Origin of the sequence: Actinokineospora spheciospongiae (assembly GCF_003182415.1) — a bacterium.
Classification (GTDB): domain Bacteria; phylum Actinomycetota; class Actinomycetes; order Mycobacteriales; family Pseudonocardiaceae; genus Actinokineospora; species Actinokineospora spheciospongiae.
Window position 1 is genome coordinate 280,702 of sequence record NZ_QHCP01000001.1, and the last position, 57,671, is coordinate 338,372.

Below are 57,671 nucleotides of genomic sequence, written 5' to 3' on the forward strand. Positions count from 1 at the left end.
GGTCCCGCCCGGCTGCCTGCCCCGGGTGCGGGTGGCCAGGCCGCTGGGCTCGCGGAAGCCGAGGATCAGCCGGGAGCCGCGGGCCGCCAGCGGGTCCAGCACCCCCGCCAGCAGCCGCTCCGGGTCGTGGGCGAGGTCGACGCCGTCCACCGCGAGGGTCATGGGCGGGGTCTCCAGCCGCACCTGCCGCACCGGGTCGTCGCCGACCCCGGCCCCGGTGCGGCCCAGGACGCGGGTCGCCACCTCCACGGCGGTCCGACCGGTGGCGTCCACGGCCAGGTCGATGCTGTCCAGCGGGGGAGCGCCCGGTCGGCCCGGGTGCGATTCCCGGCTCGACCCCACCACGGCCCGGCGCAGCGCGTCGACCTCGGCGCCGACGAGGACCAGCACGCTGCCGCCCGGCTTGTGCGCCAGCCAGTGGTTGAGGTCCACCCGGTCGCCGCCGTCGGCCGGGCCGCTGGTGAAGGAGGCGTCGACCGGGGGCTCGGACTCGACCCAGCGCTTCGCCCCCGGCAGGTGGCGGCCGATGGTCTCCACCGGGATCATCCAGGCCAGCCCGGACTCGCCGGTGTGCCTGCCCACCACGATGCCCAGCACGTCACCGTGCTCGTCGTCGAACACCGCCGCCCCGCTGAACCCCGCGGTGATCCGCCGGTCGCCGAGGGCGTCGAGCTGCACCCACTCCGCCCCCGGCCCGGCCGCGCCCGCCAACCGCGCCGACGCCCACACCCCGTGCTCGGTGCCGCGCGGGAAGCCGAACGCGCACACGGTCCGCCCGCGGTACGGCGCTATCCACCGCAGCACCGCCCCGCCTGCTTCCCGGACCGTCCGGTCCAGCGGCAGCAGGGCGACGTCGCCGCGCTCGTCGGGTTGCGGCGGCACGGTCCAGCCGGGCGCCACCCGCGCCCGCACCGACACCCCGGCGATCGGCAGCTCCACCACCACCGCGTCGACCCCCTCGACAACGTGTGCGCAGGTCAGCAGGTGTGTGCCGCCCAGGACGACCCCGGCCCCGAGCACCTGCCCGGTGTCGTCGCGGACCCGCGCGCACCAGGGTTCGTCACCCGCGTCCGCGCTCGGCATGCCGTGACCATAGTCACCCCCGTACGGTCCACGGACCCACTCGGAGCCGCGTCGCCCGATCGGATTAGTCGGGTTCGCGTCCCGGTGCCGATCCGGTCCACAGTGGATGAACAGGTGCGGGTGGGGTCCCGGCGCCCGGCGTCACCCTGGCAGGACCCGGGTGAGGAAGTCGTCCGCCAGGTCGGCGATGAGGGTGGTCGGGCGGTCTCGGCCGAGGGTGCCCACCAGGGTGGGGAACGGGGGCAGGTACAGCGGGGCGTCGGTGAAGGTCAGGTGGGTCGAGCCGGGGACCTCGATCCGGGTGCCGTCGGAGCTGAGGGACAGCGTCCTGGTCATCGCGGTGCCGAACTCGTCGTTCGGGTCTGTCGGGTGGTGCGCGATCAGGACCGGGGGGTACCTAGTTTCGCCCGCGGAGTAGGGGTATCCGTCCAGGTCGATCACGGCCTTGAACCTGGTGTCCCGGCCCGCCGCCATCAGCGCCGCCCCGCCGCCGAGCGAGTGGCCGGTGACGGCGGTCCGGTCGAGGGCGAGCCGACCGGCCAGGACCGGGTCGGCGACGTCGAGGTCCTCCAGTTCGTCCATGGCGAATCGCAGGTCGATGGCGCGGGTTTCGGCGCACCGCTGCGCTGTCGCCCGGTCGGCCTCGTCGTCGCCGGTGGCGGCGACCGCCGTGTGCACCGCTCGGCCGTCCGCCAGCACCACCACGGCGGAGTCGAGGGGGTGGTCCATGCCGATGACGACGTATCCGCGTGATGCGAGTTCTTCTGCCCAGGCGGTGTTCTGCGTGCGGACCCCGCCCAGGCCCGGGGAGAACAGCACCAGGGGGAACCGGCCGCGCGCGGCGGGGGCGTCCGGTGTGGACGCGGTGGTGGCCCGGGGCAGTCCGTCGAGGAGGAAACCGGGCAGGTCGAACAGGGCCGCCAGCCCGTCGGCCACCACTGTGGACTCGGCGGTGGTGGCCCCGAGGTACGGCGAACGCGCCCCGGTGGCCGCCGCCGCCGGATACCAGAATTGGGCCACGACCACGCGGGCGGCGCCGTCCGGGTCGGTGCGGGTGCGGTCGGTCCACTGCCGGGTGGTCGTGCCCACGGCGTACTGGCCCGTCGGGGTGGGGAACTCCGGGACCGGCAGCGCCCAGGACGCCGCCGGACCGAGTGCCGCCACGAACACCACCGCGGCCGTCCCCGCCGCCGCGATCCACGTGCGCACCCGCCGTCCGCGAACCGCGCCCACCAGCAGGGGTGTCGTCAGGACCATCGCGGCCAGCACCGGCACCATCTGCCACCGGACGCCGTGGACCAGCAGGACCACGACCGCGACCAGACCCGATCCCGCTGCCCAGAGCGCCACCGGCCCGCGCACGCGTTCCGGTGACCAACGCGAGGACAGCATCACCAGGGCGCACCCGATGACCACGAGTTCAACCGGGTCCAGGCCCAGCAATCCGTTCATGCGGCAAGCCTGCTCGACCCCGCGCCCCGCCCGCGTCACCCCCAGGACGTGGTGCCGCGTACGACCACAGGATGATCGCGGCCCGGTCGGTTGGGGTCCCGGGTCACCGGGCGCCGGGACGGTAATCAGAGGTTTTTCCGCAGCACGTCCCAGTCGGAGGCGCACAACCCGCAGTCGGTGCCCACGAACTGGGCCCTGCTGGTGAGGTCGCCCTTGAGCTGCCACTTGAGCCAGTGGCCGCCGACGCGGCCGAACTCGCCGCCGTTGGGCTCGGAGAAGGTGCCGAAGTGGCCGACGTCCAGGTTGCCCATGAAGGCGGGCAGGCCCGCGGGCAGGCGCCGCCAGTCGTCCATCGCGTTGGGGTGGGCGATGTCGCTCGGGCCGCCGATGAAGTAGGCGATCGGGGCGTGCAGGCGTTGCAGCAGCCCGTTCTGGGCGTCGTCGAGCAGGCCGCTGTTCCACAGGACCGTGGTGGTGATCCGCGGGTCGTCGGCCACCTCGTAGGTCTCGATGCCACCGCAGGACTGGCCCATGACGGCGACCTTGGTGGTGTCGATCCTGCCGTAGTACTTGCTGGTCCGGCGGGAGTTCTCCGCCACCGCCCAGTCGATGGATTCGGTGAGCATGTCGGAGTCGGTCGAGCCGGAGCCGCCGGGCCTGCCGTTGGCGATCACCAGGAAGCCGTGCGAGGCCCACTCGGTGAGGATGTTCTCGAACCAGGTGCCGTCCGCCCGGCAGGCCCCGTTTCCCCACGCCACGATCGGCAGCTTGACGCCGGTGGGCAGGGTGTTGGGGCGGTAGATGGTGTGGTTGGTCAACCGCAGGGTGGTCTCGTACCCGGCGGGGTGGGGGCCCGAGCCGCCGAGGGCGCCCGGTGGCGCCGGTGCCGCGGTCGCGGCCCCGGGGAACAGCGTGCCTGCCAGGACGAGGATGCCGAGGAGCGCACTTCGCAAGCGCATGGTTTCTCCGTTGTTCCGACGGGAAGCGGACGAAGACGAGGTGCCCGGAACGGTATCCTAACGCTTGTGATGTTTTCTAGTGCCGAGGTCTCGCGGGCGCGAGAACTCCCCGCCAGGGGTGAAAGGCGGCTGGGTGCGGGGCGCGGCGATCACACGGATGGGGCACTGCGGAATCAAGCGCAACGGACGCGCGGAAACGGGAACGCCCGCGGCGATCCGATCAGCTCGTCAGGCCGGTGATTCGGTACTGCATCACCCGGTAGTTCTGCGCGTCGTACCACTGGCTCACGGTGATGTGGAAATCGGCGAAGGTGGAGCCGGGGACGATGAAACCGCCGTAGGGGTGGGCGACCGCGGTGCCGGTTTCCTTGCCGGGGGCGGTGGCGGTGATCATCGTCTGCTCGGGGGTGGTGTGGAGGTTCGACGTGGGCAGGGCGAAGACCTGGGCCCTGATCGACACCGGGTCCAGGTTGAGCCACGTCAGCGCGTACTTGCCGCCCATGGCGCGGAAGCAGATCTCGCCCCACTCGCGTTGCCTGGCAACGGTTGTGGGCGGGTTTCCCCAGCGCCACGCGCCGTCGGCGAAGCCCCACGGCTCGTACGCGGCCGGTTCGCCGACGCGGGCGTGCGGGACCCGGTGCAGCAGCAGGCCCGAGCTGGTGTCGCGGTTGAACGCGGTGGACAGCACGTAGCAGTAGCCGTCCTGCGCCACCGCGTAGGTCTTCTGCTGGAACTGGCCCGCGTGCTGGTTCCCCGGCCACTTGCACAGGTACTCCCAGGTGTTGCCGTTGTCCCGGGAGCGCCAGAGGTCGCTGTGCTCGGTCTGGTGGATCACCCCGCGCATCAGGTGCAGGTACATGGTGTCGCCGATGGTGAACGCGTCCGAGGGGATCGCCGTGCTGTTGCCGCCGGGGAGGGGGAGGTGGTCCTCCGGCACGAGTTGCTCGGCGTGCGCGCCGCCGACGCTCCCGGTGACCAGCAGGGCGTCGGGCGCGCCGTCCGGGCAGCGCAGGGCGATCGGCGCGCGCCAGTCGGCGGCGCCCACGCCGCTGCCCGTGAAGGAGTCGCCGCACACCAGCAGGACCGAGCCGTCCGGGCAGCGCACCGGGATGCCCAGGTCGGTCCACGGCGCGGCGAAGGCCCCGGTCTCCTCGGGGCCGGTCAGGTCGCGCACCTTCCGGCCGCCGACCGCCGCGGGGGCGTCCGGCGGTGTCACCTCGTCGGTGCCCGGCACCGGGGCCACCCCGGAGGCCCCGGCGGTACCCGGCAGCGCCACCGCCCCGGCCGCCGCGAGCGCGCCGCCCACCCCGATCCGCAACGCCGACCGCCTGCTGACCTGCCGCACTACCGCCTCCTTGGCCCTGTTCCCCCGACCTCCGGAGTGCGGTGCGCACGCCCGCAACCGCTGACCCGGTGCCCGAGGTGACCAATTTTTCCCAGTTGTGGCCGCTGTGTGCCAGCCATGTCACCCGGTCTCGCCGAACGGGCACGATTTCCCCGTACCGCCCCGAACCCGGCGAGGACCACACCATGCTGCGACCGCTCACCGCTGTCCTCACGGCACTGCTCGGCACCGCCCTCGCCGCCGCTCCCGCGGCGGCGGCCCCGGCGATCCCCGGCCCGCTCGGCACCGGCTTCCTGCCCGCCGCCTGCGGCGTCCCCGCGAACCGCGACGTCGCCGTCACCCGCAAGGTCTACGAGGTCGGCCAACGCCGCGGCGTCTCGGCGAAGGTCATGCTCGCCGGGTTCGAGGCGGGGTGGGTCGAGTCGCACATGAACAACCTCGGCTGCGGCGACCGCGACTCCCTGGGGGTGTTCCAGCAGCGGCCGTCGCAGGGCTGGGGCAGCGCGGGGCAGATCCTCGACGTGGGCTACGCGGCGAACAAGTTCTTCGAGGTGGCCCAGCAGTTGGAGCCCGCGTACCTCGGCAGCACCGCCGGGCAACTCGCCCAGGCGGTGCAGCGCTCGGCGTTCCCGGAGCGCTACGACCAGGCCCAGGGCATCGCCACCGCCCAGCGCGACGAGGCGTTCGCCCCCTACGGCCTGATCGGGGACAAGTACGCCGCCCTCGGCGGGGCGGGCGGGGTGCTGGGGCCGCCGATCCGGGCCGAGGCCGACGCCCGGCTCGGCGGCCGGTTCACCCAGTTCCGCAACGGCATGATCATCTGGCACCCCGGCGCCCCGCCCCGGGCGGTGCACGGGGTGATCCTGGAGCGCTACTGGGCCACCGACTCCGAGGTGCGCTGGGGCTTCCCGACGATGGACGAGCTGCCCGCCGCCGCGAGCCCGGTCGGCACCCGGGGCCGGTACCAGTACTTCGAGAAGGGCCTGTTCCTGTGGTCGCCCGCCACGGGCGCCAAGGCCGTCCACGGCGCGATCCTGGGGGCGTTCGAGGCGGGCGGCCGGGAGCGGGCCCTCGGCTACCCGGTGACCGAGGAGGTCGCGCGCCCCGGCGGCGGCTTCGACCAGACCTTCGAGTCCGCGGTGGTCCACTGGACCCCGGCCGCGGGCACCTGGATCACCCCGAGGTAGCGGCCAGCAGCCAGTCCAGCGCGGCCGGGTACTCGCGGAGCACGGACACGTGCCCGTCGTCCGGCTGCGACCACGCGGTGGCCCTGGGCAGCAGCCCGGCCAGGTGGTCGGCGTGCGCGGGCGGCACCACGCGGTCCCGCCCGCCCTGCACCAGCAGGACCGGTGCGGTGATCGCGGTCAGGTCGAAACCCCACGGGTGGGCGAAGGCGACGTCGTCGTCCACCAGCCCGTCGGGGCCCGCCGCACCCGCGCGCTGGGCGTCCGCGCCGAGGGCCGACCACGGCCCGGCCAGCAGTTCGTGGTCGGCCGGGATGAAGCTTTCCGGGTCGAACTGCTCGGTTTCGGCGAACCGCGCCCTGGCCGCCGTCCCCTCGACGGCCGCGCGCAACCCGCCGGGCGCGACCATGCCCGCGAACCAGTCGAACCCCGCGTCGCGGGGCGCGATCCCGGCCAGGCACACGGCGCCGGGCACCCGGTCGGGCAGCAGCGCCGCGCACGCCAACGCGTGCGGACCCCCGCCCGAGGCCCCCACCACGGCGAACTCCCGCACCCCGAACGCGTCCGCCACCGCGGCCGAGTCGCCCGCCGCCGACGCCACGTCCCGCCCCGCCACCCGGTCCGAGCCCCCGTACCCGGGGCGCCCGTAGGACAGCACCCGGATGCCCCGCTCCGCCGCCGCGGCCAGCACCGGCTCCAGCAGCGCCCCGGTCTGCGGCGACCCGTGGTGCCACATCACCACCGGGCCGCTCCCGCCTGCGGGACCGCTGTCGTGCGCGCGGACGACCCGTCCGCTCCCCACCCGCACCGCTCGCGATTCGATCACCCGGTCACGCTACCGACACCCACCGACAGAATCGCCGCCCATCTATAACCATGGTGTATACACATGGCGTGTAGTGGGCGCGGGAGGCGCTCGCGCCCGACGATCGACGGGGTGGACATGCCGGACATCGATGACCTGCTGAGCACGGTGTGGATGCTGTTGGACCGACCGCTCGTGGCGGTGGGCCTGGTGGCCGGGTGCGTGCTGCTCGGCGCGGGCGCGCTGCTGGGCGCCCGGCGGTACGGGTGGCGGCCGGTCCCGGCGCTGCTCGCGGGCCTCGGCGCCGCGCTGGTCCTCGCGGTCACCCTGTCCCGCAACCGCCCCGACTTCGCCTCCATGCCCGGTGTGGTGTCCTACGGGGAACCGTTCTGCATCCTCGACGGCGTGTCCCTCACCGGCGGTTACGAACTGCTCAACGTGCTGTTGTTCATGCCGTTCGCCTTCTTCGCGGTGATCGCCACCCACCGCCCGCTGTCGGTGTCGGTGGTGTCGGTGGTGTCCAGCGCCGGGATCGAACTCGCCCAGACCCTTACCGGCCAGGGGGTGTGCGAGACCCAGGACTTCCTGCACAACGCCATCGGCATCGTCGCGGCGGCCGTGCTGGGGGCCGCCGTGAACACCCTCGTCGGCAGCGACCGGCAGGTCGACCGGGAACCGGTGCGGCACGGGTGAGCGCCGGGACGGATGTGGGGCCCGTCCCGGCTGCCCGTTCACGTCCGGTCAGGCGGGGCGCAGCGCGCTGCCCACCGGTGCGGTGTGCGCCCGGCGGCGCAGGGAGCTGTCCGCGAGGGCGGGCGGGCTGTAGTAGCTGTCGGCCCGGTTGAGGTCGGTGCCCGGCGGCACGATCTCGTCGATCCGGTCCAGCACGTCCGCGGGGAGGACCGTGTCCGCCCCGGTCAGCAGGCTCTCCAGTTGCCCCATCGTGCGCGGGCCGGTGATCACCGCGGTGACCGCGGGGTGCGCCAGCACGAACCCGACCGCCAGGTGCGGCAGCGGCAGGCCCGCCTCGGCGGCCAGCTCCGCCAGCTCACCCACCGCCGCCAGCTTGCGGGCGTTCCCCGGCAGCGACGGGTCGAACTTGTGCGCCTCCGTCGTCGCCCGCCCGCCGGTCACGTCCTCGGCCCGGGTGTAGCGGCCCGACAGCCAGCCAGCCGACAGCGGCCCCCAGGTCAGCACGCCCATGCCGTACTTCTGCGCGGTGGGCAGCACGGCCGCCTCGACGCCGCGGGCGAGGATCGAGTACGGCGGCTGCTCGGTGCGGAACCGCACGTGCCCGCGCCGCTCGGCGACCCACTGCGCCTCGACGATCTGCTCCGCCGGGAAGGTGGAGCTGCCGATGGCGCGCACCTTGCCCGCGCGGACCAGGTCGCTGAGCACCCCCAGCGTCTCGTCGATGTCGGTGTTCGGGTCGGGGCGGTGGACCTGGTAGAGGTCGACGTGGTCGGTGCCGAGGCGGCGGAGGCTGTTCTCCAGCTCCCGCACCAGCCAGCGCCGGGAGTTGCCGCCGTGGTTGGCGTCCGGCCCCATCGAGCCGTGCCCCTTGGTGGCGAGCACCACGTCGTCGCGGCGGCCCTTGAGCGCCTTGCCGACGATCTCCTCGGACTCGCCGTCGGAGTAGATGTCGGCGGTGTCGACGAAGTTGATGCCCGCCTCCAGCGCGCGGTGGATGATCCGCACGCCCTCGTCGTGGTCGGTGTTGCCGATGGCGCCGAACATCATGGCGCCGAGCGCGTACTGGCTCACCGAGATGCCGGTGCCGCCGAGAATCCTGCGCTTCATGGGTGGTGCCCTCCAACTGCCGGTTGCTTCCCCACCACCCTGCGCCCGGCCGCGCGGGCGCACCAGGCACGGTTCAACCTGGGCCTGGCAGAACCACCCGGGACAATGGGCGCCATGGGTCACGTCGAGAACGAGGTCACGCCGTTCCTCAAGTCGCGCCGGGCGGCGCTCGACCCGGCCGCCCTCGGCCTGCCCGACGGCCTGGTCCGCAGGCGCGTGCGCGGCCTGCGCCGCGAGGAGGTCGCCGCCCGCGCGGGCATCAGCGTGGACTACTACACCCGCATCGAGCAGGGTCGTGCCCCGGCGATCTCCGAGGCCGTGCTCGACGCCGTGGCCCGCGCCCTGTGCCTGACCGACACCGAGCACACCTACCTGCGCAACATCACCCACCCGGGGCGCCGCGCGGCCATCGGGGCGTGCGGGTCGGTCGACCTGCCCCCGGTCCGCCCGCAGCTTCGGGAACTGCTCGACGCGCTGGCCGACCACGTCCCCGCGGTGGTCTACGGCCCCGGCACCGACCTGCTGGCCTGGAACCGCCTGGCGGCCCGGCTGGCCTTCGACTACGACGCCCTGCCCCCGGCCGACCGCAACGCCGCCCTGATGCTGTTCCGCCACCCCGACGCCAGGGACTTCTTCCCCGACTGGGAGCAGGCGGCGGCGAGCACCGTGTCCGGGCTGCGCGCCGAACTCGGCAGCCTGCCCGAGCACGGCCGGGTCAACCAGGTGGTGTGGGGCCTGCGCGAGTCCAGCCCGGACTTCCGCCGCCTCTGGGACGCCCAGGACGTCGTCGACGGCCCGCACGGGGTCAAGCGCATCAACAACCCGGAGGTCGGCGAGCTGCTGCTGACCTTCGGGGCGTTCAACGTCCCCGCCGAACCCGGCGTGCGGCTGTGCACCTACACCGCGCCCAAGGGCTCGCCGACCGAGGAGCGCCTGCGGCTGCTCGCCACCGGCCTGAGCGCGGGCGCGGTGTGATCCGTTCCGCCGCTCCGCCCGATCCGGAATAACCCGGGCGACCGCGGTCGCTGTCCTGTGGGGTCACCAACTCCACAGCGAAGGGTCCGCATGGAACAGGCAGCTCTGCACCCGTCCCCACCCGAGCAGTTGGCAGAGTCGCCAACCGGTGCCGCGCGCGTGCGCGTCATCTTCGTGCTGGGCGCGCTGATCGCGCTCGGCCCCCTCACCATCGACATGTACCTCCCCGCGCTGCCCGCCCTCGGCGAGGACCTGTCCGCGTCGTCGTCGGCGGTGCAGCTCACCCTGACCGGCACCCTGCTCGGCCTCGGCCTCGGGCAGTTGGTCATCGGCCCGCTCTCCGACGCCTTCGGCAGGCGGCTGCCGCTGATCATCGGCACCGCCGTGCACGTGCTGGCGTCGCTGCTGTGCCTGGTCGCGCCGAACGTCGTCGTGCTCGGCCTGCTGCGCACCCTGCAGGGCGTGGGCGCCGCGGCGGCCGCCGTCGTGGCGCTGGCCGTGGTGCGCGACCTGTTCACCGGGCGCGCGGCGGCCACCATGATGTCGCGGCTGATGCTGGTCATGGGCGCCGCGCCCATCCTGGCCCCGTCGCTGGGCGCGGCGATCCTGCTGACCGGCTCGTGGCGCGGGGTGTTCGCCGCGCTGGCCGTGCTGGGCTTCGCGCTGATGCTGGTGGCGATGTTCGCGCTCAAGGAGACCCTGCCCCCGGAGCGCCGCCGCACCGGCTCGTTCGGCCCGGTCCTGCGCACCTACCGCTCGCTGGTGACCGACCGGCAGTTCGTGGTGCTGGCCCTGGTCGCCGCCCTGGGCATGTCCGCGCTGTTCTCCTACGTGTCGGGCTCCTCGTTCGTCCTCCAGGGCACCTTCGGCCTCGACCAGCAGCAGTTCGGCCTGGTCTTCGCCATCGGCGCGGTCGCCTTGATCGGGGCGTCGCAGGTCAACGTGGTGCTGCTGAACCGGTGGTCGGCCGAGCGCATCGTGCTGTGGGCGCTGGCCGCCGCCACCGCCTTCGGCGCGGTCCTGGTCGCCGTCGCCGCGACCGGCCTCGGTGGGCTGATCGGCTTCCTGGTCCCGCTGCTGCTCCTGCTCGGCGCGGTCGGCTTCGTCCTGCCCAACGCCCCCGCCCTGGCCCTGTCCCGCCACGGCGAGGCCGCGGGCACGGCGGCGGCGCTGCTCGGCGCCACCCAGTTCGGCCTCGGCGCGCTGATCGCCCCACTGGTCGGCGTCCTGGGCAACGACGCGCCTGCCATGGCGCTGACCATGACCGCGGGCGTCCTGATCGCCTGGGCCGCCCTCGCCGCGACCCGCGTGCGCACCCGCCGCGCGGAGGTGGCGGTGGCCTGACCTCCCGGCCCCGGCTGGTACCACCCGCGTCACCCTTGACCAGGGGGACGCGGGTGGTTCCGCGTTCTGCGGGACTCGGCTCACGGGTGGAGCCGAGTGGGTGTGACGCACACCACTTCGATCGGAGAACCGTTCCGGCTCGGTGGTCGTCTTGCCGGTTGTGGACGAGGAACAGTTGGTGCGGGCGGTCGCCAGGGGTGACCGCGCGGCCTTCGAGGACCTCTACCGGCGGACGGCGCCGTGGTTGACCGTGCGGTTGCGCAGGCGGTGCTCGGACGACCAGGTCGTGGCCGAGGTCGTGCAGGAGACCTACCTGGCGGTGTGGCGGGCGGCCGGGTCGTTCGCCGGGTCCGCCGTGGACGGCACGGCGGTCGGGTGGCTGTGGACGATCGCGGCCCGCAGGCTCGTCGACGCGTTCCGGCGGCGGGCGCGGCAGGAGAGGCCGCTGCCACCCGCCGAGCCGGTGCCCGCCGCCGAGGACGAGGTCCTCGCGGGCACCTTCGACGACGCGGTGGGCGGGGCGCTGCGCGACCTGGCGCCGGACCTGCGCCAGGTGTTGCAGGCGATGGTCCTCGACGGGCTGACCGTCCGGGAGACCGCCGTCCTGCTGGGTGTCCCCGAGGGCACCGTCAAGACCCGCGCCCGGCGGGCCCGGATCGCCCTGCGGGAGGCACTGTCATGACCGAACACGCCCCGGCCGACCTGATCAGCCGCTACGCCACCGGCGCCACCCTGCCCGCCGACCGCCTGTGGGCCCTCGAAGCCCACCTGGAGACCTGCGGCACCTGCCGCCTCCGCCTGGCCGACGCGGCACCGCCGCCGGTGACCGCGCTGACCGAGTCCGTGTGGGCCACCCTCGACCCGGTCACCCGCGACCCGGCAGCCGTTCCCCGGGCGCCGGGCGCCTGGGAGGAGGCTGACGGCGAGAAGGCTGCTCGGGGGGCGGCTTCCGGAGAACAGGTGGCCGGGGGAGTGGCGTGGCGCAGGCGCGTTGTCGTGCGGCGTCGGTTCTCGCGGTGGGCGGTGCCGTCGTTGGTGCCGTGGCTGGCGATGGCGGTGTTCGTGGTGTCGGGGGCGCTGCTGCTGGACCTGATCGCGCCCGGGGACTCCGCGCCGTCGTTGCTGCTGCTCGTCGCGCCGGTGGTGCCGGTGCTGGGGGTGGCTGGGGCGTGGTCGCGGTACCTGGACCCCGCGCACGACCTGGTGGCCTCGACCGCCCGGGCGGGGTTGGAAATGGTGCTGCGGCGGACGTTCGCGGTGTTGCTGGCGGTGTTGCCCGCGCTGTTCGCCGGGGGTCGGGTGACCGGGGCGTCGCCCGCGTACTGGTTGCTGCCGAGTCTGGCCGTCACCGCCGTGGCGCTCGCGCTGGGGAGCGTGATCGGCGTGCGCCTGGCCGCGCGGGTGACCGTGGGGCTGTGGGTGGTGCTCGTGATCGGGCCCGCCGTCGTGCTCGGGGGCGTGCCGGTCGTCCTCGGGGTGTGGGTGGTGTGGGCGGCGGCGCTGGTGGGGGGCGTTGCCGTGGTGGCTCTGCGTTCCGCGCGTTTCGCGCAGCTCTAGGACTTCCGGATGGAGGAGGACATCGTGCGAGCGGTACCGGCGGCGGAGGTCGCCCCGACGAAGTACGCCTGGCAGGTGCGGGCGGAGGGCCTGCGGGTGCGGGCGGGCAGGCGGGTGGCGGTCGACGGCGTGGACCTGCGGCTCGGGTGCGGTGTGCACGGGCTGCTCGGACCCAACGGCGCGGGCAAGACCACGCTGATCCGTTGCCTGGCCAGCGTCCTGCGGCCCGTGGGCGGTGAGGTGGAGGTGCTGGGGGAGCCGCTGACCGGGCGGGGTGACCTGCGGGCGGTGCGGCGGCGCCTCGGGTACCTGCCGCAGGACTTCGGCCACTACAAGCGGTTCACGGTGCGGGAGTTCGTCGAGTACATGGCCTGGCTCAAGGAGGTGCCCGGCCGGGAGGTCGCGGGTGCCGTGCAGCGCGCGGTGGAACGCGTGGGGCTCGCCGACCGCGCCGATGACCGCCTCAGGTCGCTCTCCGGGGGCATGGTCCGTCGCGCGGGCATCGCCCAGGCGATCGTCAACGACCCCGAGCTGCTGCTGCTCGACGAACCCACGGCGGGCCTGGACCCCGGGCAGCGGGTGCGGTTCCGCGAACTCCTGCACGAGCTGGGCACCGACACCTGCGTGGTCGTCTCCACCCACCTGGTCGAGGACGTCGCCGCCGCCTGCTCCGACGTGGTGCTCGTCGCCGCGGGCAGGGTGGTGTTCCAGGGGACCCCGGCCGAACTCGCCGCCGAGGGCGGTCCGGACGACGTCGGCGACAGCCCGATCGAGCGTGGCTACTCGGCGCTGCTCGGGGGTGCCTGGTGAGGGTCCTCGGCATCGAACTGCGCCGGTCTGCGGCGCCCGTGCTCGGCGGGTTGGTCGTCGTCCTCCTGCTGGGGCTGCTGTTCTGGTTGCCCCCGGCGGGCAAGGGCAGCACCGCGTGGACCCGGCAGTGGTGGTCCATGGCCGAGTGGGTCCGCTACGCGCTGGTTTTCGCCTGGCCGCTGACGGTGGGGGCCGGGGCGGTGCAGGGGTTGCGGGACCGGCGGTCCGGCGTCGAGGAGCTGTTCGCGTCCACGCCGAGGCCGCGGGCGCAGCGGGCGGCCCGCACCCTGGCCGCGTTGGCGGTCGCGCTGCTGGTGGCCTACCTGGTCGTGGTGGTCGTCGGTGGGGTCCAGGTCGCGGCGAAGACGGGTCACCTGGGCCTGGGGTGGGTGCCGGTGGCGCTGGTCGGCCTGCTGTCGCTGGTCGCCGCCGCGTGGCTGGGGATGGGGGTGGGCCGGTTGCTGCCGTCGCCGCTGACCCCGCCGTTGCTGGCGGTGGGTGCGATGGCGTTGATGGTCGTCGCGGAGGCGGCGGGGGACGAGGGGTACCCGTTCGTCCTGTTGCGACCCTCGGCGACGCGCCCCGGGAGCGTGTTCGCGCACACCGCCGGGTCGGTGAGCGCGGGGCAGGCGCTGTGGTTCGGCGGGATGGCGGTGGCGGGGGTCCTGCTGTTCGCCCTGCGCCGGTGGTGGTCGGGTGTGCTGCCGCTGCTCGCCGGAGCCGCCCTGGCCCTCCCACTGCTCCCCACGACCTCGGCCGAGGCGACCGCCGCCGACCCGGCAGCCGCCGAACTCGCGTGCGCCGACGGGCTGTGCCTCACCCGGGCGCACGAACGCGAACGCGCCGCCCTCGCCGGTCCGGCCCGCGAAGCCCTGGCCCTGCTGTCGAAACTCCCCGCACCACCGACGGAGGTCCGCGAACTCCCCAATCCGGTCCGCCCAGAACCCCGGGGCCCGGAACCCACCGACACGGTCTGGCTCGACCTCGACGACCTCGTGTACTTCCGCTCCACCCCACTGCCCGCGACGCGCATCACCGAACTCCTCGTCGAGGGCGCGGGCACCCGGGAGTGCAACGCCCGTGACAGTTCCCCGCACCGGGAGGTCGTCGCCCGCGCGGTGACCACCGCCTGGCTGACCGGCCACCTGACCCCGTTGCGCAACTACCTGGGCGAGGAAGACCCGGAGCTGAACCCTTTGGCGCAACAGGCGTTGACCACCCTGAACGCCCGCCCCGCAGCCGACCAGCGCGCCCACGTCGAAGCCGCCCGCCAATCCCTCGCCGCCTGCACCGGCACCGCGTGGACGGCCCTCACCGGGGAACCCGCGTGACCCGCCCGCACCCGGCGGCGGTCGCCTGTGGCGTTGTTCCCGGGGAGCCGGTGTGAGCCGTTGGCCGCTGCTGTACGCCCGTTCCCGCCGCGTCCCCGCCACGGCCGTCGCGGCGGTGCTCGGCACGGTCCCCATCGGTCTGCTCGCCGAGGACGCGGCCGATCCCCGCCCCGCCGCCCTGGCCGCCGCGATCGGCGCCGCCGCCCTCGCCACCAGCCTCGGCAGCGCCGACCCGGCACTGGACCGCACCGCCGCCTTCGCCTGGCCACCCCGCCGGGCGGCCCACCTGCTGCTTGGCGCGGCGCTCCTCGTCGGGCTGCTCCTCCTCGCGGCTCCCCCCGCCGCCGCCGGGGTCCTGCTGCGCGACGTCGTGGGCCTGACCGGGTTGGCCGCGCTCGGCGCCACCGCCTTCGGCGCCGCCACCGCCTGGTCCCTCCCGGTCACCTGGGCGGCGCTCACGCTGGTGGTTCCCCCGGCCGACGGCGTCGGCGCGGTGCTGACCTGGCCCGCCCAACCGGAGACCAGCACCGCCGCGACCGCCACCGCTGTCACCCTCGGCTGCGTGGGGTTGCTGGTCCACAGCGCCTTCGGCTGCCGCCGCTGACCGGCGGTCCGCGCGGTCGGTTCCAGGCCAGGACGGCCCGGCCACGAGCCCGCACGGTGGTGGCCGGGCGCGCCCCCGTGGGCGTCGGGAGTGGGACGACCCCGGACGTCACGCACCTGTTCCGCGAGCACTGGGGTGGGCCGGGGGAGCGGCCCCGGCCGCCGCCACGCGCTCGCGCAGTTGGCGCCTGCCCGCGACGCCCAGTTTCGAGTAGATGTTGTGGAGGTGGTACTCCACCGTCTTGGTGGTGATGTAGAGCTGGGCCGCCACCTCGCGGTTGGTGTGGTCGAGTGAGACCAGGTGCGCGATCTGGCCCTCGCGGCGGGAGAGACCGGCCAGTGGGGACGCGGCGGGTTCCCGGTCCCCGCCCAGGTGGCGGCGGACGCGGTGTTCGAACGGTGTGGCGCGCAGGGCCGTGAACCGGTTCAGGGCGCTGCGCAGGAAGGGGGCGGCGGCGGTGGTGGCGCCTTCCCCGGCGAGCCTGGTGCCCAGGTCGGCTTCCAGCAGCGCTTGGGCGAACGAGTGCGGGTGCGCTCGCCGGGCCAGTTCCGCCACGCGGGCCTTCGTTCCCGTGGGCACCCGCTCCGGGGTCAGCGCCAGTTCGAAGCGGAGCAGGGTCGGCCGGAGGTACTCGGTGGCGTGGGTGCGCAGGGCGGCGAGGTGTTCGGCCGCCTCGTCCCGCCTGCCGGTGCCCAGCAGGGCTTCCACGAGCAGCGGGCGCCACCACAGGTGCCACCAGACGTGCGTGCCGTCGGGGTCGTCCCCCGTGAGGGGGTGCAGGGCGGTGAGCATCTCGGCGGGCAGGCCGCGGGCCTGGTGGAGGGTGGCGGCGGCGATGGCGGCGTACTTGCGGTCCTGCGGGCCCGCGGCCCGTTCCGCGCTGCCGCGGGCGGCCTTGACGTGCGCGGTGGCGGTGGCCCAGTCGCCGCGGCCCGCCGGGACCAGGGTGGCCACCATGTGCCGGAGGGCGCGGTGGTGCGGTTGTTCGTCGTCGTCGGCGAGGGAGAGGGCCTGGTGGACCAGGACCGACGCGCGGTCCCACTCGCCGCGGGCGTAGTGCAGGGCCGCCAGGTACGAGTGGGGTGTGGTGCCGGACATGAGGTGGCAGCCCGCGCCGTGGTGGCGGATGGTCGTGGTGAGGTCGTGCTCGGCTGCGGTGAAGCGGCCGAGCATGGTGCGGATCGCGCCCCGGCAGGCCAGCGAGTCCAGCCGGTCCGGCGGCACCTCGGCCGGGTCGGCGGGCAGGTCGTCCAATTCGGACAGTCCGCCCGCCATGCCGTCCACCCGGCACCGGGCCACGGCCAGCAGCACGGTGGTGAAGTCGGCCAGCCGCACCGGCAGCCCGCCCAGCCGCAGCGCGTGCCGGGTGTGCTCAAGGGCCTCGCGCCCCCGCCCGGACCAGACCTGCGCGCCGGACAGGCCCGCCGCGGCGACGGCCTCCACCCAGTCCCCGCTGCCGCGCGAGCGGTCGAGCGCGGCCGAGAAGTGCCTGCGCGCCGCCAGCCAGTCGCCGGTGCCGAACAGCGCGATCAGGCCTGCGGTCAACGAGCGCAGCGCGGACTCCGCGCAGCGCTCGACCTCCGGCAGCAGCGCCCGCGCCGCCGCGCGGTCGGGGCCGCAGGCGGCGTGCACGCCCGAGAGCAGCAGGCGGCGCTCGTGGTCGGCGCGGACGGTGCACAGGTCGGCCGCCCACCGCGAGTACCGCGCGGCCAGCAGGTGGTGGCCTCGGTCCGCCGCGCGCGCGGCGGCGTCGTCGAGGTCCGCCGCCAGGTCGGGGTCGGCGCCGGTCGCGGCCGCGACCCGGTGCGCCCAGTGGCTCGCGGCGTCGGTGACCTCGGCGGCGCGGCCGTGCAGCCGCGCCCGCCGGTCCGGGGCGATCGCGGCGTAGACGGCGTCGCGGTACACCTGGTGCCGGAACCGCAGGCGGCCGGTGGGTCCCCGCCCGGCCGCGCACACCAGTCCCGCCGCGACGGCGGGCGCGACCGCGGTGGTGGCGTCCGGCACGCCCGCGACGTGCGCTGCCCGCGCCGGTGCCGCGGCCTCGTCCAGCACGGCCAGCCCCTCGACCACGGCGACGGTGGCCGCGGGCAGCCGGTCCACCGCGGACCGGGTGGCGGCGACGAGCGGGCGCGGGACCGGCAGCGGCACCCGGTCGTCGGCGAGCAGGTCGTGCGGCACCTCGCGCAGCAGGGTGCACAGGTGCAGCGGGTTGCCCCGGGTGTGCGCGAGCAGCCGCTCCCCGGCGGGCGCGGGCGGCGCGACACCGCGCACCGCCCGGCACAGCGCGGTCACGTCGGCGGCGGTCAGCCCCGCCAGTTCCAGGGTCAGCGGGCCCGGTTGGCCGCGTTCGAGGTGGCGCAGCGCGGCGGCGGTGTCGTCGCGGCAGGCGAGCACGACCAGCACCCGGTCGGCCCGGATGCGGCGCAGGACGAAGCCGAGCGCCTGCGCCGAGAGCGGGTCCACCCAGTGCGCGTCGTCCACGACCAGCGCGACCGGGCCCGTGGACTGGAGGGCGCCGATCAGCGCCACCAGCGCCGCGCCGACGACCAGCGGTGGCGTCCGGGGCGGGATCGGGGGTGCGAGCAGCGGCGCGACGCGCAGCAGCACCGCCGGGGCGACCTGGCGCACGAGCTGGTCGACGATCCCGAATTCCAGCAGTTCCTCCGCCGGGTCGGCCGCGGCCTCCAACACGGTGAACCGGCCGGGGAGCGCGGCCACCGCCCGGCGCAGCACCGCCGTCTTGCCGATGCCCGGCTCACCGAGGACCCAGGCGGTGCGCGGCGAACCCCGGCACACCACGGCCACCGCCTCGGCCAGCCGCCCGAGTTCGGCCCGCCTGCCGACGAACGGCGGCTCGCTCCGCACGGTTCCTCCACGGTGGGTTCCACCCGGACCACAGCGAACGGCTCCCGACACTACGCCGAATGGCCGAGCACCGGAAGGGTGAACCGGCCGCCCGGGGCCCCGGGCGGCCGGCTCGGCGGGGTCAGGAGAACAGGTGCCACGGTTGCGGCACGAGCGACCGGTACAGCTCGTAGACCGACGCCGTGCCCATCCACAGCGTGTTCGCCACCAGGTTGGTGCTGCCCTGGACACCGATCTCGTCCCAGGACGGCTCCCGGGGCGCGTTCCCCTGCCGGGGGAAGCGCCACCGCTGGTACCTCCCGCCGCCCGCCTGCAACGCGGCGCCCGTGGCCCCGGCGATCCCGCCCGCGATCCCGCCCCACAGCGCCGACTCCCCGAGGCCGTCGGCGAGCCCCACGTCCAGCCCCACGATGTCGCGGTCGACACCGTTGGCGGTGAGCTGGAGGAGCACCCCGTTCGTCGCGCCGGTGATCGCGCCGTAGGCCGCGTACGCCCCGACGCCCGCGAGCTCGGCGGCCCACTGGGACGCCGCGGTGCGCAGGAGCGCCGCGGTGACACCCGCGTACAGGGCCGTTCCCAAGCCCGCGGTCGCGGCACCCGCGACGGCGCCGACCGCCGCGTTGACCGCCAGGCCCGCCCAGAACCGCCCACCGGAGACCTTCGTGTGGCCCAGGCTGTACGACGCCGCCGAGAGCCCGGCGCTCAGCGCGGCGTAGCCGAGCGTGACGACGACACCCGTGGCGATCTCCGCCACCGCGGTCGAGGCGACCAGCGCCACGGCGGGCCCCAGCGCGCCACCGCTGGCGATGACGGCGACACCGCCGACCACCAGCACCGCGCCCAGGACCAGCCCACCGATCCAGTCGGTGCTGTACCCCGACGGGTCGACCCGGTCGACCGGGTCGTCCAGTTCGAACGCGAAGCGGTTCAGCGCGTCCGCGCGCAGCGGGTCGGACGTGCCCGGCCCCGGGTCCGGGGTCAGGAAGCGGCCGCGTTCCGGGTCGTAGTACCGGCCGCCGAAGTCGTAGAGGCCGACGTCGGGCAGCCAGCGGCGGTTCTCGTACGCGCGCCCGGGCAGCGCGGCGCCCACCTCCTGCCGCCACCGCCCGTACGGGTCGTAGGACACCCGCGCCAGCACCGCCCCGGCCTGGTCGAGGACGTGGGTGGTGCTGCCCTTGGGGTCGCGGTGGAAGTAGGTGGTGGTCTCCACCCCGGCCGCGCCGGTCACCAGCGCGACCGCGCCCGAGCCGTCGAGCAGGTACCGCTCGACGACCTCCGCGCCGCCGGGGTCGCGCAGGACCCGGTAGTCGTCGTCGACGACCACCTCCACCGCCCCGTCGCGCGCCGTCCGGCGCAGGGCGCGGCCCTGGTGGTCGGTGAGCACGGTCAGGACCGGCGGCCCGTCGACCTCGCGCACCTCGCGCAGCGCCCCCAGCCCGTCGTAGGCGAAGGCGAGCCGCGTCCCGTCCCACTCCCGCGTCGCCGTGCGCCCGCACGCGTCCTGCGCCGCCCGGTACACCGCGTCGCCGTCGCGGGTGCCGCTGCGCGCGAAGTGCGCGTGGTAGTCGTAGGAGACGCCGTCCTTGCCGCGCACGTTGCCCGACCGGTCGTACTCGTAGAGCGCGTCCGCGCCCGCGGAGAAGCGGACGAGGCGCTGGTCGTGGTAGCCGTACGCGGTGGAGCGGTCCGGGTCGAGCACGTCGTCGACCGCCGTGGTGCGGCCGAGCCGGTCGCGGGTGTAGCGCAGGTCGAGCACCCGACCGCCCGCCCCGTCGATCCGCTCCGCCACGAGCGCGCCCGCCGGGGACCGGGTGGTGGTCGTGGTGGACCCGGTGCCGTGCCGCACGGTCGTCGGCAGCCCGAACGCGTCGTGGTCGGCCAGCGGGCGGCTGACCCGCGCCCCGCCCAGGGTCTGCTCGACCAGCCGCGTGCCCGCGTAGGTCGCGGTCGCGACCGCGCCGTCGGGCAGGGTGCGCCGCACGACGCGCCGCTGCGGGTCGAACACCCGCTCGGTGGTGAACGGTGCCCGTTCCCCGGCCACGGTCAGCGTCGTCCGCACGACGTCGCCCCGGCGGTCGTGGGCGAACTCGCGCCGCGACTGCACCGCACCCTGCGCGTCGCGCACCAGCACCCCGCACAGCCTGCCCAGCCCGTACGGCGTGTCCGCCAGGTCGTAGGCGTACTCGATGGTCCGCCCGTCCGACAGCCGCGTCCCGACCACCCGGCGCAGGTGGTCGTGGGTGTGCTCGGTGGTGCCGCCCGCCGCGTCGGTCTCGCCCGCGAGCAGGCCCGTCGCCGGGTCGTACCGGTGGCGGACGGCCACCCGGCCCGGTGCGGGGACGGGGTTGAGATCCGGGCAGTCGTAGGTGCCGCGCCTGCCGAGCGAGTCGCGGGTGATCGTCGTGGCGACACCGGTCGGGGTGGTCGCCGTCGGCGGGTCGACCGCCCGCACCGGCCTGCCGAGCGGGTCGAACCCGAACGCGGTGCGCGCCGCCAGGCCGTCCGGGTCGGCCACCACCAGCCGCACCCGGTCGGTGCCCGCGTAGCGCCGGTGCACCAGGCGGCGCACCGCGTCGGCGGTCGTCTCCGTCACCACGCCGCGCGGCCCGTGGTACCAGGTGGTGGACGAGGTCCCCGCGTCGGTGGGGACGTCGTGGCCGATGCGGCGGCCGAGCACGTCGTACCGGGTGGTGACCGACGCCGGGACCGGGTCGGCGGCGAAGAACGGCAGGCTGCGCCGGACCGGTCTGCCGCGGGCGTCGTGGTCGGTGAGTTCGACGACGGCGCCGCGCCGCTGCCCGGTCTCCCGCTCGGTCCGCCGGGTCAGGTCCCGCCCGTCCACCAGGGTCCGCGTGGTGGCCCACGAGCGCCCCGCACCGGTCGGGAACGCTTGCAGGGCTTCGACGACCACGACCTGCTCGCCCCCGGCGCGGGACCGGCGGGTCGTGCGCTCGACCGTGACGACCGGCGCCGCGCGCAACCGCCGCCGCAGTTCCCCGGTGCCGGTGACGCACGCGGGCACCGCGTTGGGGTCGGTGGTGCCCGGGTCCACCGGCACCTGGCGCAGCGCCGGTCTGCCGAACGCGTCGAGGGCTTCGACCGACACCTGCCCGTTGGCGTCGACGTGCGCGATCCGGGCGCCGAACCGGGGGTCGTGGCCGAACCACTCGACCAGCGACACACCGTGGTCGTCCGGCGGGTGCACCGTGCGCATCGGGTAGGTGTGGTGGTCCGGGTCGTAGTCGTGCCGCGTGGTGCGCCCGCCCGGTGGCGTCTCCGCGACCCGGTTGCCGAACCGGTCGTACTCGTAGGCGGTGCGGAGGAACGCGCCGCCCGTGTCGTCCCACCCGCCCACCGACACGACGTGGTGGGTGCCCGGGGCCAGGTCGTACCGGCGCAGGCTGTGGTCGCCCTCGACGAAGGCCGTGGTGTCCGGGTCGTCGGCGTTGGCGGTCAGCTTGTCGTAGCGCAGGTGGCCCAGCGACCAGCCGGTCGGCGTCGTGACGTTGTCGTAGAGCCGGTGCCGGTACACCGCCTCACCCGGCCGGACGGGCACGCCCGCCGGGTCCACCTGCCCGAGGTCCGCGTCCAGCGTCCGGTTGCCGAACTCGTCGTAGCCGAACCGGTGGGCGTACGCGCGGTCGAACCGGTCGGCGCCGTAGTCGTAGTGCGATTCCAGGGTCGAGGTCAGCAGCACCTCGACCACAGGTCCGGTCGTACGGCTGTCGTAGGCGCACGTCGACGTGGACAGCAGCAGCGGCGGGCTGCCCGGGGGCACGCGCGGGTCGCCGCCCGGCACGGGGACCGCCTCCACCCGGACCTCGGCGACCCGGCCGGTGAACGGGAAGTCCTGCCGGTAGGCGGTCGTGGTGCGCAGACCGGTGCCCACGTCGAGCACCGTCCGCGAGGCGAAGCCCAACCAGCCGCGGCCGGTGAGGTCGAGGGCCGCGTCCCGGTAGGTCGACCTGCGGCGGTCGGTGAGCGGGAAGCGGTTGCGGCCGGGGTCGGTGGACCGCTCGTGGGCCGACACCACGTACAGGGCGCTGCCCAGGACCCGCTGCACCGGGCCGACGGTCGGCGTCAGCGGACCGGGGTGGCGCAACGCGGTCGCGTCGGGGAAGCGCGGCGCCCGGGACACCTCGTAGACCTCCGGGTCGGACAGCGGCGCGTAGTCGATCGTGACGCGTTCCCCGAGCGGGGTGGTGATGCCGGTGATCACGTCCAACGGCGCCCCGCAGGACAGGTACGGCGTCGCGCGGACCGCCCCCTCGCCGAGCGCGTCCAACCGCACCAGGTCCGCCCGGCCGTCGCCGTTCACGTCCACCGGCAGGAACACCGACCGGTCCGCGCCCACCCCGACCGGCCCCCCGCTGAACGACGGCAACCGCCGGTAGACCCCCGACGGCGAGGCCACGAACGGGGTGAACACGATCTCGTCCGCCGTCCGCCCCTGCCACACGACGGCGGTGGTGGCGTTGCCGTTGAGGTCGGCGGCGAACACCGCCCCGTCCGACAGCGCGAGCCCGGGGAACTCCGCGTCCGCGCCCCGGGTGAACGCGCCCGCGCCCGTCGAGACCAGCACGGACAGGTGCGAGGTGACCGAGTCCCGACCCGGCTCCTCCCACACCTGGAGCAGGTCTTGCACCCCGTCGCCGTTGACGTCGACCGGCAGCAGCGCCACCTGGGCCGCGCCCGCGTGGCCGGGCAGCGAGCTGTGCACGACCCGGCCGAACGAGACCTCGCCGTCCGCCGCGCACACCGACACGTAGCCCGCCACCGCGATCCGGTCGTCCCCGTCGCGCCAGGCGCGCACCAGGTCGACCATCCCGTTGCCGTCGACGTCCATCGGCCAGCAGCCGAGCAGGCCCGGCAGCCGGGCCGGGTCGCCGGTGACGCTGGTGGTCGCGGCGGAGAACGTGCCGCCGGTGCCGTACTCGGAGCGGTGGGTGCGCAGGGCGAACACCTCGCCGCGCTCCGGGTCGGGCGAGCTGTACGCCTGCACGATGTCGGTGCGGCCGTCGCCGCTGACGTCCATGGCGAAGAACGCCAGGTGCGTGGCGTCCCAGGCGGTGCCGGTGTCGAACGGCTCGCCCGCGGCCGCGAACCCCGTGCCGGTGGCCAGGAACACCGCGAACCGCAACCGCTGCCGCGGCCCGTCCGCGTAGGCGACCACGAGGTCCGTCCGGCCGTTGCCGTCGAGGTCGGCGGCCAGGACGTGGTGCCGGGGCGGGAAGGCGCCGAGCACGTCGTCGTGGCCGTGGGTGAAGGTGCCCGCCGCGGTGGCCAGCCAGGTCGAGACGCCGAGGTTGCCGTCCTCGTCGGTCCAGAACCGGGCCAGGTCGGTGCGACCGCTGCCGGTCACCGAGACCACCGTGACGTCGGGCACCCCCGGCACGTCGGGGCCGATCCAGCACGGCTCGCCGACGTCGAACCGGGGCAGCGCCGAGTCCCGCCAGGTGAACGCCGTGCCGGGCAGGGCGGGCGAGCCGTCCGCCGCCGCGCCCGACTCGGTCGCGGAGGTGAGGACGCTGAGCCCGGACGCGGCGCTCACGCCGTAGGCCAGGTCCCAGGTGCGCACGACCTCGCCCGCCACCGACACGGTGATGCGGGCCAGGCGCAGCTCCGTGGTCAGCAGGTGCCCGCCGACCGCCTCGGTGATCGGGTCGGGCCGGGGTTCGTAGGTGAAGTCCACGAACCGGTTCGCCGCCGTGCCGTCGGCGCGGGCGGTGTAGGCGATCCGGCTCAGGTAGCGGGAACCGGAGGCGGCGGGGGAGTAGGTGTACTCGACGCGGTTGCCGTCGAGGTCCTCGGTCGAGCTGAGCGCCCACACGCAGACGTGCGCCCCCGCGAGGACCTGGCTCTGCGGTGTGCTGCCGTAGTGGTGCACGGCGCCGGAGCGGGTCGTCACGCGGAAGCCCTCGGCGGGCGTGTCCCCGGCGACGACCCGGCTGTGGTCGCCCAGCTCGGTCCCGTAGACGGCACCGGGGGCGTGGTAGGCGCCGTCCACGGCGACCAGCCGCCGCCCGTCGATGGCGAAGCGGTCGTCGGGGCCGAAGGTGACGGCGCCGGTGAAGCCGTCCACGGCGCAGGTCGCCTTCACCCGGGAGATGGCCGACCGCCCCGCCAGGTCCCAGCCGACGCCGAGCGCCCCGTTGCGCCGGTGGTGGCCGTAGACCAGGGCCAGGTCGGGCTGCGCCCCGTTGATCCCCGGCGGGACCGCGATCGCCAACCGGTACGTCGCCTGCCCGCCCGCGTCGACCTCGAAGGTGCCGCACCGGAGCCCGGTCGCGCACTCGCCCCCGGCCTGCTCGACCTCCGCGCGGTCGGGCGCTTCCAGCGTGCGGCTCACGACGACAGCAACCGGTAGGCGACGCCCGCCCACGGCGAGTAGTTGCCCTGGGCGACGAAGGTGGAGTTCGCGTCCACCGGCCGGTACAGGCTCACGTCCTTGCCCGCCCCGGACCCCGCGTCACTCCAGATCTTGTGGTCGACCCCGGTCGCCTCCACCCACTGCAACGCGACGCAGGCGTAGTGCTCCACCTCCGGCGCCCGGTACCCGTGCGAGGCGACGAACCCGACGGACACGTACCCCGGCGGCGGCTCCGGGTACCAGATCGCGCCGTTGTGGTCACCCCGGGAACCCTTGTCGTTCCACACCTGCGTGAACCCGACCGGCGCCTTCAGCAGCGGCCGGTCGGACAGGCCGACCTGCCGCACGGTGACCGCGAGCGCGGCGGGCTTGGTGTAGTCGCCCTGGGCGTAGTCACCGAGGGCGTACCAGCCGTCCTCCGGGACGGGCCGCCAGACCGCCACGTCGCCGTGCGCGCCCGACCCGGCGTCGCTCCAAACCCACTCGAACTTCGCGGTGGTGCTGCGCTGCACCGTGGCGGGGAACCCGGTGCGCGCGTCGTCCCTCGGCCCCTGCTGGACTTCCGACATCGACCGACCTCGATTCGTGAGTGATCTGCCGGGTACTTCCCGGTCGAGCACCACGCTAGGTCCGGTCGGCACGCGTGTCCCCGGGGCGCAACCCCAGGAACCACCCCAGGACCACACCTCACGCTCTGTCCACACCAGACGCGATTCTTACCGTATCGGGCGACTTGTCACGGAGGTGGTGGCTGTGTCACTCCGCTGTGGCGGGGATTCCTCGTGCCCGTCCTCACCCGGGCGAGCGCCGACGTGGCCACGGCCCCCGCACCGGCCGACTGCACCTGTTCGACCCCACCACGGGGGCTGCGGAGGACCTCGGACCGGTCGAGGCCGAGGCGCACTCCCTGGCCTGGTGGCAGGCCGACGACGGTTGGCACCTCGGCCACATCGCCCTCACCCCGACGGCTCCACGCCACTGTCGCGGCACCCCGGCCGCCTCGACGCCCTCACCACCACCCCCGCGGGCACCGCGATCGCGGTACTGACCGGGAACACCTGGACCTGGCGTGGTCGTTCCCGTGCTGACGTCGGTCTCCGTTTGACGCGCACGGCAAGCGGCCGGGGCGGTTCGTGCCACCCCGGCCGCTTGCCGTGCCGCCTGCGGTCAGGCGTTGTTGCCGCGCACGGTGTCGATCAGGGCGGCGAAACCGGTCGGGCTCAGGTGGAGGCGGAAGTCGGTGGCGGAGCCGAACGCGGTCTTGGCGTCGCGCAGTTCGACCGCGTCGGCGCGCTGGGCCACCTCGACGCAGTTCGCGTTCGGGTTGCTGTAGGACGACTTGCGGAAGTCGTTGCGGGAGAATGGGGTGGTCATCGGCGGGGACTCCTTACGATGTCGGGTGCTTACTGAACTCGGTGATCATCCCCCGCAGGAACTTCCGGGACTCCTCGAAGCCCAAGGCGGCGGTGGTCAACCGAGTCCAGGCTGTGTCGTAGGCGTCCAGCGCCTTCTTGTCGTCCAGGAACCGGAACTCTCCCGGGCCCTCGGTGTAGGCGACCTCCAGCGAGCCTGCCACCCCGGTCGACGGGATGCGCAGCAGGGTGAACTGGCTGCTGATCGCGGTCCGGCGACCCACGGGACGGTCGAACGGGAACACCTGGATCATCATGTGCTTCCGCTGGGACAACTCGATCAGGTGTTCCAACTGCGTGATCATCACCGGACGGTCGCACCACACCCGGCGCAGGCACGACTCCGACAGGACGAAGTGCGCGCTGGGCGGTGAGTCCTTGAGGAAGATGCTCTGGCGGTCGATCCGAGCCTTGATCTGATCCTCCAGCGTGAGGCCGTCGATGTCCGGCACGCCCATGTACAGCGCCCGGACGTAGTCCTCGCACTGCAAGAGACCCGGCATGACTTCGACCTCGAACTCGCGGATGCGGTCCGCGTGCATCTCCGTGTCGACGCGCAGCCGCAGTTCCTCGCCGTAGGCGCGGCGGTAGCCGGTGGTCCAGAAGCCCCGCTTGTGGCTGTCCTTGCGCATCGCGAACAGCGTCTCGTGGTAGTCGGTGTCGCTGAACCCGAGTTGGGTCGCCAACCGCTCCAGGTCGCCGACGGACACCGTGGCCTGCCCGGAGAGGATCTGGCCCATCCGCGACCGGCTGGTGCTCAGGATGGCCGCCAGGTCGGCCGGGGCCTTGCCCGCCGTCTCCATCATGTGCGCGATCTCGCGGCCGAGGATCATCTTCTTCGCTGTCCGAACCGTGGTCATGCCGAGTGGCGCCCTTCTCGTGTCGACGACAGTTGACGGTCGAGCGCGCTCCCGGCAGAGCTGGTCGGCTTCCGATCCGCTTCCGCTGCCCACCGAGAGTATCGCGCAAGACCACCCGATCAGTCTCGGGCTACGGGTTGCATTGCAACTTCACTGATCCCATACTCAACACCGCGAAGTGAGCAAGTGCAAGGTTACACGCCGTACCCAATCGAGCGAAAAGGCCCACCATGACCGCCTCCACCGCCGACCGCGCGCCGAGCCGCGACGACACCGTGCGCGCCAAGACCCTGCGCGGCCTGATCCTGGCCCGCAGGCTCGACGCGACCCGCCTGCGGCGCGGCTTCACCACCCGGCAGTTGGCCTCGGCGATGTCGATGTCGCCCGCGATGGTCAACCGGATCATGACCGGCCGCCGCGTGCCCACCGCCCTGGAGATCGGCGGCCTCTGCGCCCTCCTGGACATCGCACCCCAGCAGCGCCAGGTCCTCTACGCCCTGCGGGCCACCGCCGAGCACATCGACTGGATCATTCGTCACCCGATCGAGGGGCGCGACGTCCTGCACGACCTCGAAGCCATGGCCACCACCATCACCACGCACGACCCGAACCTGATCCCCGGCCCGCTGCGCACCGCCGCCTACCGGGACGCGATCGGCCTCGCCCCGGACGTCGACCGCGCCGAGGCCGGGGCAGCCGAGACCGGGGCAACCGACCGGCAGGCCCACTTCTTCCTCCCCGCACGGGTCCTGGACAACCGCGACCTGCCGCGCGAGGTCCTGCGCGAGCAACTGCGGCACCTGATCGGTCACCGGGCGCACCTCCGCGTCCTGCCTCGCACGGTCCCGCACCCCGGCTTCCGCCTCTTCCACATCGAGAACTTCTCCCCGGTCGTCCACATTGAACACCAGACGACCAGTGTGGTGCTGGAGCACCCCGCCTCCACCGTTGCCACCCGGGACCTGGTTGCGCACCTGCACCAACTTGCCCACCCGGAGCGGAAAACCGCCGAGATCCTGCACGGCCTGCTGGACGCCATGGGGCGGTGAACCCACGCGGGGGCGACAACCGGTGGTTGTCCGCCCACGCGTGTCGCTTGTTTGACGGTCCCGCGCGGGCTCGGCTGCAATGGGCGCTCCTCGTCGAACCCCTTGCGCCGCCTGGAGGTGCCGGTTGTCCTCCTTCGTCCACCTGCACGTGCACACCGAGTACTCGATGCTCGACGGGGCGGCGAAGGTCGGGCCGCTGTTCGACGAGGCGGCCCGGTTGGGGATGCCCGCCGTGGGCATGACCGACCACGGGAACCTGTACGGGGCCGACGAGTTCCACCAGGCGGCGAAGCGAGTGGGCATCAAGCCGATCATCGGGATCGAGGCGTACCTGGCGCCGGAGAGCAGGCACCACAAGAAGCCGGTGTTCTGGGGCGCGCGGGGTGCCGGGCGCGGGGACGTCTCCGGTGGCGGCGCGTACACGCACCTGACCATGCTCGCGGAAAACGCCACCGGTTTGCGCAACCTGTTCCGGCTGTCCTCACTCGCCAGCATGGAGGGGTACTACCGCAAACCCCGGATGGACCGGGAACTGCTCTCCGCGCACGCGTCGGGCATCCTGGCCACCACCGGCTGCCCGTCCGGCGAGGTGCAGACGCGGCTGCGGCTCGGCCAACCCGCCGAGGCGCTGCGGGCCGCCGCCGATTACCGGGACATCTTCGGACCGGACAACTTCTTCCTGGAACTGATGGACCACGGGCTGACCATCGAACGCGAGGTGCGCGACGGGCTGCTGGGCATCGGCGCCAAGCTGGGGCTGCGCCCGCTGGCCACCAACGACTCGCACTACGTGACCAAGGAGCAGGCCGAGGCGCACGCGGCACTGCTGTGCGTGCAGGCGGGCAAGACCCTCGACGACCCCAACCGGTTCAGGTTCGACGGCGACGGCTACTTCCTCAAGTCCGCCGCCGAGATGCGAGCCTACTGGGACACCGAGGTCCCCGGCGCCGCCGACAACACCCTGCTCGTCGCCGAGCGGGTGCAGTCCTACGCCGAGGTGTGGGAGCACCGGGACCGGATGCCGGTGTACCCGGCGCCCGAGGGGTACGACGTGGCGTCCTGGTTCCGCGCAGAGGTGCTGCGCGGCCTGGACCGGCGGCTGCCGGACGGGGTGCCCGAGGAGTACACCGCGCGGGCCGAGTTCGAGGTCGACATCATCGTGGCCAAGGGGTTCCCCGCCTACTTCCTGATCACCGCCGACCTGATGGACCACGCCCGCGCGGTGGGCATCCGCGTCGGCCCCGGGCGCGGGTCGGCGGCGGGGTCCCTGGTGGCCTACGCCATGGGCATCACCAACCTCGACCCCCTCGCGCACGGCCTGCTGTTCGAGCGGTTCCTCAACCCCGAGCGCGTCTCCATGCCCGACATCGACATGGACTTCGACGACCGCCGCCGGGGCGAGATGGTCCGCTACGCCACCGAGCGCTACGGCGCCGACCGGGTCGCCCAGGTGATCACCTTCGGCCGGATCAAGACCAAGGCGGCGATCAAGGACGCCGCCCGGGTCCACTTCGGGCAACCCGGGTACGCGATCGCCGACCGCGTCTCCAAGGCGCTGCCGCCGCCGGTCGCGGCCAAGGACATCCCGCTCAGCGGCATCACCGACCCCGGGCACGAGCGCTACGCCGAGGCCGCCGAGGTCCGCTCGCTGATCGAGTCCGACCGCGACGCGGGCACCCTGTTCCGCACCGCCCTCGGCCTGGAGGGGTTGATCCGCAACGCCGGGGTGCACGCGTGCGCGGTCATCATGTCCGCCGAACCGCTGCTCGACGTGATCCCGCTGTGGCGCCGCGACGACGGCGCCGTCATCACCGGCTGGGACTACCCGTCCTGCGAGGCGATCGGCCTGCTCAAGATGGACTTCCTGGGCCTGCGCAACCTGACGGTCATCGGCGACGCCATCGACAACATCGCCGCCAACCGGGGCGAAACCGTCGACCTCGACACCCTGGGCACCGACGACCCCGCCACCTACGACCTGCTGGCCCGGGGTGACAGCCTGGGCGTCTTCCAGCTCGACGGCGGGGCCATGCGCGACCTGCTGCGCCGCATGGGCCCCACCGGTTTCGCCGACATCATCGCCGTCAACGCCCTCTATCGGCCGGGCCCCATGGCGATGAACACCCACAACAACTACGCCGACCGCAAGAACGGCCGCCAGGCGGTCGAACCGATCCACCGCGAACTGGCCGAGCCGCTGCACGACATCCTCGCCGAGACCCACGGCCTGGTCGTCTACCAGGAACAGATCATGCAGATCGCGCAACGGGTCGCGGGCTTCTCCATGGGCCGCGCCGACGTGCTGCGCCGGGCCATGGGCAAGAAGAAGAAAGACGTCCTGGAGGAGGAGTTCGCCGGTTTCCGCGACGGGATGCTGACCAACGGGTTCTCCGACGAGGCCGTGCGGGCCCTGTGGGACACGATCCTGCCGTTCGCGGGCTACGCGTTCAACAAGTCGCACGCGGCGGGCTACGCGCTGGTCGGCTACTGGACCGCCTACCTCAAGGCCAACCACCAGCCGGAATACATGGCCGCGCTGCTCACCTCGGTCTCCGACAACAAGGACAAGTCCGCCGTCTACCTCGCCGAGTGCCGGGCGCTGGGGATCAAGGTGCTGCCACCGGACGTGAACGAGTCCTCGCTGCGCTTCGCGGCGGTTGGGGCGGACATCCGCTTCGGCCTGGGCGCGGTCCGCAACGTGGGCGCCAACGTGGTCGAGTCGATCATCGCCACCCGGGCTGCCAAAGGGCCGTACACCTCCTTCGCCGACTTCGTGGCCAAGTCGGAACTGGTCTGCTGCAACAAGCGGGTCGTCGAGTCGCTGATCAAGGCGGGCGCGTTCGACTCGCTCGGCCACCACCGGCGCGCGCTGTTCGACGTGCACGAAGAGGCGGTGGACGCCGTGGCCGGGCTCAAGCGCAGGCAGGCCCTGGGGCAGTTCGACCTGTTCGGCGGGGACGACGCCCCCGCGGACACGGGGGCCTCACCGCTGGCGCACCTGCGGTTCGACGCGGAGGAGTGGCCGCGCAAGCACCTGCTGGGGGTGGAGCGGGAAATGCTGGGCCTGTACGTCTCCGCGCACCCGCTGGACGGGGCCGACCGCATCCTGCGCAAGCACGCGCCCAGGTCGATCGGTGCGGTGCTGGCCAACCCGCCGCGCGAGGGGGAACTGGTGATCGCCGGGATGATCTCGGCGCTGGAGCGCCGGGTGAACAAGAAGGGGGAGACCTGGGCCATCGCGGTGGTGGAAGACCTCGACGCGTCGATCGAAGTGCTGTTCTTCCCCAAGAGCCACGCCGTGCTGGCCGCTGACCTGGTGCAGGACGCTGCGGTGGTGGTCAAGGGACGGGTGAACCGGCGGGAGGACAAGCTGTCGGTGTTCGGCTCCGACCTGGCGCCGCTGGACGTCAGCAGCGCCGAGGCCGGGGTGGTCGAGGCGCCGCTCCTGCTGGAGATGACCACGGCGGAGGTCGAGCCGGACGGGGTGTCGGAACTGCGCTCGGCGCTGGCGGCCCACCGGGGGAGCACGCCGGTGCGCATCGTGCTGTGCGGCGGGAACCGGCGGATCACGCTGGCGGTCGAGGACTACCCGGTGGCGGTCACGGCCGCGCTCCTCGGTGAGCTGCGTTCGCTCCCGGGAGTTCGTGTTGCGCTGTGACGGTTTCTTCGCGCCGGTCGTTTGGTGGGGTGTGCCCGGGTGGGTGGATGTGCTTGGCCGTTTTTGAAGCTCGGGACTTTGTTGGGTGTGCCCGGCTGGGTGGATGTGCTTGGCCGGGGCCCCTATGGCGATCATGTGCTCCAGCGTGTCAGGTGGGGCTGAAAAGATGCCCCACCGCCCAGAGAGGCTGTCACATGATCGCCACCCCCGGCCAAACACATCCACCCACCCGGGCATTTCGTGGCCGGGCTGGCGGTTTGTTGGGTGGTCGGCTGGCCGAGCGCATCCACCCACCCGGGCGCTTTTGTGGCCGGGTCGCCGTTTGATGGGTGGTCGGCTGGCCGAGCGCATCCACCCACCCGGGCGCTTTTGTGGCCGGGTCGCCGTTTGATGGGTGGTCGGCTGGCCGAGCGCATCCACCCACCCGGGCGCTTTTGTGGCCGGGTCGCCGTTTGATGGGTGGTCGGCTGGCCGAGCGCATCCACCCACCTAGCCGGGCGTTTGCTTGCCGGGCTGGCGGTTTTCGGGGTGGCTGGTTGTTGTTGTTGTTGCGCCAGTGTGTCGGGGGTGGCGGGTGGTCGGGGTGGGGGATCTGCTTTGTGCGTGGTGGGTCAGGGGCAGAAGGCGGGCAGGTCCGCGTCTGGCAGCCAGACCTGGGCCGGGTCCTGTGGGCGGAACCCGGCGCGCACGTGGGCGATGAGCCCCGGCAGCGCGGCGTGCCGGTTGTGGCGGTGCCACAGCAGCGACCACGGGTACGCCGGGCGCGGCGGGTGCACCGGCAGCCGGACCACGCCGGGGTGCTCCGGCATCCGGCACTGCTCGCCGATGAAGCTGATCCGGTCGGTGCTCGCGCCGACGGCGGCCACCAGGTGCTCGTAGCCGAAGTTCGGGCCGGTGGTGTCGATCCGCACGTCGAACTCGGCGCCCACCACCTCCCAGAACTCGGCCCACTCGCTGCCGCGCTCGTTGCCGGGCATCCACGCGGTCACCCCCGCCAGGTCGGCCATGGTGACCGCCCCGCGCCCCGCCCACGGGTGCCCGGTGCCGACCAGGACCTCCATCGGCTCCAGGTGGACCGGCGTGCTCCGCACCCCGTCCAGCGGGCCGGTCACCCGCGCGAAGGCCGCGTCCACCGTCCCGGCCCTGAGTGTCGACCGCGCGGTCCGCAGGCCGTCCGAGGTGACGACGTCGATGTCCACCCCGGTTTCGTGGTAGGCGCGCATCAGTTCCGTGGTCGTCAGCCGGGTGTCGAGCACGTCCACCCGCAGGGGTCGTTCCCGGCGCAGCGCCACCGCGGCCCGGTCCGCCGCCTCCAGCAGGTTCCGCGCGTGCGGCAGGAACCGGTCCCCGTCCCGGGACAGGCCGGTCCCGGTGCGCAGCCGGGACAGCAGCACGGTGCCGAGGTCCGCCTCCAGCTTGGCGACGCGCTTCGACACCGCCTGCTGGGTGATCCCCAGCTCCACCGCCGCCTCACCGAAGTGCCGGTTCTCCGCCACCGCCACGAAGGCCCGCACCGCGCCCAGGTCCAGTTCCCCCACGCCCACCTCCCGTGTCAGCGCGCCGAGTGTTCCAGGTCCCCGGCCCGAGCCGGTCCGACGTCCGCCACCCACTCGCGCAGCAGCCCGGCCAACTCCTCCACCCGGTCGGCGACGACCCGCCCGTGCGCCCGGAAGTACGCGATCACCGGCGCGGCGCCCGCCCGACCCCGGTCGCAATCCGGGCACAGGGCGACCAGCCGGGTGCCGCCGACCTCGGTGCCGTCGGCGCGCAGGAAAGAATGCGGCACGCGCACCGCGCAGACCACCTCGCCCGTGCACCGGTGGCAGCGCAACCCCGCGACCAGGTCGACCTCCCACCCCGGTCCGCCGTGCCCCACCGGTCGCCCCTCTCGTCGGCTCGAACCCCCATTCGAGCCGATCGGGGCGACCGGTGTCCAACAAGCGACACGCGGGCGGTCGACAACCGGTGGTTGTCAGGCGGCGGCGGGAACCGGCTCGGCCGGGGGCAGGGCGGGCACCCGGCGGGGGAGGAAGGAGGCGATGACCAGTGCGACCAGGGCCGTGCCCGCCCCGATCGCCATGACGATGCGGAAGCCGCCCTGCGACGGCAGGGCCGTGTCGCCGAACGGGATCGTCAGCCGCGCCAGCACCAGCCCCGCCACCGCGCTGGACACCGAGGTGCCGATCGCGCGCATCAGCGTGTTGAGGCTGTTGGCCGCCGCCGTCTCCGAGTTGGGGACCGCGCTCATGACCAGGGCGGGCATGGCGCCGTAGGCGAAGCCGATGCCCGCGCCGATCACGCACGACACCAGCACCAGGTGCCAGGTCGCCGACATCAGCACGATGTTGATCCCGTACCCGGCGGCCACGATGGCGGCGCCGACCATCAGCGTCGTCTTCGGGCCGCGCAGCCGCGACACGCGGGCCGACAGCGGCGCGGTGGCCATCATGACCAGACCGGACGGCGCCATGACCAGGCCTACGGCCAGCATCGACTGCCCCAGGCCGTACCCGGTGGCGGTGGGCAGTTGCAGCAGTTGCGGCATCACCAGCGACATGGCGAACATGGCGAAGCCGAACACCGCAGAGGCCAGGTTGGTCAGCAGCACCTGCCTGCGCGCGGTGGTCCGCAGGTCGACCAGCGGTTGCCGGGTGCGCAGCTCCCACCGCCCCCACAGCAGCAGGACCACCACGGCCGCGCCGAACAGCGACAGCGTCAGCGCGCTGCCCCAACCCCACGCGGCACCCTTGGAGATCGCCAGCAGCAGGCAGATCAGCGCGACCGACAACCCCAGCGCGCCGACGACGTCGAACCGGCCCCCGGTGCGCACCTGCGACTCCGGCACCAGCGACAGCACCAGGGCCAGCGCCACGACGCCGAAGCCCGCCGACGCCCAGAACAGCACGTGCCAGTCGGTGTACTGGGCCAGCAGGGCGGCGGCGGGCAGGCCGAGGGCGCCGCCGACGCCGAGGGAAGCGCTCATCATGGCCGTCGCCGAGCCGAGGCGGTCGGCGGGCAGTTCGTCGCGCATGATGCTGATGCCCAGCGGGATCACGCCCGAGGACAGGCCTTGCAGCGTGCGGCCGACCACCATGGGCAGCAGGGTGTCGCTCAGCGCCGCGACGACCGAGCCGGTGATCATCAGGCCCAGGCTGACCAGCAGCATCCGGCGCTTGCCGTACATGTCGCCGAGGCGGCCCATGGTCGGGGTGGCGACGGCGCCCGCGAGCAGGGTCGCGGTGATCGCCCAGGTGGCGTCGGCGGCGTCGGCCCGCAGCAGCCGGGGCAGCATGGGGACCAGCGGGATGATCAGCGTCTGCATCAGCGCGACGACGATGCCGGAGAAGGCCAGCACCACGACCACGGAGGTCGCCCGCGACGGCGGGATCACCGCCGCTGCGGCGGGCTGGTCGGCGGCTCCGCCGGGGACAGCGCTGTTCGGGACAGCGGCACGGGACACGGTCAGCCTCCGGCTGGGAGCGGGGAACCAGGAGTTAAGTCAGTTGCTTGACTTACCGTAGCAAGGGGCGGTTAGGTGGTGACGGACCGAGGTCGATTGTCGAGGAGGACACACCCGTGGCGCACGTCGATGACGATCACGTGTTGGAGTACCCGATCCCCAGCCCGGCCGCACTGGAACCGCCACCGGAGTGGGCCGAGCTGCGCACCGGCTGCCCGGTCGCCACGGTGACCCTGCCCAGCGGCGACACCGCGACCCTGCTGACCCGCTACGACGACGTCAAGCAGGTGCTGTCCGACCCCCGCTTCGCCCGCACCGCCCCCGGCGCCGCGCGCATCTCCAGCGACGAGTCCGGCGGCGTGTTCAACAGCGACATGGCCAACGCCCTCCCGCAGACCGGCGAGGGCCACCAGCGGTGGCGGCGCGCGGTCGGCCGCTGGTTCACCGCCAAGCGGATGGCGGCGCTGCGCCCGCAGATCGAGGCGCTGGCCGACGAGCTGATCGACACCATGGCGGCGGCGGGCGCCCCCGCCGACCTCAAGGCGCACCTGGGCTTCCCGCTGCCGGTGTGGGTCATCTGCGACCTGCTCGGCGTGCCCGACTCCGACCGCGACCGGTTCGCCCACTGGTCCGACACGCTGCTCAACCTCACCCGCTACGACCTCGCGGAGATCCGCCGGTCGCAGACCGAGTTCGGCGCCTACATGACCGAGCACGTCGCGGCCAAGCGCGCCGCGCCGGGCGAGGACCTGCTCAGCGCCCTCATCGCGGGCAGCGAGGAAGAGGGCGGCCTCACCGACGGCGAACTGGTCGCCACCGGGCAGGCGCTGCTCGTCGCCGGGCACGAGACCACGGCGAACATGATCGGCAAGATGGTGGGGATGCTGCTCGCCGACCGCTCCCGCTGGGAGCGGCTGGTGGCCGACCCGTCGCTGGTGCGCACCGCCGTGGAGGAGGTGCTGCGGTTCGACGCCAACCCCGGGTTCGGCATGCCCCGGTTCCTCACCGAGGGCGCCCGCGTCGCCGACACCGACCTGCCGCCGGGCACCACCGTGGTGTGCAGCATGGCCGCCGCCAACCGCGACGCCACCGCCTTCGACGGCGCCGAGGACATGGACCTCGCCCGCAGCCCCAACCCGCACCTGACCTTCGGCGTCGGGCCGCACTCCTGCCTGGGCCAGGCGCTGGCGCGCACGGAGTTGCAGGCGGTCCTCGACGTGCTGGTCCGCAGGCTGCCCACCCTCGAACTCGCCGTCCCGGCCGCCGAGCTGCGCCGGGTCGAAGGGCTCGCGGTCGGCGGCCTGCGCGAACTCCCGGTCAGGTGGTGACCGTGCCCGGCCGAACGGTGCGCACCGAGCGGGCGGTCTCCACCCGCGACCAGATCCTCGACACCGCCGAACGCCTCTTCGCCGAGCACGGCGTCTACGCCGTGTCCAACCGCCAGGTCAGCGAGGCGGCGGGCCAGGGCAACAACGCCGCCGTCGGCTACCACTTCGGCACCAAGGCCGACCTGGTCCGGGCCATCACCCGCAGGCACTCCGAACCCACCGAGGTGCTGCGGGCGCGGATGGTGGCCGCCTGCGCGGGCTCCACCGACATCCGCGACTGGGTGGCCTGCCTGGTGCGCCCGGTCACCGACCACCTGGCGGGCGCGGTCGGGCCCACCTGGTTCGCCCGCTTCGGCGCGCAGGTCATGACCGACCCCGCGCTGCGCGGCATCATGATCGAGGAGGCGCTGGAGGCGCCGTCGCTGCGGCAGATCCTCGACGGGCTGCACCGCTGCCTGCCCGACCTGCCCGCCGACGTCCGCGCCGAGCGCGGCGACATGGCCCGGCAGCTCATGGTGCACATGGTCGCCGAGCGCGAACGCGCCCTCGCCGACGGCACCCCCACCCCCAGGGCCACCTGGCACGACGCCGGGACCGGCCTGATCGACGCGATCGCCTGCCTCTGGCAGGCCCCGGTCACCTGACCGGCCCGGAACCCGAACGCACCACCACGACGAAGGAGCAGGCGACGATGAAGGTGACGGTGGACGAGGACCGGTGCTGCGGAGCGGGCCAGTGCGTCCTGCTCGCCCCGGACGTGTTCGACCAGCGCGACGAGGACGGCATCGTGGTCCTGCTCGACCCCGCCCCGCGGCCGGACCTGCACGAGGCCGTGCGCGAGGCCGCCGAGGTCTGCCCGGCCGCCGCGATCGAGATCGCGGAGGGCCCGTGAGCGCGGAGCTGTTCCCCATGCAGCGCGCGACGGGGTGCCCGTTCGACCCGCCGCCCGCCGCGCGGGCCAAGCAGGAGGAGGGCCCGCTGGCCCGGGTCGGCCTGTGGGACGGCAGCACCCCGTGGCTGGTCACCCGGCACGCCGAGCAGCGCGCGCTGATGGCCGACCCCCGGGTCAGCGCCGACATCACCCGCCCCGGCTACCCCAGCTCCGCCCCGATCCCGCCAGGGGGCACGTCGATCAGCTTCATCCTGATGGACGACCCCGAGCACGGCAGGCTGCGCCGGATGGTGACCGCGCCGTTCGCCACCAAGCGGGTGCAGGCCCTGCGCCCGGCCATCCAGCGCATCGTCGACGACCTGGTCGACGAACTGCTGGCCGGACCGAACCCGGTGGACCTGGTCGACGCCTTCGCGCTCCCGGTGCCGTCGCTGGTGATCTGCGAACTGCTCGGCGTCCCGTACGCCGACCACGAGTACTTCCAGGACAGCAGCAAGACCATCGTCAAGCGCGACGTCCCCACCGAGCAGCGCACCGCCGCGATGGGCAAGCTGATGTCCTACCTGGACGACCTGGTCGGCACGAAGATGGAGCACCCGGCCGACGACCTGCTCTCCGGCCTGGCCACCCGCGTGGAAGCGGGCGAGCTGACCCGGTCCGAGGCGGCGCAGATGGGGGTGCTGCTGCTCATCGCCGGGCACGAGACCACCGCCAACATGATCGCCCTGGGCACCCTCGCCCTCTTCGAGAACCCCGACCAACTGGCCCTCCTGCGCGACTCCGACGACCCCACCCTGGTCGCCTCGGCGGTGGAGGAGCTGCTGCGCTACCTCAACATCACCCACAGCGGTCGCCGCCGCGTCGCCACCGCCGACATCCCCGTCGGCGACCAGGTCATCCGCGCGGGCGAGGGCCTGATCATGGCCAACGACATCGCCAACCGAGACGCCGAGGTCTTCCCCGACCCCGACCGCCTCGACCTGCGCCGCGACGCCCGCAGGCACCTCGCCTTCGGCTTCGGCGTCCACCAGTGCCTGGGGCAGCAGTTGGCCCGCCTGGAACTCCAAGTCGTCTACAGCACCCTCTACCGCCGCATCCCCACCCTGGAACTGGCCACCGACCTCGACAAGGTCCCGTTCAAGCACGACGGGGCGGTGTACGGCGTCTACGAACTCCCCGTCCGCTGGTGATCTGACCTCCCCGACCCCGCGTGCGGTGTGGACTGCGTTCCCCACAGGACGCGGACACCGGACGAGGAGGCCGCCATGACCACGTTCACCCACACCCCCGCGCCCGACCCGGTGCCCGCCGAGGCCCGGCAGCGGGCGCTGCGGGACCCGGGTTTCGGCAAGGTCTTCACCGACCACATGGCTAAGGCATTCCGCCACGCCGACGACAGCATTTGGCTGTTCCGCCCAGAGTTCAACGGTCACCGAGATGTTCGCGGCGGGCACGGCGGCGGTCATCACCCCGATCCTGGAGTTCCGAGGCCGGGGCTGCACCCAGGCGGTCGGCGGCGGCATCCCCGGGGCGACCACGCCGGCCACCCGCGAACACATCGTGGGAATCCAGTTCGGCACCCGCCCCGACACCCGGGGCCGGCTCCACCGGGTCGTGTAGCCGCGCACCCCCTGCGGGCTTCGGCCTGCGGGGGATGCTCGCCCCTCGACAACGCTTCCGCCCCGCGCCGCCGGTGGTGCAGCGGCAGGGCCGGGCTCGACCCGCGGGTCGAGCCCGGCCCGGGGTGTCAGCGCGCGGCGGCGGCGACCGCGGCGCCGAAGGCCGCCATGCCCGCCGCGTTGGGGTGCAGCGGCGCGGCGGGGCTGGTGGGGATCAGGCCCTCGAGGTAGCGCTGGGCGGGTGCGGCGCAGGTGTCGTGGCCCTCGCTGACCGCGGCGATGTCCACATAGGTCGCTCCGTGGGCCTCCGCCTGGGTGCGCAGGGCGGCGTTGAGGCGGTTCACCAGGCTCTGCACGAAGTCCGCGTCGCGGGACCAGATGGGCTGGGTGGGGTGGCAGCCGCCGGGGCGGATGTAGGTGCCGTAGCCGGCGACGACGACCTTGGCGTGGGGGGAGCGGGCGTGGATGGTGTCCAGGGCGGTGCCGAGGGCGGGGGCCCAGGCGTCGATCTTGGCGGCGGTCGGGTTGCCCTTGGCGGCCTCTTGGTCGGCGCAGGAGCGGCCCAGTGGTTCCGGCAGGAGGTTGAGGCAGCCCAGGGTGAGCTGCACCAGGCTGACGTCGTTGCCGCCGATGGTGAGCGACACCAGGTCCGTGGTGGGCTTGAGGGCGTCGAACTGGGGGGACACCAGGCCGAACTGGCGGGAGGTGAAGTGGGCGGTGGTGGCGCCGGAGCAGGTGACGTCGGTGAGCTGGGCGCCGAGGGTGCGGGCTGCGACGGCCGGGTAGTCGTTGTCCCGGGAGCGCAGGCACAGCAGGTTCGGGTCGACCTGCGGGATCAGCGGCCCGGCCGCCGCCGAGTCGCCCAGGGCGACGTACTCCAGCGGGTCGGCGGCGCCCGCGGTGGTGGCGCCGAGGCCGACGCAGGCGAGCAGGGCGAGGACGGGGGCGGTGCTGATCAACCTGGGCCGCGGCACTGGTGCTCCAAGGGGTGAGGTGTTACCGGCGCGTTTATGATCCCGCCAAACGCGGGGGTGTCCGGCTGGGACCTCCGCCAGAGTTCCGGGAGGTGCTGTTGTGACAGGTCACAACTCCGCGGCTGCCGAGTCGCTGGCCGCCCGGTTGCTCGCCGACCTGCCCGGGCTCGCGGCCACCGTCACCGGGCACCTGGCCGAGCGGCTGCCGGTCTACCGCAGGCTGCCCGCCGAGGAGTTGGACGGGGACGTGCACCGGATCGTCAAGCAGATCATCGGCGGCTTCGCCCGCGGCCTGCGCACCGGGCGACCACCGGAACCGGCCCAGTTGGCGGCCATCCGGGCGTCGGCGGCCAAGCGCGCCGAGGAGGGGCTGCCGATCGACGCCGTCCTCAGCGCCTACCACCTCGGCGCGCAGGCCTGCGTCGACGCGCTGCTACCGGAGACGGACCCGGGGGAGATGGCGGTGGTGCACCGATCGCTGCTGGACTACCTGTGCGTGGCGGTGTCCGAGGTGGCCGCCGGGTACCTGGCCGAGCGGCAGGCCCTCGTCGGCGAGGACAACACCCAGAACCAGACCATGCTCGCGGCGCTGCTCTCCGGCGCCGACCCGGAGGTCTCCGCCCGGCGCACCGGCATCCGCCTGCCCACCGCGTACTTCGTCGTCTCCGCCGCCATCGACCCGCACCCCGACGAACTCGACCCCGGGGTGGACGCCGCCGTGGCGGGCCGCCGCAAGACCCGCCGCGTCCGCGCCGAACTCGACCGCCGCTGCGCCCACCCCGCCCTGGCCCGCGTCTCCGCCGACGAGGGCCTGCTGCTGGTCCCGTGCCCGGACGAACCCGACCCGTGGGCGTGGCTGCGCGCCCTCGTCGAGGCCCTGGGCAAGGCCGCGGGCGCCCCCGTCCTGGCCTGCGCCACGCACTGCGCCCCCGCCGACGTGCCCGCCGCCGCCCGGCTCGCCGCCGAACTCCGCGAGGTCGCCACCGCCTTCCACCGCCCACCGGGCCTGCACCGCCTCGACGACCTGCTGCTGGAGCACCAGTTGACCCGGCCCGGTCCCGCCCGCCGCCGGTTGGCCGCGCTGCTGACGCCGCTGCTCGACAAACCCGACCTGCTGCCCACCCTGCGCCTCTACCTGGCGACGAACCTCAACCGCCGCCAGACCGCGGGCAGGCTCCAGGTCCACCCGAACACCATCGACTACCGCATCCGCCGGATCGCGGAGTTGACGTCGCTCAACCCGACCCGGCACGAGGACCTGTTCAAGTTGACCGCCGCCCTCGCCGCCCACGCCGCTGAGGGCAACCCCTGAGCCTGCCCGAGTCGTCCACGCGTCACCGCCTGCGAGACTGGTGCGCGACGCTGCGAGGAGATGATCGAGAAGTGACGTGGAAGGCGATGGCCCCGGCCGAGGTGTGCGACCTCGTGGACTTCTGGGACGCCGCGCCCTGGCCGCTCACGCGCGACCAGGTGCAGCAGCGGGCCGTCGAGCGGTTCGGGTGGACGACCGAGGTCGAGGACGGCACCTCCTACCTCATGAACACGGTGTCCGGGTTCACCGTCCCGGACGTGTCGACCATCGGCTCCAAGGGCGCCCTGTCCTACCTCAAGCTTAACGTCGCGGACACGATCCGCGAGGTGACGCCCGGGTCGAGGCGGTTCCTGGGGGACGCCTTCGCCCTGGCGGTGCGCGAAGGGGAGGGGCGCTGGGGCGTGCCGACGCTGCGCGACGGGGAGGGGACGACGTCCGCGGACTGGGACACCGCGTCCGGCGGGCGGATCTCGTTCAACCTCACCGCGAGGAGCCTCAGCGCGGTGTTCCACACCCCGCAGGACGTCGAGGGCTTCGAGCGGGTCGATCACCGCGGATCGGAAGGGGCGAAACCGGTCGCGTCCGACGACCCGGGGTCCCGGTCCACCACACCGGCCCCCACGCCGTGGCGGGTCGCGCCCGACTGGGAGCCGTTCACCGAACGCCTCGCGGACGCGTTCCGCGACGTGACCGATCGTGTCTTCCTCATCGTCCACGCGGCGGCGGACCCCAGGCGGTACGTGCAGTTCGCCGCGGCGCCCGACCTGCTCGACGCGGAAGCACCGGCGGAGGACGTCGTGGCGGACGCTGACGAGCACCTGCTGCGCAGGGCTGGTTGGGCCGCGCCAGACGTCGCGCAACCCAACTGGACGTCCTCGCTCCGGCGCCCCGCGCTCACGGACGAGTTCGTGCAGCTCGCGCGGCGCTGCACCGCGGCACTGCACGAGGCGTACGGGATCACCAGCCCGGGTGGACTCCGGTACCGCGCGTGGCGCGAACCGCTGGGTGCGGGGGCCGCCGCCGCGGTGGAGTTTCCCGTACTCGGACTCGACTGATCCGGGTCCGAGACCCGACCTGGGCTGCTTGTCCGGACAGGCCCCCGGGGCGCCGGGGCAGGCGGAGGAAGGACGGGCGGGCATCGATCGCTCGGCTCGGCGGGGTGCGCCGCGGCTGGCCTGCTGCCGCTGCCGGTGGTCGCGGCGCCGCCGTGCGCTGCTGCTCCTCCGCACCCGATGGAGGCCCCTGATCCGAGCCCCGGTGAACCGTCCAGTCGATGTCCAGAGGGTGACCATCCGAGGGTGGGAGGGTCGGGGCATCGCTCAGATCGGGGCGTTCACGGGGTGGGCCGGGCCCACCCCCGGACTGGAGGACTCCATGTTCGGCAAGAAGATCCGCCGGTTCGCGGTCATGGCACTGGCCACCGCCGCGGCCGTTCTGGGGACCGCGGTGCCCGCGTCGGCGTCCTGGACCGACGTGTACGGGCCCGCTTTCCCGCCCGGCGCCGTGTACTCCAACCACACCGTGTGCAACCAGGCCCGTGGCACCAACGGGTCCTGGAGCCGGTGGAAGTGCGCCCAGCAGACCGAGACCGGGTGGGACGGCAACGCCGACCCGTGGGTCTACGGCTCGGGCGGCAAGATCACCGCGCTGCGCTTCAAGCAGTGGGGACTGCCGCTGCTGTGCGTGGACTCCCTGGTCGGCGGCCTCGGGTGGCGGGGGCAGCAATGCGGTGGCGAGGGCCAGGTGTTCGAGGTCGGCAGCCCGGACAACTCGCACTACATCCACGGGCTGAGCATCGCCAACTACCACCCCAGCGACCTCATCTCCTTCGAGGCCAAGCGGTCGGACAACTGGAACTGGCCGTCGCCGACCCTGATCGGACCCGAGTCCTGGTACCTGTTCGACCTCGGCGGCCCGATGAAGGGCTTCTGGGTCCTGTGAACCGCGCCCACCCCCTGCAGAGAGGCACGACATGATCGGCAAGAGGTTCCGCCGCGCCGCGGTCCTCGCGGCCACGGTGCTCACCGCGGCCGTCGCGACCGCCGCGCCCGCGTCGGCGACCTGGTACGACCGCTACGGCCCCGACCGCCCCGCCGGTTCGGAGAGCCGGTCGCACTTGATCTGCATCTCCGGTCGCGGCATCAACGGGGTGTGGACCGAGTGGCGGTGCGGCGACTACACCCCCTCCGGTTACAGGCCGGGTGGCAGCTCAATCGTCTCCCCCTGGTACTACCAGCTCCAGGCGTTGCGCGTGAAGCAGTGGGGCCTGACCCAGCTCTGCATCGACGCCCTGGTCGGCGGCATCGGCTGGCGGGGTGCGGTGTGCGGTGGCGAGGGCCAGGTGTTCGAGGTCGGCAGTCCCGACTACCACCACGCGCTGAACGGGTTCAGCGTCGCCAACCACGACCCCAGCGACACCCTGACGCACGTGGCCTACGTCGACAACGGCACCTCCGAGGGCGCCTTCGCGGGCTCGTGGACGATCCCGCCGAACTCGTGGCACCTGTTCGACCTGCACACGTCGATCTACCGCTACGGGCTCGCCTGACCGCCGGGGCCCGCCCGCCGTGCGCTGGCGGGCCCCGCCGCTCGTCCGGGGTCAGCCGCTGGTCTCGGACAACCGCAGGCGAGCGGTGTCCGCCAACGGGTTGCGCAGCCCGGTGAGGATGCTCAGGCTCTGCTCCCAGTTCGCCCGGGCGTCGGCGGTGTGGCCCAAGGCGTGCTCGTCGTCGCCCAGGCGCAGCAGGCTGTCGGCGACGCAGAACTGGTCGCCCGCTTCGCCGAACAGCTCGACCGCGCGCCGGTGGCACGCCTTGGCCCCCTCGTTGTCGCCGGTGTTGTGGCGGACGGTGCCCATCGCCAGCAGCGTGTCCGCCTCGCCGAAGCGGTATCCGAGCTGCCGCTGCAGGTGCAGGGCCCGCTCGTGGGCGGCCAGCGCCTCGACGTGCGCCCCGGTCTGCGACAGCAGGCTGCCGACCAGGCTCAGCGCCAGGGCTTGCCCGTTGTGCCCGGCCTCGACCAACAGACCCAGGCCGGTCCTGGCGTCGTGCAGGGCCTCCTCGACGCGCCCCTGCTTGCGGCGCATCTGCGCGCCGTTGACCAGGGTCTGCCCGTAGGCGACCGGGTCGGCCGCCTCCTCTAGCAGCCGCAGCGCCGCGGCGAGGTGGTGCTCGCCGTCCGCCCAGCGCGCCAACCGCATGTGCGCGGTCACCAGCTCGCGGTGGCAGCGACCGCGCAGCCACGGGTCGCCCAGCCGGTCCGCCGCCGCCAGCGCGACCTCGCCCAGGGCGCGCATGCACTCCCACCTGCCGCGGCGGTCGAGCCAGAAGCGCTGGGCGACGGCCAGTTCGCACACGTGCCGGTCGCGACCCGCCGCTTCCGCGGTGCCGACCAGCGCCACCAGCGCCTCCTGCTCCACGGCGAACCAGGCGGTGGCCGCGGCGCGGTCGGTGAAGTCCAGCGGTTCCGACCCGGGCGCGGGGGCGGGCACCTCCCGGGTGTCGGCGTACGGGGAGAACGTGCGCGCCGCGGCGCGGGTCGAGTGCAGGTAGTGGTCCAACAGCCGGTCCAGGGCCGCGGCGGCCGCCCGGGCGGGGAGTTCGGCTGCCCGCTCGCGGGCGTAGTCGTGCAGCAGGTCGTGCAGCCGGAACCGCCCGTGGCCGCGGTCGTCCACGAGCCTGGCGTCGGCGAGGGTGCGCAGGCAGCGGCGGGTCGCGGTCGTGGGTGTGCCCGCCAGTGCGGTGGCCGCCGCGAGGGGGAGTTCCGGGAGCGGGTGCACGCCGAGCAGGTCGAGCAGACCGGCCGCGGGCTCCGCGACCGCCCGGTGGCTGGTCTCGAAGGCCACGCGGATGTCCGAGTGGGGTTCGCCGGTCGCGAGGGCGTCGAGGCTGCCCGCCTCGTCCAGGTCCGCGACCACGTCGACCAGCGGTGTGGTCGTCGCCCGCGCCGCGGCCACCGCCAGCGCCAGCGGCAGCCCCGCGCACGCGGCGATCACCCGTTCGGCGGCCTCGGGTTCGGCGGCCACGCGGGTGCTGCCCAGCCGCCCGGCGAGCATCTCGCGCGCCTCCGCCGGGGCGAGCAGGTCCACCGCGACTGCCCGCGCCCCGCCCACCAGCAGACCGGGCAGCCGGGATCGGCTGGTCACCACCGCGGCGCAGCCCGCCGTCCCGGGCAGCAGCGGGCGCACCTGGTCGGCGTCGCGGGCGTTGTCCAGCACCACCAGGACCCGCTTGCCCGCCAGCAGGCTGCGGAACAACCCCGTGCGGGCAGCCAGGTCCGACGAGGCCCCGGCGGGAACCCCCAGCACCTCGGTGAACCCGGCCAGCACGTCGGTGGGGTCCAGCGGCGCCCCCGGCCCGAACCCGCGCAGGTCCACGAACAGGTGCCCGTCCGGGAAGCGGTCCGCGACCCCGTGCGCCCAGTGCACCACCACCGTCGTCTTGCCCACGCCCGCCGTCCCGTCGACCACCGCGACCGGCACCCCGCGGTCGCCGTCGGCCACCACCGCGTCCAGCTCCGCGAGCACTTCGTCCCGGAGGACGAAGGACCCGCAGGCGGGTGGCAACTGCTTTGGCACCACGGCAACAACCCTGGCCGCGGCCGCGGGTCTGCTGGCGAGGACTTCGCTGTACGCGGCGGTCAGTTTCGGACCGGGGTCGAGTCCCAGTTCCGCCGCCAGGTCCTTGCGCACCCGGTGGAAGGCCGCGGCCGCCGCCGAGCGGTCGCCCGTGGCGTGGTGGGCGCGGATGAGCAGCGCGTGCAACGACTCGTCCAACGGGGCCTCGGCGGTGGCCCGCGACAGCAGCGGCACGGCGACCGCCGGTTCCCCCGCCGCGAGCGCGGCCTCACCGTGCGCCAGCACCGCCGACAACCACTCGCGAACCGCCGCCGTCACGGCGGGGTTGCCCGCCAGCGCGGCGAGCCCGCCACCGGGTGGACCGGCCCAGAGCTCCAGCGCGCTGGTCAACCGGGCGGTCGCGGCGCGGTGCTCCCCTGCCCGGCACAGCGCCGCGCCGGAGGCGGCCAACCGCCGGAACTGCGCCAGGTCAAGGGCTTCGTCGGGCAGTCGCAGGGCGTACCCGTCGCCGCAGCGCACCAGAACCCGCGCGGGGGAGCCCGGTCGCCGCGCGGGTTCGAGCACCCGGCGCAGGTGCTTGACGTGGGTGTGCACCACGTTCACCGCGCTGCGCGGGGACCGCTCACCCCACAGCGCCTCGATCAGCCCGCCCATCCCCAGGGGGTGCCCGTCGGCCAGGGCCAGCAACGTCAGCAGGGCCCGTCTGCCGGGTGATCCGATGTTCACCTCATCGGTACCGGACCACGCCCGCACCGCCCCCAGCACCTGAACGCGCACTGCGCCTCCGCTCCGCGAGGTCCCCCCGGTGTCTACCACACCGGGTGCGCGGGCCGGTCGTCCTCGCCACCGCGTCCAGAGAGCGTCCAGCGGTTGACCACCGCCGGTTGCGACGGTCGTCGACGGCCCGGCAGCGAGGGCGCCGGGGCGAGAGCGGAGGAAGACTCATGAAACCACGCAGAAGCGGCTCGCGCCGCCTGATCACCACGCTGGTGGCCGTCGCGCTGGGGGTGATCGCGCTCGCCGCCCCTGCCTCGGCGACCGCCGAACCGAGCACGGCCCAGTTGTCCGCGGCCATCGACCGGGTGTGGCACGAGCGGGCCACCGACGCCGACCGGGCGCTGCTGGCCCGGGTGCCCGAGGTCGCCAAGCGGGTCGTCGACCCGGCGAAGACCACCGTGCAGTTCGAGCAGGGGGCAGGCAACCGACCCACGGGCGAGCTGGGCACGCAGACCGCGCAGGACGAGTACAACTGGGCGTACGTCCGGGTGAACTACTACTCGACCCTGGGCTTCACGGTCTACAGCTACCGCCAGTACGTCGAGTGGTACTACAACTACAACGTCGTCACGGCCTGGAAGAACCGCTACGACATCGTCGACTTCAACGACGGCACCGCGAACTTCGGCGCCTACCTGCAGAACTTCGCCAACCCGCCGGGCGGCACCGTCACCAGCTCGGTCATGCAGCGCCAGGTCCACCACTGCCTGGCCACCTACGGCTGCCCCGGCTGGAGCTACCCGTACACCCAGATCAACGTCTTCAGCAACGGCAACGCCACCTATTCTTCGTACGTCTGATCAGGACGGGCCGCACCCGCACGCGGGTGCGGCCCGTTCCCTGAAGCAGATCCACGCCCCGCCCGCCGCGGCTGCCGTTCTCCCACCGGCCATGCCTCCTTCCACGACATGATGATCCTCCCGGACGAACAACTCGACCGCCCTCGGGTTGGGCGCCGGGTTCAGCCGTGCCAGGAGCGCCACAGGGCGCCGTAGGCGCCGCCCGCGGCGACCAGTTCGTCGTGGGTGCCGATTTCGATGAGCCTGCCCGCGTCCATGACCGCGACGCGGTCGGCGTCGTGGGCGGTTTGCAGGCGGTGGGCGATGGCGATGACGGTGCGACCGCGCAGGACCGCCGCGAGGGAGCGTTCGGTGGTGCGGGCGGTGGTGGGGTCGAGCAGGGCCGTGGCCTCGTCCAGGACGAGGGTGTGCGGGTCGGCGAGGACCACGCGGGCGAGGGAGAGCTGTTGGGCCTGGGCGCCGTCGAGGTGGGTGTCGGTGCCGATCACCGTGTCGAGGTCGTCCGGGAGGTCGGTGAGCCAGGTGGCGCCCACCGCATCGAGGGCGGCGCGCAGGTCGTCGTCGTGGGCGTCGGGTTTGACGATCAGCAGGTTGTCCCGCACCGATTCGCGGAACACGTGGTGGTCCTGGGTGACCAGGACCACCTGTTCGCGCAGGGCGTCCGGGGGCAGGTCGACGATCGGGACGCCGCCGACGGTGACCGAGCCGGAACGCGGTCTGTCCACCCCGGCCAGCAGTCTGCCCAAAGTGGACTTGCCTGCCCCGGAGGCGCCGACGACGGCGAGCCGTTCACCCGGGTGCACCGAGAAGTCCACGTCGGTGAGGACGTCGCGTTCGCCGTCGTAGGCGTAGTGGACGGCGCGGACCTCGATCCGGTCGTCGGCCGGGGTCCGGGTGTCACCACGGGCGGCGCGGGGGATTTCCGCCAAGCCCTCGACCCTGGCGAAGGAGGCCACCGCGCCCTGGAGCTGTTCGACCCAGACCATCAGCGTGTCCAGGGGTGACCCGAGCTGGCGCAGGTACACCGTGGCCGCGACGACCGTGCCCAGGCTGGCCGCGCCCCCGATGTGCAGGGCGCCGCCGACCAGCAGCACGGCGACCAGCGGCAGCCGGTGGGACACGTCGAACGCCGGGAACAGGACGCTGCGCAGCCGCAGCGTGTGCGACCGCGCCCGCCGCGCGTCGGCGATCGCGGCCTCCGCCGCCTGTTCCCGCCGCCGCTGCAGGCCCAGCGCCTCGATGGTGCGCGCCCCCTCGGCGGTGCTCGCCACCACGTCGGCCAGCCGGGCGCCGGTGGCGGCCTCGGCCAGGTAGGCGGTCCGCGCGCGCCGCAGGTACCAGTTCAGGGCGCCGCCGATGCCGACCAGGCTCAGCAGCCCGCAGGCGCCCAGCAGCGGGTCGAGCACCAGCACCGCCGCGATCAGGAACACCGCGTACACCAGGGCGACGAGGACTTCCGGCAGCGCCTGCCGCAGCACCGAGGCGACGGTGGCGGAGTCCGTGCTGCCCCGGGCGATCAGGTCGCCGGTCGACACCCGCTCCACGGCCGAGGCGGGCAGGTCCAGCGTGCGCGCCAGGAACCGCTCGCGGATGCGCCCGGCGGTCCGCTCGCCGAACCGGTGGCTCAGCGACAGGGCGGCCCGCGACAGCAGCGTCTGCGCCACGGTGAACACCAGGATGACCAGGGCGAGCCGGTCCACGGTCGCGAGCACGTCGGAACCCGACCGCACCGCGTCGACGATCCGCCCCAGCAACCACGGCCCCACCAGCCCGGCCGCCGCCGCCAAGCTGTTGAGGACCAGCACGCCGACGACGGTCCGGCGGTCGGCGACGATCTCGCCCCACACCGCCGCCCGCACCCGGGCCCCACCCGCGATGGGCAGCGTCATGCGCCCCCACCCCCGGCCAGGACCGCCCGCCGCGACACCGGGTGGCTGGTGCGGCGCGGCGGCGCGCCGGGCGGCGTCACGCGTCCCCGTCCTCGAGCAGGCCCGCCTGCCGGGTCACCAGGTCGCGGTAGGCGGGGTGCTCGCGCATCAACTCGTCGTGGGTGCCGGTCGCGGTGGCGTGGCCGTCGGTGAGGAAGACCACCTCGTCGGCCTGGGCGAGGACCAGGGGCGACGTCGTCGTGACCAGGGTGGTGCGGCCGTGTCGCGCCGCCCGCAGCCGGGTGGCCATCACCGCCTCGGTGTGGGCGTCGACGGCGGAGGTCGGTTCCACCGCCAGCAGCACGTCCGGTTCGGCGTAGACCGCCCTGGCCAGGCGCAGCCGTTGCCGTTGGCCACCGGACAGGGTGCCCGCCCCGGGGGTCACCTCGGCGTCCAACCCGGCGGGCAGGGCGTCCACGACGTCGTCGGCCACCGCCGCGCGCACCGCCGCCCGCACCCGCGCGTCGTCGGGCTCGCACCGGCCCGCGACCGCCTCGCGGATCGTCCCGGCGAAGAAGTCGGCGTCGTTGTCGGCCACCAGCAGCCGTTCCCGCAGGCGGTCCGGTGCCAGCGCGTCGATCCGGGTCCCGGACCAGGTGGCGTCCGTGTCGGTGAACCGGCCCAGCCGCTCCACCACCGCGACCGCCTCCGCCGGGCGGGCGCTGACCAGGGCGGTCATCCGCCCCGCGCGCAGCACCACCCCGGACGCCGGGTCGACCAGGGGACCGCAGCCCCCGGGCGGCTCGACCGCGCCCGGGGTGTCGCGGTGGTCGGGCTCCAGGGCCAGCAACCGGATGACGCGCCGCGCGGCGACCACGGCCCTGGCCAGGTCCCCGCTGCCCTCGATGAAGAACGCCACCGGCACGACCAGCACCGCCACGTACCCGTAGACCGCGACCAGGTCGCCGATGGAGATCACGCCCCGCGCCGCCATCCGCGCGGCCAGCCACACCACCACCGCCAGGAACAGCGCGGGCAGCCCGTTCGCCAGCGCGCCCACCCAACTCGCCGGACCACCGACCCGGTACCCCGACTCGGTCAGCCGCCGCGACCGCTCGTCGTACCGGTCGGCGTGCGACTGCTTCCCGCCGAGCCCGTTGAGCACCCGCAACCCGCCCAGCACGTCCACCAACCGGCCGGTCAACTGGCCCTGCAGTTCCCGGTAGCCCGCCCCGGTGCGCTCGATCCGCCGCAGCAGCGGCCCGATGAACAGCGCCAGCAGCGGAACCCCGCCCAGCACCACCAGCGCCAGCAGCGGCGAGATGCCGAACATCACCACCGCGATCGCGGCGTAGGCCACGACCGCCCCGAACCCCGGCCCGGCGACGGTCAGCGACTGGGCGACCACCGTGACGTCCGCGATCCCGATCGCCACCACCTCCCCGGCCCCCACCCGCCGCGGCAGCGTGGCCCCCAGCCGGGCGCACTGGCGCACCGTCGCCCGCACCACCCGGAACGACGCGTCCATCCGGACCCGGGTCATCGTCCGGTGCCGGTGGACCGCCAGCACCGCGCTGAGCAGCCCCACCCCCAGCAACACCGCCGCCCAACCCACCAGCGCACCCATGTCCCGGGGCGCGAGCCCGTCGTCGACGGCCCGCGAGAGGACGTACGGCGGCACGGCGAGGCTGACCATCCACGCGCTGCTCAGCGCCATCGCCACCGCGATCCGCCCCGGCTGCGACCGCACCAGCCACCACAGGAACCGCCCCGGCCCGCTGATGTCCCCCGCCGTCGGCGGTGTGTGCTCCCCCGGCATGTCCCCAGCCTACGCGGCGGCCGGGAAGTCGATCACCGCGCCGGATGCTCTGTCCACAGAGGAGCGTCAGGGCTCGAACGCGCCCCCGCGCTTGAGGGTGCGAATCACCGGGCTCGTCTCCACGGCGCCGACCGTGGGCAGCGCGCCGATGCGCCGGGTCAGGTAGCCGAACAGGTCCCGGTTGTCCCGGCACACCACGGAGACCATCAGGTTGGTCGGACCGGTGGTGGCCGCGCAGAACGCGACCTCCGGGTGGGTGGCGATCTCGGCGCCGGTCTCGGCCAGGTGCGACGGCGCGACGGTGGCCCGGAGCTGGGCGGCGGCGTGGTAGCCGAACCGGGCGGTGGCCACGTCCACGTCGAACGACAGCAGCCCGGCCCCGCGCAGCGCCTCCACCCGGCGCGCCGCCGTCGACTCCGACCAGCCGGTGGCCCTGGCCAGCAGCCCGTAGGGGGCGCGGCCGTCGCGGGCGAGTTCGCGCAGCAGCGGGCGGTCGGCGTCGGTCAGGTCGGTCGCCACCGGGGGCAGGTCGGGGCGCAGGGCGTCGACCTCGGCGTCGGTGAGGACGGTGGCGAAGACCTCCGGGCCGCCGCCGAAGACGTGCAGGATGCCGTGCGCGGTCACCGAGGTGATCGGGGCGGTGTGCGGCAGCTTGCGCAGCAGCAGCTCGTCGCGCTCCTCGGCCGACCAGGACTGCACGCTGGCGCTGATCTCGGTGCCCCCGGAGAGCAGGTGCACCCACCGGGTGTCGTCGCGGCGGGCCAGGGCGAGCGCGACCTCCACCGCGGCGCCGGGCTGGCAGTGCACCCGGACGACCCACTGCGCGCCGCCGAGCCGCACCGCGTTGATCACCCCGGTGAGCCGGACCACACCGGACTCCCGCATCCGCGCGTACCGGCGCGCGACCGTCCGGTCCGACACCCCGAGCACTTCGCCGACGCGGGCGAACGACGCGCGTCCGTCCACGGTGAGCGCGTGCAGGACGCGTTGGTCCAGCTCGTCGACATCCATCTCAAATCCCCGTCTGGTGTCGGATTCCCCCACCGTACGCCCGCCGACACCTGGTTTTCCCCGCGCGACCACGATCCTTGTCCCCATGCGCTCTCGTTGGTGGCCCCTGGTCGCGATCTGCCTCGGGTCCTTCATGCTCCTCCTCGACGTCACGATCGTGACGGTCGCGCTGCCCGACATGGCCGCCGACCTGCACGCCTCCTTCAGCAGCCTGCAATGGGTGCTCGACGTCTACGCCCTGGCCCTGGCCGCGCTGCTGCTCGGCGCCGGGTCGCTCGGCGACATCGTCGGCAGGCGCCGGGCCTACGTGGTCGGCCTCGCCCTGTTCGCCCTCGGCTCCCTGGCCTGCGGCCTGGCCCCCACGGTGGGCGTGCTGATCACCGCCCGGGGCCTCCAGGGGATCGGCGGCGCGCTGATGTTCGCCACCACCACGGCCATGCTCAACGCCACCTACACCGGCCGCGACCGGGGCGTGGCCTTCGGCGCCTGGGGCGCGGTCAACGGCGCCGGGTCGGCGCTGGGCCCGCTGGTCGGCGGCCTGCTCACCGAGCACGCGGGCTGGCGGTGGATCTTCCTGGTGAACCTGCCGGTGTCCGTGCTGACCATCGCCCTGACCCTGCTCGTCACCACCGAGACCCGCCGCCGCGGCGTGCGGGTCGACGTGCCGGGCGCGCTGGCGTTCGCGGTCTTCGCCGGTGCCCTCACCTACGCGCTGATCCGGGTGGGCGAGGACGGCTGGACCGCGCCGCGCCCGCTGCTGCTCCTCGCCCTGGCCGCCGTGGCGCTGGTGGTGTTCCTGGGGATCGAGCGCCGGGTGCGCCACCCGCTGCTGGACCTGGGGCTGTTCCGGTCGAGGTCGTTCAGCGCCACCATCGCCGCGGGCCTGCTGCTGATGGCCGCCGCGTTCGCCATGCTCGCCTTCACCTCGGTCTGGCTCCAGGGCGTCCTCGGGCTGTCGCCGATCGAGGCCGGGGTGGCGCTGCTGCCGCTGGCCGTGTGCTCGTTCCTGGTGTCCGCGCTGGCCGGGTGCGCACTGCAGGCGGTGCCGCCGCGGTGGACCGTCGGCGGCGGGATGGTGCTCGTCGGCCTGGGCTCGGCCCTCCAGGCGACGGTCGGCGCCGACTCCGGCGCGCTGGTCCTGCTGCCCGGCCTGGCCGTGATGGGCGTCGGCGTCGGCCTGGCCATCCCCACCCTGACCGCCGCCGCCATGTCCGCCGCGCCGCCGCAGCAGGGCGGGATGGTCGCGGGCACCCTCAACACGGCCCGGCAGCTCGGGTACGCGCTGGGGGTGGCGGTGCTGGGGCTGGTGTTCAAGCAGACCGTCGTCGACCACGTCGGCGACCCCGGCCTGGCCGGTGCGGTCGTGGCGGGGCAGGCACCCAGGACCGACGCGGTGCGCGAGGCGGTCGCGGCGGGCCTGCGCCACGGCCACACCGCGGCGGCGGTCGCCGGGTCGGTCGGCGGCCTGCTGGTGCTGTGGCTGGTCCGCTCGACCCGGCGCCCGGCCGAGCGATCAACTCCGGTGCGGACCTGAGCCCGGTCCGGCACGGTGGTCCCCATGCCGGACACAGCTTTCACCCACCCCCGACTGGCCCAGGTCTACGACGCGGTCAACGGCGAGCGCGACGACCTGCACGCCTACCTCCGCATCGCCACCGAGGTCGAGGCCCACCACGTCCTCGACCTCGGCTGCGGCACGGGCGCCCTCCCCCTCCTGCTGGCCGCCACCGGCCGCCGGGTCACCGCCGTCGACCCCGCCGAGGCGTCCCTGCGCGTGGCACGGGCGAAACCCGCCCCAGGACCGATCACCTGGCTGCACGGCGACGCCACCACCCTCCCGCCACTGACCGCCGACCTGGCCACCATGACCGGCAACACCGCCCAGGTCTTTCTCACCGACGACGCCTGGGCGGCCACGCTGCGCGGCGTCCACGGCGCCCTGCGCACGGGCGGCCACCTGGCGTTCGAGACGCGGCGGCCGCAACGCCGGGCGTGGGAGGGGTGGAACGGTCGCCGCGTCGTGGACGTCCCCGGGGTCGGGTCGGTCGAGGAGCGGATGGAGGTGGTGGAGGTGGCGTTGCCCCTCGTGTCCTTCCAGACCACCTACACCTTCGCCTCCGACGGCTTGGCCCTCCGGTCCGACTGCACCCTCAGGTTCCGCGACCGGCCGGAGGTCGAGGAAAGCCTGTCCGCCAACGGCTTCACCGTCCGGGACGTGCGGGACGCGCCGGACCGACCCGGCCGGGAGTACCTGTTCCTGGCGCAGAAGACCGCCTGAGCGATCCCACGTTCTGGGCGAGCGGGGTAACGGGTGGTGCCCACTCGGCGACCCCAGGCGGAAGGTCCACCGGTCGAGGGGTTGCCACCGCATGCGTCGAGTCCTGTTGCCCACCGCCGTGTTCGTCGTGGTCGGAGGGCTCACCGCGTGTGGTGCGAACAGCGCCGCGCCGCCGTCGTCGACACCCGCGCCGACCACCGAGGTGCCCGCCACCCCGGAGACCACGCAGAGCGCCGCGCCCGCGGTCGGGGTGCGGCCGGGGGTCGTGCTGGTCAACTGCGACGTGCCCTCGGGGGCGGGGGTCCGGGTCAGCGGGTTCGGGCCGGACGGGACCTCCACCGGCACCACCGAGTTCCCCTGGCTCCCGGTCGGTTCGCCGGGCGCCGCACCCGCGCTGACCTGCTTGGACTTCGGGATCTTCACCACCCAGGCCAGCCGGGCGGACGGGCACCTGCTGCGGTCGGCCTTCAACGAGGACTACACCGCCGCGCTCGCCACCGACACCGAGGGGGAGAACTCCACCATCGGCTGGCTGTCCCCGGAGCTGGAGTTCACCCCGCTGACCACACCGGTGTCCGGCGACTTCACCAAGCAGCTCGACCACGACCCGATGTTCCACCCCGCCACCGACCGGGTGTTCTTCCGCGACGCCGACGACGAGTTGAGGTCCGTCGCCGCCGACGGCACCGGCCAGAAGGCGGAGACCAGCACCGCGTCGGACAAGGCGGTCCTGGTGCCCACGGCCGCGCCCCTCCTGGAGGACAAGGGATCGGGCGTGGTCTACAACCGGTCCGGCACCCTGGTCGCCGGGCTGATCAGCGCGGCGGTGGCGGGCACCGACCAGGTCGTGGTCGTCCCCACCGCCGAACGCGACTCCCTGCGCCAGGCCACCAGCGGCGTCCCGATCACCGCCGAGTTCACCGGCAGACCCGAACTGCACGGCTTCCTCGACGACAACACCGTGCTGCTGACCGACGACATGCAGATCTACGCGGTGAAGCTGTCCGGGCAGACCGCGACGGTGACCACCGTCCTGGCCAACGACAAGCTGACGATCTGGGACGTCACGGCCTCCTCCGACGGCAAGTCGGTCGCCTTCCTCGCGGGGGAGGGCACTTCCACCTACCTCTACGCGGTCCCCGCGACCGGCGGCACCCCCACCAAGCTGACCACCGTCACCGGCGCCACCGCCCTGCTGGAGTTCACCGCCTGACGCTACCGGCGGCCGTCCCGGTCGGCGGTGGTCGCGGCGATGGTGCCGAGCAGGGCCAGGGCGTCGGCGCTCGGCGACCCCGGTTCGGCCTGGTAGACGATCAGTTCCTGCCCCGGCGCGGAGCGCACGTCGAAGCTCAGCATCCGCAGGGTGAGGGCTCCGACCTCGGGGTGGACCAGCCGCTTGGTCTCGATCCGCTTGCCCCTGGCCCGGTTCTGCGCCCACAGCCGGGCGAACTCCGGGCTGCGGCCGAGCAGGTCGTCGACCACGGCGCGGACGCGCGGGTGTTGCGGCGCGGCGCCTTCGAGCAGCCGGAAACCCGCGACGGTGTTCGCCGCGACCGCGTCCCAGTCGGCGTAGAACGAGCGGGAGCCCGGGTCGAGGAAGACCTTCTCCACCAGGTTGCGGGTCACCGGGAAGCCGGAGAACAGGGCCTCGCCGAGGCGGTTGGCCACCAGCACGTCGTACGCGCGGCCCAGGACCAGCGCGGGGTGGTGCGGCCAGGCGTCCAGGAGCTGGGCCAGCGCCGGGTCGACGCGCTCGGAACCGCCGGAGCCGTCGCCGCGCGGGCTGAGCCCGGCGAGGCGGTACAGGTGCTGCCGCCCGTCCTCGTCCAGGCGCAGCGCCGCGCACAGGCCGTCGAGGACCTGGCCGGACGGGCTGGTCTCGCGGCCCTGCTCCAGGCGGGTGTAGTAGTCGACGCTCATGCCCGCGAGCATCGCCACCTCTTCCCGGCGCAACCCGGGAACGCGCCTGCGGCCGGTGTCGGGCAGGCCCGCCCCGGCGGGGGTGGTGGCGGAACGCCGGGCGCGGAGGTGGTCACCGAGGGCGCTCATGGCACCAGGGTAGGTCGGCGCGGGCGGGCGAGGGTGGGTGCGGTGCTCCCAGGTTCGCGGCGGCCTTCTCCGGGGCGGACCGACTCGGCAGGCTTGACGGCATGAACACGAACAAGGTCGTCCTCATCACCGGTGCCAGCAGCGGCATCGGCGCCGCCACCGCCACGGCCCTCGCCGGGGCCGGGCACCACGTCGTCCTCGCCGCCCGCCGCACCGACCTGCTCACCGGGGTGGCCGACGCGATCACCGCCTCGGGCGGCTCCGCCTCGACCCGCGCCCTCGACGTGACCGACGCCGCCGCCGTCCGGGCCGCCGTCGACGCGGTCGTGGCCGACCACGGCAGGCTCGACGTGATCGTGAACAACGCGGGCGTGATGCCGCTGTCGCGGATGGACGCGCTGCTGGTCGAGCAGTGGGACCGCATGGTCGAGGTCAACGTGAAGGGCCTCCTGCACGGCATCGCCGCCGCGCTCCCGCACTTCCAAGCCCAGGGCGGCGGCCACTTCGTCACGGTCGCCTCGATCGGCGCCCACGAGGTCGTCCCGACGTCGGCGGTCTACTCCGCGACCAAGTTCGCCGCGTGGGCCATCACCGAGGGGCTGCGCCAGGAACTCGAACCGTCCATCCGGGTCACCACCGTCTCGCCCGGGGTCGTGGAGAGCGAACTCGCCGACCACATCACCGACCCCACCGCCCGGGAGGCGATGCGCACCTACCGCAGGAACACCCTGCCCGCCGACACGATCGCCAGGGCCATCGCCTACGCCGTCGGCGAACCGGCCGGTGTCGACGTCAACGAGATCATCGTCCGCCCCGCCGCCCAGCGCCCCTGACCGGTCGCGCCCGCCGCGGTGAGCCCCCGGTCAGGCGGTCGTCCAGATCCTCAGCGGACCGCCGTCCACCGCGTCGCCCGCGACGAGGGCGGTGGTGTCGTTGGTGAAGACGCTGAGGCTGCCCGCGGCGTCGAAGCCGTTCTGCTTGACCGGCACCCGTTCCCAGCGGGCGGCGTCCGAGGACAGCCACACCCCACCGCCGTCGCCGGAGGAGCCGGTCGCGATGAGCCTGCCCCGCCAGGTGGCCACCTGGCGGACGTGTTGCGCTTCGGGTTCGTCGACGTTGGCGTCGGGCAGCACTCCCACGGTCACGTCGTGGGAGGCGGTCCAGTCGCCGGTTCCGCGGCGCCACGCCGTGGGCCTGGGGTCGCCGGTTGTGGTCGGGTCGGTGAACAGGACCGTGAGGTCGTCCTTCCGGGTCAGGGACAGCACCCTGCCGCGCAGGGGGCCGGGTTCGTCCGCGGTCCACCCGGTCCCGTCGGTCGAGGACAACACGGTGGTGTCGCCGGAGGAATCCCCGGTGACGCCGAAGATCGTGAACCCGTCGGCGGTGGCGGTCACGTCCGGCAGGTATCCGGAGCGCAGGTCGGGGGTGTCGACCGCATCCGGCCC

The 57,671-nt window shown here is 74.0% G+C and carries 46 protein-coding genes (2 of these 46 only partly in view); 25 read left to right on the plus strand and 21 right to left on the minus strand.

Features of this window, described 5'->3' with window-relative positions:
* From DFQ13_RS01185 to DFQ13_RS01200, 4 genes are all read right to left on the minus strand, one after another.
* On the minus strand, window positions 1–1,083 hold the 5' portion of the coding sequence (locus tag DFQ13_RS01185) for a trypsin-like peptidase domain-containing protein (RefSeq protein ID WP_110078471.1). 762 nt of this gene lie to the left of the window's left edge; only the first 1,083 of its 1,845 coding nucleotides appear in the window; the start codon lies at window positions 1,081–1,083; its stop codon lies off the left edge, out of view.
* Between the two features lie 141 nt (window positions 1,084–1,224).
* The gene (locus DFQ13_RS01190) at window positions 1,225–2,535 is read right to left on the minus strand and encodes an alpha/beta hydrolase family protein (RefSeq protein WP_110078472.1); all 1,311 of its coding nucleotides are present in this window, start codon (window positions 2,533–2,535) and stop codon (window positions 1,225–1,227) included.
* A 125-nt stretch (window positions 2,536–2,660) separates the two neighbouring features.
* Entirely contained in the window at window positions 2,661–3,494 is an 834-nt protein-coding gene (locus DFQ13_RS01195; protein WP_035290787.1) for a poly(ethylene terephthalate) hydrolase family protein, read from the minus strand.
* 220 nt (window positions 3,495–3,714) lie between these two features.
* Window positions 3,715–4,839: a DUF4185 domain-containing protein gene (locus DFQ13_RS01200; protein WP_110078473.1), complete on the minus strand. Its 1,125-nt coding sequence runs from the start codon at window positions 4,837–4,839 to the stop codon at window positions 3,715–3,717.
* A gap of 185 nt (window positions 4,840–5,024) precedes the next feature.
* Between DFQ13_RS01200 and DFQ13_RS01205 the strand changes: the two genes are divergently transcribed.
* Window positions 5,025–6,026 (plus strand): LGFP repeat-containing protein, encoded by a 1,002-nt coding sequence (locus tag DFQ13_RS01205; RefSeq protein WP_110078474.1) that lies wholly within the window; start codon window positions 5,025–5,027, stop codon window positions 6,024–6,026.
* Here DFQ13_RS01205 and DFQ13_RS01210 read toward each other — a convergent pair.
* The gene (locus DFQ13_RS01210) at window positions 6,013–6,849 is read right to left on the minus strand and encodes an alpha/beta fold hydrolase (protein ID WP_233438211.1); all 837 of its coding nucleotides are present in this window, start codon (window positions 6,847–6,849) and stop codon (window positions 6,013–6,015) included. The two genes, DFQ13_RS01205 and DFQ13_RS01210, sit on opposite strands and share 14 nt — an antisense overlap.
* A gap of 117 nt (window positions 6,850–6,966) precedes the next feature.
* On the opposite strand from DFQ13_RS01210, the gene DFQ13_RS01215 reads away from it, so the two are divergent.
* Window positions 6,967–7,521: a VanZ family protein gene (locus DFQ13_RS01215; RefSeq protein ID WP_110078475.1), complete on the plus strand. Its 555-nt coding sequence runs from the start codon at window positions 6,967–6,969 to the stop codon at window positions 7,519–7,521.
* A 48-nt stretch (window positions 7,522–7,569) separates the two neighbouring features.
* On the opposite strand, the gene DFQ13_RS01220 is transcribed toward DFQ13_RS01215, so the two are convergent.
* Complete coding sequence (locus tag DFQ13_RS01220) at window positions 7,570–8,628, minus strand: aldo/keto reductase (protein ID WP_110078476.1); 1,059 nt, start codon at window positions 8,626–8,628, stop codon at window positions 7,570–7,572.
* A gap of 114 nt (window positions 8,629–8,742) precedes the next feature.
* On the opposite strand from DFQ13_RS01220, the gene DFQ13_RS01225 reads away from it, so the two are divergent.
* The 7 genes from DFQ13_RS01225 (at window position 8,743) to DFQ13_RS01255 (ending at window position 15,249) form a co-directional block, all read left to right on the plus strand.
* Window positions 8,743–9,603 carry a helix-turn-helix transcriptional regulator gene (locus tag DFQ13_RS01225; protein ID WP_110078477.1) on the plus strand — a complete coding sequence of 287 codons (861 nt, stop codon included), beginning with the start codon at window positions 8,743–8,745 and terminating at the stop codon, window positions 9,601–9,603.
* 90 nt (window positions 9,604–9,693) lie between these two features.
* Window positions 9,694–10,947 carry a multidrug effflux MFS transporter gene (locus DFQ13_RS01230; protein ID WP_110078478.1) on the plus strand — a complete coding sequence of 418 codons (1,254 nt, stop codon included), beginning with the start codon at window positions 9,694–9,696 and terminating at the stop codon, window positions 10,945–10,947.
* Between the two features lie 160 nt (window positions 10,948–11,107).
* Window positions 11,108–11,629, plus strand: a complete 522-nt coding sequence (locus DFQ13_RS01235; protein ID WP_233438212.1) for an RNA polymerase sigma factor — start codon at window positions 11,108–11,110, stop codon at window positions 11,627–11,629.
* Window positions 11,626–12,504 carry a zf-HC2 domain-containing protein gene (locus tag DFQ13_RS01240; RefSeq protein ID WP_110078480.1) on the plus strand — a complete coding sequence of 293 codons (879 nt, stop codon included), beginning with the start codon at window positions 11,626–11,628 and terminating at the stop codon, window positions 12,502–12,504. The genes DFQ13_RS01235 and DFQ13_RS01240 overlap by 4 nt, the downstream gene beginning before the upstream one ends.
* Before the next feature lie 24 nt (window positions 12,505–12,528).
* Window positions 12,529–13,314: an ABC transporter ATP-binding protein gene (locus tag DFQ13_RS01245; protein ID WP_200873525.1), complete on the plus strand. Its 786-nt coding sequence runs from the start codon at window positions 12,529–12,531 to the stop codon at window positions 13,312–13,314.
* On the plus strand, window positions 13,311–14,645 hold the full coding sequence (locus DFQ13_RS01250) for a hypothetical protein (RefSeq protein ID WP_110078481.1): 1,335 nt from the start codon (window positions 13,311–13,313) through the stop codon (window positions 14,643–14,645). The genes DFQ13_RS01245 and DFQ13_RS01250 overlap by 4 nt, the downstream gene beginning before the upstream one ends.
* Window positions 14,646–14,697: 52 nt before the next feature.
* The gene (locus DFQ13_RS01255; protein WP_110078482.1) at window positions 14,698–15,249 is read left to right on the plus strand and encodes a hypothetical protein; all 552 of its coding nucleotides are present in this window, start codon (window positions 14,698–14,700) and stop codon (window positions 15,247–15,249) included.
* 108 nt (window positions 15,250–15,357) lie between these two features.
* On the opposite strand, the gene DFQ13_RS01260 is transcribed toward DFQ13_RS01255, so the two are convergent.
* From DFQ13_RS01260 to DFQ13_RS01285, 5 genes are all read right to left on the minus strand, one after another.
* Complete coding sequence (locus DFQ13_RS01260) at window positions 15,358–18,114, minus strand: helix-turn-helix transcriptional regulator (protein ID WP_181399784.1); 2,757 nt, start codon at window positions 18,112–18,114, stop codon at window positions 15,358–15,360.
* Window positions 18,115–18,235: 121 nt separating this feature from the next.
* Window positions 18,236–24,463 carry an FG-GAP-like repeat-containing protein gene (locus DFQ13_RS01265; protein ID WP_110078484.1) on the minus strand — a complete coding sequence of 2,076 codons (6,228 nt, stop codon included), beginning with the start codon at window positions 24,461–24,463 and terminating at the stop codon, window positions 18,236–18,238.
* Window positions 24,460–25,053, minus strand: coding sequence for a Vps62-related protein (locus tag DFQ13_RS01270; RefSeq protein WP_110078485.1), 594 nt, complete (start codon window positions 25,051–25,053; stop codon window positions 24,460–24,462). Before DFQ13_RS01270 ends, DFQ13_RS01265 begins: the two co-directional genes overlap by 4 nt.
* Before the next feature lie 598 nt (window positions 25,054–25,651).
* Complete coding sequence (locus DFQ13_RS01280; RefSeq protein WP_110078486.1) at window positions 25,652–25,858, minus strand: DUF397 domain-containing protein; 207 nt, start codon at window positions 25,856–25,858, stop codon at window positions 25,652–25,654.
* Between the two features lie 13 nt (window positions 25,859–25,871).
* Window positions 25,872–26,756, minus strand: coding sequence for a helix-turn-helix domain-containing protein (locus DFQ13_RS01285; RefSeq protein ID WP_110078487.1), 885 nt, complete (start codon window positions 26,754–26,756; stop codon window positions 25,872–25,874).
* 230 nt (window positions 26,757–26,986) lie between these two features.
* Here DFQ13_RS01285 and DFQ13_RS01290 point away from each other — a divergent pair, with 230 nt between their 5' ends.
* Together DFQ13_RS01290 and dnaE are read left to right on the plus strand one after the other, a co-directional pair.
* Window positions 26,987–27,805: a helix-turn-helix domain-containing protein gene (locus tag DFQ13_RS01290; RefSeq protein WP_110078488.1), complete on the plus strand. Its 819-nt coding sequence runs from the start codon at window positions 26,987–26,989 to the stop codon at window positions 27,803–27,805.
* A 124-nt stretch (window positions 27,806–27,929) separates the two neighbouring features.
* Window positions 27,930–31,463: a DNA polymerase III subunit alpha gene (gene dnaE / locus DFQ13_RS01295; RefSeq protein ID WP_181399785.1), complete on the plus strand. Its 3,534-nt coding sequence runs from the start codon at window positions 27,930–27,932 to the stop codon at window positions 31,461–31,463.
* A 611-nt stretch (window positions 31,464–32,074) separates the two neighbouring features.
* Here the strand turns inward: dnaE and DFQ13_RS01300 are convergent.
* The 3 genes from DFQ13_RS01300 to DFQ13_RS01310 all read right to left on the minus strand — a co-directional run bounded on the left by DFQ13_RS01300 (window position 32,075) and on the right by DFQ13_RS01310 (window position 34,854).
* The gene (locus DFQ13_RS01300; RefSeq protein WP_110078490.1) at window positions 32,075–33,001 is read right to left on the minus strand and encodes a LysR family transcriptional regulator; all 927 of its coding nucleotides are present in this window, start codon (window positions 32,999–33,001) and stop codon (window positions 32,075–32,077) included.
* A 14-nt stretch (window positions 33,002–33,015) separates the two neighbouring features.
* Window positions 33,016–33,339, minus strand: coding sequence for a DUF6300 family protein (locus DFQ13_RS01305; RefSeq protein ID WP_035284022.1), 324 nt, complete (start codon window positions 33,337–33,339; stop codon window positions 33,016–33,018).
* Window positions 33,340–33,435: 96 nt separating this feature from the next.
* Complete coding sequence (locus tag DFQ13_RS01310; protein ID WP_233438248.1) at window positions 33,436–34,854, minus strand: MFS transporter; 1,419 nt, start codon at window positions 34,852–34,854, stop codon at window positions 33,436–33,438.
* 185 nt (window positions 34,855–35,039) lie between these two features.
* Here DFQ13_RS01310 and DFQ13_RS01315 point away from each other — a divergent pair, with 185 nt between their 5' ends.
* The 5 genes from DFQ13_RS01315 to DFQ13_RS33465 all read left to right on the plus strand — a co-directional run bounded on the left by DFQ13_RS01315 (window position 35,040) and on the right by DFQ13_RS33465 (window position 38,763).
* The gene (locus DFQ13_RS01315; protein ID WP_110078492.1) at window positions 35,040–36,251 is read left to right on the plus strand and encodes a cytochrome P450; all 1,212 of its coding nucleotides are present in this window, start codon (window positions 35,040–35,042) and stop codon (window positions 36,249–36,251) included.
* Between the two features lie 2 nt (window positions 36,252–36,253).
* Window positions 36,254–36,895 carry a TetR/AcrR family transcriptional regulator gene (locus tag DFQ13_RS01320; RefSeq protein ID WP_110078493.1) on the plus strand — a complete coding sequence of 214 codons (642 nt, stop codon included), beginning with the start codon at window positions 36,254–36,256 and terminating at the stop codon, window positions 36,893–36,895.
* 47 nt (window positions 36,896–36,942) lie between these two features.
* Window positions 36,943–37,143 carry a ferredoxin gene (locus DFQ13_RS01325; RefSeq protein WP_035284015.1) on the plus strand — a complete coding sequence of 67 codons (201 nt, stop codon included), beginning with the start codon at window positions 36,943–36,945 and terminating at the stop codon, window positions 37,141–37,143.
* 17 nt (window positions 37,144–37,160) lie between these two features.
* Window positions 37,161–38,333 (plus strand): cytochrome P450, encoded by a 1,173-nt coding sequence (locus DFQ13_RS01330; protein ID WP_110078793.1) that lies wholly within the window; start codon window positions 37,161–37,163, stop codon window positions 38,331–38,333.
* A gap of 247 nt (window positions 38,334–38,580) precedes the next feature.
* Window positions 38,581–38,763, plus strand: coding sequence for a hypothetical protein (locus DFQ13_RS33465; RefSeq protein WP_181399786.1), 183 nt, complete (start codon window positions 38,581–38,583; stop codon window positions 38,761–38,763).
* Between the two features lie 127 nt (window positions 38,764–38,890).
* Here the strand turns inward: DFQ13_RS33465 and DFQ13_RS01340 are convergent, their stop codons facing one another.
* Window positions 38,891–39,736 (minus strand): SGNH/GDSL hydrolase family protein, encoded by an 846-nt coding sequence (locus DFQ13_RS01340; protein WP_233438213.1) that lies wholly within the window; start codon window positions 39,734–39,736, stop codon window positions 38,891–38,893.
* Between the two features lie 100 nt (window positions 39,737–39,836).
* Between DFQ13_RS01340 and DFQ13_RS35455 the strand changes: the two genes are divergently transcribed.
* The 4 genes from DFQ13_RS35455 (at window position 39,837) to DFQ13_RS01360 (ending at window position 43,596) form a co-directional block, all read left to right on the plus strand.
* The gene (locus DFQ13_RS35455; protein ID WP_110078495.1) at window positions 39,837–41,048 is read left to right on the plus strand and encodes a PucR family transcriptional regulator; all 1,212 of its coding nucleotides are present in this window, start codon (window positions 39,837–39,839) and stop codon (window positions 41,046–41,048) included.
* A 71-nt stretch (window positions 41,049–41,119) separates the two neighbouring features.
* Window positions 41,120–42,103 carry a DUF6301 family protein gene (locus tag DFQ13_RS01350; RefSeq protein WP_110078496.1) on the plus strand — a complete coding sequence of 328 codons (984 nt, stop codon included), beginning with the start codon at window positions 41,120–41,122 and terminating at the stop codon, window positions 42,101–42,103.
* Window positions 42,104–42,422: 319 nt separating this feature from the next.
* Window positions 42,423–42,989: a hypothetical protein gene (locus DFQ13_RS01355; protein ID WP_035284007.1), complete on the plus strand. Its 567-nt coding sequence runs from the start codon at window positions 42,423–42,425 to the stop codon at window positions 42,987–42,989.
* A 31-nt stretch (window positions 42,990–43,020) separates the two neighbouring features.
* Window positions 43,021–43,596 carry a hypothetical protein gene (locus DFQ13_RS01360; protein WP_110078497.1) on the plus strand — a complete coding sequence of 192 codons (576 nt, stop codon included), beginning with the start codon at window positions 43,021–43,023 and terminating at the stop codon, window positions 43,594–43,596.
* A gap of 51 nt (window positions 43,597–43,647) precedes the next feature.
* On the opposite strand, the gene DFQ13_RS01365 is transcribed toward DFQ13_RS01360, so the two are convergent.
* The gene (locus tag DFQ13_RS01365) at window positions 43,648–46,401 is read right to left on the minus strand and encodes an AfsR/SARP family transcriptional regulator (protein WP_146241014.1); all 2,754 of its coding nucleotides are present in this window, start codon (window positions 46,399–46,401) and stop codon (window positions 43,648–43,650) included.
* Window positions 46,402–46,568: 167 nt separating this feature from the next.
* Here DFQ13_RS01365 and DFQ13_RS01370 point away from each other — a divergent pair, with 167 nt between their 5' ends.
* Complete coding sequence (locus tag DFQ13_RS01370) at window positions 46,569–47,201, plus strand: hypothetical protein (protein WP_110078499.1); 633 nt, start codon at window positions 46,569–46,571, stop codon at window positions 47,199–47,201.
* Between the two features lie 161 nt (window positions 47,202–47,362).
* Here DFQ13_RS01370 and DFQ13_RS01375 read toward each other — a convergent pair whose 3' ends face one another.
* The 3 genes from DFQ13_RS01375 to DFQ13_RS01385 all read right to left on the minus strand — a co-directional run bounded on the left by DFQ13_RS01375 (window position 47,363) and on the right by DFQ13_RS01385 (window position 51,899).
* Complete coding sequence (locus DFQ13_RS01375; RefSeq protein WP_110078500.1) at window positions 47,363–49,090, minus strand: ABC transporter ATP-binding protein; 1,728 nt, start codon at window positions 49,088–49,090, stop codon at window positions 47,363–47,365.
* A gap of 76 nt (window positions 49,091–49,166) precedes the next feature.
* Window positions 49,167–50,888 (minus strand): ABC transporter transmembrane domain-containing protein, encoded by a 1,722-nt coding sequence (locus DFQ13_RS01380; protein ID WP_110078501.1) that lies wholly within the window; start codon window positions 50,886–50,888, stop codon window positions 49,167–49,169.
* Window positions 50,889–50,954: 66 nt separating this feature from the next.
* Window positions 50,955–51,899 (minus strand): Lrp/AsnC family transcriptional regulator, encoded by a 945-nt coding sequence (locus DFQ13_RS01385; RefSeq protein ID WP_035283993.1) that lies wholly within the window; start codon window positions 51,897–51,899, stop codon window positions 50,955–50,957.
* Window positions 51,900–51,984: 85 nt separating this feature from the next.
* Here DFQ13_RS01385 and DFQ13_RS01390 point away from each other — a divergent pair, with 85 nt between their 5' ends.
* The 3 genes from DFQ13_RS01390 to DFQ13_RS01400 all read left to right on the plus strand — a co-directional run bounded on the left by DFQ13_RS01390 (window position 51,985) and on the right by DFQ13_RS01400 (window position 55,390).
* Window positions 51,985–53,433 carry an MFS transporter gene (locus DFQ13_RS01390; RefSeq protein ID WP_110078502.1) on the plus strand — a complete coding sequence of 483 codons (1,449 nt, stop codon included), beginning with the start codon at window positions 51,985–51,987 and terminating at the stop codon, window positions 53,431–53,433.
* A gap of 24 nt (window positions 53,434–53,457) precedes the next feature.
* Window positions 53,458–54,177: a class I SAM-dependent methyltransferase gene (locus DFQ13_RS01395; RefSeq protein WP_110078503.1), complete on the plus strand. Its 720-nt coding sequence runs from the start codon at window positions 53,458–53,460 to the stop codon at window positions 54,175–54,177.
* 91 nt (window positions 54,178–54,268) lie between these two features.
* On the plus strand, window positions 54,269–55,390 hold the full coding sequence (locus DFQ13_RS01400) for an RAD23 family protein (protein ID WP_146241016.1): 1,122 nt from the start codon (window positions 54,269–54,271) through the stop codon (window positions 55,388–55,390).
* A 2-nt stretch (window positions 55,391–55,392) separates the two neighbouring features.
* On the opposite strand, the gene DFQ13_RS01405 is transcribed toward DFQ13_RS01400, so the two are convergent.
* Window positions 55,393–56,226: a helix-turn-helix transcriptional regulator gene (locus DFQ13_RS01405; RefSeq protein WP_110078505.1), complete on the minus strand. Its 834-nt coding sequence runs from the start codon at window positions 56,224–56,226 to the stop codon at window positions 55,393–55,395.
* A gap of 101 nt (window positions 56,227–56,327) precedes the next feature.
* Between DFQ13_RS01405 and DFQ13_RS01410 the strand changes: the two genes are divergently transcribed.
* Window positions 56,328–57,059: an SDR family oxidoreductase gene (locus DFQ13_RS01410; protein ID WP_110078506.1), complete on the plus strand. Its 732-nt coding sequence runs from the start codon at window positions 56,328–56,330 to the stop codon at window positions 57,057–57,059.
* A 30-nt stretch (window positions 57,060–57,089) separates the two neighbouring features.
* On the opposite strand, the gene DFQ13_RS01415 is transcribed toward DFQ13_RS01410, so the two are convergent.
* Window positions 57,090–57,671: the 3' end of a hypothetical protein gene (locus DFQ13_RS01415; protein ID WP_110078507.1), read on the minus strand. 609 nt of this gene lie beyond the right edge of the window; 582 of the gene's 1,191 nt are visible here — the last part of the coding sequence; its start codon lies beyond the right edge, outside the window — the gene reads right to left on this strand; the stop codon is at window positions 57,090–57,092.

Bases quoted from the DNA above. Each gene is read 5' to 3' on its own strand.
- DFQ13_RS01190 (WP_110078472.1), bottom strand. From the start codon at position 2,535: ATGAACGGATTGCTGGGCCTGGACCCGGTTGAACTCGTGGTCATCGGG.
- DFQ13_RS01195 (WP_035290787.1), bottom strand. From the start codon at position 3,494: ATGCGCTTGCGAAGTGCGCTCCTCGGCATCCTCGTCCTGGCAGGCACG.
- DFQ13_RS01205 (WP_110078474.1), top strand. From the start codon at position 5,025: ATGCTGCGACCGCTCACCGCTGTCCTCACGGCACTGCTCGGCACCGCC.
- DFQ13_RS01215 (WP_110078475.1), top strand. From the start codon at position 6,967: ATGCCGGACATCGATGACCTGCTGAGCACGGTGTGGATGCTGTTGGAC.
- DFQ13_RS01220 (WP_110078476.1), bottom strand. From the start codon at position 8,628: ATGAAGCGCAGGATTCTCGGCGGCACCGGCATCTCGGTGAGCCAGTAC.
- DFQ13_RS01225 (WP_110078477.1), top strand. From the start codon at position 8,743: ATGGGTCACGTCGAGAACGAGGTCACGCCGTTCCTCAAGTCGCGCCGG.
- DFQ13_RS01230 (WP_110078478.1), top strand. From the start codon at position 9,694: ATGGAACAGGCAGCTCTGCACCCGTCCCCACCCGAGCAGTTGGCAGAG.
- DFQ13_RS01240 (WP_110078480.1), top strand. From the start codon at position 11,626: ATGACCGAACACGCCCCGGCCGACCTGATCAGCCGCTACGCCACCGGC.
- DFQ13_RS01270 (WP_110078485.1), bottom strand. From the start codon at position 25,053: ATGTCGGAAGTCCAGCAGGGGCCGAGGGACGACGCGCGCACCGGGTTC.
- DFQ13_RS01280 (WP_110078486.1), bottom strand. From the start codon at position 25,858: ATGACCACCCCATTCTCCCGCAACGACTTCCGCAAGTCGTCCTACAGC.
- DFQ13_RS01285 (WP_110078487.1), bottom strand. From the start codon at position 26,756: ATGACCACGGTTCGGACAGCGAAGAAGATGATCCTCGGCCGCGAGATC.
- DFQ13_RS01290 (WP_110078488.1), top strand. From the start codon at position 26,987: ATGACCGCCTCCACCGCCGACCGCGCGCCGAGCCGCGACGACACCGTG.
- DFQ13_RS01325 (WP_035284015.1), top strand. From the start codon at position 36,943: ATGAAGGTGACGGTGGACGAGGACCGGTGCTGCGGAGCGGGCCAGTGC.
- DFQ13_RS01330 (WP_110078793.1), top strand. From the start codon at position 37,161: ATGCAGCGCGCGACGGGGTGCCCGTTCGACCCGCCGCCCGCCGCGCGG.
- DFQ13_RS33465 (WP_181399786.1), top strand. From the start codon at position 38,581: ATGTTCGCGGCGGGCACGGCGGCGGTCATCACCCCGATCCTGGAGTTC.
- DFQ13_RS01355 (WP_035284007.1), top strand. From the start codon at position 42,423: ATGTTCGGCAAGAAGATCCGCCGGTTCGCGGTCATGGCACTGGCCACC.
- DFQ13_RS01360 (WP_110078497.1), top strand. From the start codon at position 43,021: ATGATCGGCAAGAGGTTCCGCCGCGCCGCGGTCCTCGCGGCCACGGTG.
- DFQ13_RS01370 (WP_110078499.1), top strand. From the start codon at position 46,569: ATGAAACCACGCAGAAGCGGCTCGCGCCGCCTGATCACCACGCTGGTG.
- DFQ13_RS01375 (WP_110078500.1), bottom strand. From the start codon at position 49,090: ATGACGCTGCCCATCGCGGGTGGGGCCCGGGTGCGGGCGGCGGTGTGG.
- DFQ13_RS01380 (WP_110078501.1), bottom strand. From the start codon at position 50,888: ATGCCGGGGGAGCACACACCGCCGACGGCGGGGGACATCAGCGGGCCG.
- DFQ13_RS01385 (WP_035283993.1), bottom strand. From the start codon at position 51,899: ATGGATGTCGACGAGCTGGACCAACGCGTCCTGCACGCGCTCACCGTG.
- DFQ13_RS01390 (WP_110078502.1), top strand. From the start codon at position 51,985: ATGCGCTCTCGTTGGTGGCCCCTGGTCGCGATCTGCCTCGGGTCCTTC.
- DFQ13_RS01395 (WP_110078503.1), top strand. From the start codon at position 53,458: ATGCCGGACACAGCTTTCACCCACCCCCGACTGGCCCAGGTCTACGAC.
- DFQ13_RS01400 (WP_146241016.1), top strand. From the start codon at position 54,269: ATGCGTCGAGTCCTGTTGCCCACCGCCGTGTTCGTCGTGGTCGGAGGG.
- DFQ13_RS01405 (WP_110078505.1), bottom strand. From the start codon at position 56,226: ATGAGCGCCCTCGGTGACCACCTCCGCGCCCGGCGTTCCGCCACCACC.
- DFQ13_RS01410 (WP_110078506.1), top strand. From the start codon at position 56,328: ATGAACACGAACAAGGTCGTCCTCATCACCGGTGCCAGCAGCGGCATC.